Annotated in this window: 57 protein-coding genes and 1 tRNA gene (3 of these 58 running past the window's edge); 35 read left to right on the top strand and 23 right to left on the bottom strand. The window is 64.1% G+C overall.

The genetic code is table 11. The features are described 5' to 3' along the window. On the top strand, positions 1 to 29 hold the final stretch of the coding sequence (locus tag EPO50_RS06155) for a tripartite tricarboxylate transporter permease (protein WP_296342015.1). Its footprint begins 1,474 nt before the window's first position; 29 of the gene's 1,503 nt are visible here — the last part of the coding sequence; its start codon lies beyond the left edge, outside the window; the stop codon is at positions 27 to 29. Here the strand turns inward: EPO50_RS06155 and EPO50_RS06150 are convergent. After that, positions 1 to 1,083, bottom strand: partial view of a lactonase family protein gene (locus EPO50_RS06150; RefSeq protein ID WP_296342013.1) — the 5' portion only. 12 nt of this gene lie to the left of the window's left edge; 1,083 of the gene's 1,095 nt are visible here — the first part of the coding sequence; its start codon is at positions 1,081 to 1,083; its stop codon lies off the left edge, out of view. The genes EPO50_RS06155 and EPO50_RS06150 overlap by 41 nt on opposite strands. Positions 1,084 to 1,121: 38 nt before the next feature. Between EPO50_RS06150 and EPO50_RS06145 the strand changes: the two genes are divergently transcribed. Further along, the gene (locus tag EPO50_RS06145) at positions 1,122 to 1,973 is read left to right on the top strand and encodes an SDR family NAD(P)-dependent oxidoreductase (protein ID WP_296342011.1); all 852 of its coding nucleotides are present in this window, start codon (positions 1,122 to 1,124) and stop codon (positions 1,971 to 1,973) included. A gap of 1 nt (position 1,974) precedes the next feature. Here EPO50_RS06145 and EPO50_RS06140 read toward each other — a convergent pair whose 3' ends face one another. Continuing rightward, positions 1,975 to 2,889: an EamA family transporter gene (locus EPO50_RS06140; protein ID WP_296342009.1), complete on the bottom strand. Its 915-nt coding sequence runs from the start codon at positions 2,887 to 2,889 to the stop codon at positions 1,975 to 1,977. Positions 2,890 to 3,000: 111 nt separating this feature from the next. On the opposite strand from EPO50_RS06140, the gene EPO50_RS06135 reads away from it, so the two are divergent. The 5 genes from EPO50_RS06135 to EPO50_RS06115 all read left to right on the top strand — a co-directional run bounded on the left by EPO50_RS06135 (position 3,001) and on the right by EPO50_RS06115 (position 7,767). Beyond that, positions 3,001 to 4,272, top strand: a complete 1,272-nt coding sequence (locus tag EPO50_RS06135) for an ABC transporter substrate-binding protein (RefSeq protein WP_296342007.1) — start codon at positions 3,001 to 3,003, stop codon at positions 4,270 to 4,272. 88 nt (positions 4,273 to 4,360) lie between these two features. Further along, positions 4,361 to 5,266, top strand: a complete 906-nt coding sequence (locus EPO50_RS06130) for a branched-chain amino acid ABC transporter permease (protein WP_296342005.1) — start codon at positions 4,361 to 4,363, stop codon at positions 5,264 to 5,266. A gap of 7 nt (positions 5,267 to 5,273) precedes the next feature. Further along, positions 5,274 to 6,287 (top strand): branched-chain amino acid ABC transporter permease, encoded by a 1,014-nt coding sequence (locus EPO50_RS06125; protein ID WP_296342004.1) that lies wholly within the window; start codon positions 5,274 to 5,276, stop codon positions 6,285 to 6,287. Beyond that, the gene (locus tag EPO50_RS06120) at positions 6,287 to 7,054 is read left to right on the top strand and encodes an ABC transporter ATP-binding protein (RefSeq protein WP_296342001.1); all 768 of its coding nucleotides are present in this window, start codon (positions 6,287 to 6,289) and stop codon (positions 7,052 to 7,054) included. The genes EPO50_RS06125 and EPO50_RS06120 overlap by 1 nt, the downstream gene beginning before the upstream one ends. Continuing rightward, positions 7,051 to 7,767 carry an ABC transporter ATP-binding protein gene (locus tag EPO50_RS06115; protein WP_296341999.1) on the top strand — a complete coding sequence of 239 codons (717 nt, stop codon included), beginning with the start codon at positions 7,051 to 7,053 and terminating at the stop codon, positions 7,765 to 7,767. The genes EPO50_RS06120 and EPO50_RS06115 overlap by 4 nt, the downstream gene beginning before the upstream one ends. Here the strand turns inward: EPO50_RS06115 and EPO50_RS06110 are convergent. Both EPO50_RS06110 and EPO50_RS06105 read right to left on the bottom strand, forming a co-directional pair. Next, positions 7,752 to 9,122 (bottom strand): ATP-binding protein, encoded by a 1,371-nt coding sequence (locus tag EPO50_RS06110; RefSeq protein ID WP_296341998.1) that lies wholly within the window; start codon positions 9,120 to 9,122, stop codon positions 7,752 to 7,754. The genes EPO50_RS06115 and EPO50_RS06110 overlap by 16 nt on opposite strands. After that, the gene (locus EPO50_RS06105; protein ID WP_296341996.1) at positions 9,100 to 9,774 is read right to left on the bottom strand and encodes a winged helix-turn-helix domain-containing protein; all 675 of its coding nucleotides are present in this window, start codon (positions 9,772 to 9,774) and stop codon (positions 9,100 to 9,102) included. The genes EPO50_RS06110 and EPO50_RS06105 overlap by 23 nt, the downstream gene beginning before the upstream one ends. Before the next feature lie 132 nt (positions 9,775 to 9,906). Between EPO50_RS06105 and EPO50_RS06100 the strand changes: the two genes are divergently transcribed. Next, the gene (locus tag EPO50_RS06100) at positions 9,907 to 11,430 is read left to right on the top strand and encodes a DegQ family serine endoprotease (protein WP_296341994.1); all 1,524 of its coding nucleotides are present in this window, start codon (positions 9,907 to 9,909) and stop codon (positions 11,428 to 11,430) included. Between the two features lie 483 nt (positions 11,431 to 11,913). On the opposite strand, the gene EPO50_RS31500 is transcribed toward EPO50_RS06100, so the two are convergent. Then, entirely contained in the window at positions 11,914 to 12,378 is a 465-nt protein-coding gene (locus EPO50_RS31500; RefSeq protein WP_367268026.1) for an LLM class flavin-dependent oxidoreductase, read from the bottom strand. Between the two features lie 88 nt (positions 12,379 to 12,466). Beyond that, entirely contained in the window at positions 12,467 to 12,955 is a 489-nt protein-coding gene (locus EPO50_RS06095) for a CoA-binding protein (RefSeq protein WP_296341992.1), read from the bottom strand. Positions 12,956 to 12,968: 13 nt separating this feature from the next. Here EPO50_RS06095 and EPO50_RS06090 point away from each other — a divergent pair, with 13 nt between their 5' ends. After that, complete coding sequence (locus tag EPO50_RS06090; RefSeq protein WP_296341990.1) at positions 12,969 to 14,129, top strand: NADH:flavin oxidoreductase/NADH oxidase; 1,161 nt, start codon at positions 12,969 to 12,971, stop codon at positions 14,127 to 14,129. Positions 14,130 to 14,164: 35 nt separating this feature from the next. Continuing rightward, positions 14,165 to 14,923, top strand: a complete 759-nt coding sequence (locus EPO50_RS06085) for a class II aldolase/adducin family protein (protein ID WP_296341988.1) — start codon at positions 14,165 to 14,167, stop codon at positions 14,921 to 14,923. Between the two features lie 36 nt (positions 14,924 to 14,959). Here the strand turns inward: EPO50_RS06085 and EPO50_RS06080 are convergent, their stop codons facing one another. Continuing rightward, a complete protein-coding gene (locus EPO50_RS06080) occupies positions 14,960 to 15,757 on the bottom strand; it encodes an enoyl-CoA hydratase (RefSeq protein ID WP_296341986.1) in 798 nt (265 codons plus the stop codon). A 33-nt stretch (positions 15,758 to 15,790) separates the two neighbouring features. On the opposite strand from EPO50_RS06080, the gene EPO50_RS06075 reads away from it, so the two are divergent. From EPO50_RS06075 to EPO50_RS06060, 4 genes are all read left to right on the top strand, one after another. Continuing rightward, positions 15,791 to 16,216, top strand: coding sequence for a PaaI family thioesterase (locus tag EPO50_RS06075; RefSeq protein WP_296341984.1), 426 nt, complete (start codon positions 15,791 to 15,793; stop codon positions 16,214 to 16,216). Between the two features lie 115 nt (positions 16,217 to 16,331). Then, on the top strand, positions 16,332 to 16,811 hold the full coding sequence (gene rplM / locus EPO50_RS06070) for a 50S ribosomal protein L13 (protein WP_296341982.1): 480 nt from the start codon (positions 16,332 to 16,334) through the stop codon (positions 16,809 to 16,811). 1 nt (position 16,812) lies between these two features. Next, entirely contained in the window at positions 16,813 to 17,298 is a 486-nt protein-coding gene (rpsI, locus tag EPO50_RS06065) for a 30S ribosomal protein S9 (RefSeq protein ID WP_296341980.1), read from the top strand. Between the two features lie 72 nt (positions 17,299 to 17,370). Continuing rightward, entirely contained in the window at positions 17,371 to 17,907 is a 537-nt protein-coding gene (locus EPO50_RS06060) for a gamma carbonic anhydrase family protein (protein WP_296341978.1), read from the top strand. Positions 17,908 to 17,910: 3 nt separating this feature from the next. Here EPO50_RS06060 and EPO50_RS06055 read toward each other — a convergent pair whose 3' ends face one another. Then, on the bottom strand, positions 17,911 to 18,363 hold the full coding sequence (locus tag EPO50_RS06055; protein WP_296341977.1) for a hypothetical protein: 453 nt from the start codon (positions 18,361 to 18,363) through the stop codon (positions 17,911 to 17,913). Between the two features lie 125 nt (positions 18,364 to 18,488). On the opposite strand from EPO50_RS06055, the gene ybaK reads away from it, so the two are divergent. Then, complete coding sequence (ybaK, locus tag EPO50_RS06050) at positions 18,489 to 18,968, top strand: Cys-tRNA(Pro) deacylase (protein WP_296341976.1); 480 nt, start codon at positions 18,489 to 18,491, stop codon at positions 18,966 to 18,968. 16 nt (positions 18,969 to 18,984) lie between these two features. On the opposite strand, the gene EPO50_RS06045 is transcribed toward ybaK, so the two are convergent. Together EPO50_RS06045 and EPO50_RS06040 are read right to left on the bottom strand one after the other, a co-directional pair. Further along, positions 18,985 to 19,962, bottom strand: coding sequence for a tripartite tricarboxylate transporter substrate binding protein (locus tag EPO50_RS06045; RefSeq protein WP_296341975.1), 978 nt, complete (start codon positions 19,960 to 19,962; stop codon positions 18,985 to 18,987). A gap of 101 nt (positions 19,963 to 20,063) precedes the next feature. Then, a complete protein-coding gene (locus EPO50_RS06040) occupies positions 20,064 to 21,878 on the bottom strand; it encodes a class I poly(R)-hydroxyalkanoic acid synthase (protein ID WP_296341973.1) in 1,815 nt (604 codons plus the stop codon). Between the two features lie 209 nt (positions 21,879 to 22,087). On the opposite strand from EPO50_RS06040, the gene EPO50_RS06035 reads away from it, so the two are divergent. From EPO50_RS06035 to EPO50_RS06015, 5 genes are all read left to right on the top strand, one after another. Next, on the top strand, positions 22,088 to 22,750 hold the full coding sequence (locus EPO50_RS06035; protein WP_296341971.1) for a hypothetical protein: 663 nt from the start codon (positions 22,088 to 22,090) through the stop codon (positions 22,748 to 22,750). A gap of 19 nt (positions 22,751 to 22,769) precedes the next feature. Next, on the top strand, positions 22,770 to 24,026 hold the full coding sequence (locus tag EPO50_RS06030; protein ID WP_296341969.1) for an LL-diaminopimelate aminotransferase: 1,257 nt from the start codon (positions 22,770 to 22,772) through the stop codon (positions 24,024 to 24,026). A 25-nt stretch (positions 24,027 to 24,051) separates the two neighbouring features. Continuing rightward, entirely contained in the window at positions 24,052 to 25,344 is a 1,293-nt protein-coding gene (locus EPO50_RS06025; protein WP_296341967.1) for a homoserine dehydrogenase, read from the top strand. Between the two features lie 34 nt (positions 25,345 to 25,378). Continuing rightward, positions 25,379 to 26,365, top strand: a complete 987-nt coding sequence (gene glpX / locus EPO50_RS06020) for a class II fructose-bisphosphatase (protein WP_296341965.1) — start codon at positions 25,379 to 25,381, stop codon at positions 26,363 to 26,365. Positions 26,366 to 26,483: 118 nt separating this feature from the next. Continuing rightward, positions 26,484 to 26,984 (top strand): hypothetical protein, encoded by a 501-nt coding sequence (locus EPO50_RS06015; protein ID WP_296341962.1) that lies wholly within the window; start codon positions 26,484 to 26,486, stop codon positions 26,982 to 26,984. Between the two features lie 14 nt (positions 26,985 to 26,998). Here EPO50_RS06015 and EPO50_RS06010 read toward each other — a convergent pair whose 3' ends face one another. Then, entirely contained in the window at positions 26,999 to 27,949 is a 951-nt protein-coding gene (locus EPO50_RS06010; RefSeq protein WP_296341961.1) for a polysaccharide deacetylase, read from the bottom strand. A gap of 89 nt (positions 27,950 to 28,038) precedes the next feature. Between EPO50_RS06010 and recJ the strand changes: the two genes are divergently transcribed. The 4 genes from recJ to EPO50_RS05990 all read left to right on the top strand — a co-directional run bounded on the left by recJ (position 28,039) and on the right by EPO50_RS05990 (position 32,555). Then, entirely contained in the window at positions 28,039 to 29,859 is a 1,821-nt protein-coding gene (gene recJ / locus EPO50_RS06005) for a single-stranded-DNA-specific exonuclease RecJ (RefSeq protein ID WP_296341958.1), read from the top strand. A gap of 55 nt (positions 29,860 to 29,914) precedes the next feature. After that, positions 29,915 to 29,990: transfer RNA gene (locus EPO50_RS06000), tRNA-Glu, on the top strand. Positions 29,991 to 30,231: 241 nt separating this feature from the next. Next, entirely contained in the window at positions 30,232 to 31,602 is a 1,371-nt protein-coding gene (locus tag EPO50_RS05995) for a DUF3300 domain-containing protein (RefSeq protein ID WP_296341956.1), read from the top strand. Next, the gene (locus EPO50_RS05990; protein WP_296341954.1) at positions 31,599 to 32,555 is read left to right on the top strand and encodes a DUF2950 domain-containing protein; all 957 of its coding nucleotides are present in this window, start codon (positions 31,599 to 31,601) and stop codon (positions 32,553 to 32,555) included. The genes EPO50_RS05995 and EPO50_RS05990 overlap by 4 nt, the downstream gene beginning before the upstream one ends. A gap of 326 nt (positions 32,556 to 32,881) precedes the next feature. Here EPO50_RS05990 and cax read toward each other — a convergent pair whose 3' ends face one another. Together cax and EPO50_RS05980 are read right to left on the bottom strand one after the other, a co-directional pair. Beyond that, complete coding sequence (cax, locus tag EPO50_RS05985) at positions 32,882 to 33,952, bottom strand: calcium/proton exchanger (protein WP_296341952.1); 1,071 nt, start codon at positions 33,950 to 33,952, stop codon at positions 32,882 to 32,884. Then, a complete protein-coding gene (locus EPO50_RS05980; RefSeq protein WP_296341950.1) occupies positions 33,949 to 35,667 on the bottom strand; it encodes a SulP family inorganic anion transporter in 1,719 nt (572 codons plus the stop codon). Before EPO50_RS05980 ends, cax begins: the two co-directional genes overlap by 4 nt. A 556-nt stretch (positions 35,668 to 36,223) precedes the next feature. Here EPO50_RS05980 and EPO50_RS05975 point away from each other — a divergent pair. Both EPO50_RS05975 and EPO50_RS05970 read left to right on the top strand, forming a co-directional pair. Beyond that, on the top strand, positions 36,224 to 36,598 hold the full coding sequence (locus tag EPO50_RS05975) for an STAS/SEC14 domain-containing protein (protein WP_296341948.1): 375 nt from the start codon (positions 36,224 to 36,226) through the stop codon (positions 36,596 to 36,598). Between the two features lie 219 nt (positions 36,599 to 36,817). Further along, the gene (locus EPO50_RS05970) at positions 36,818 to 37,123 is read left to right on the top strand and encodes a CBS domain-containing protein (RefSeq protein WP_296341946.1); all 306 of its coding nucleotides are present in this window, start codon (positions 36,818 to 36,820) and stop codon (positions 37,121 to 37,123) included. A 913-nt stretch (positions 37,124 to 38,036) separates the two neighbouring features. Here the strand turns inward: EPO50_RS05970 and EPO50_RS05965 are convergent. Further along, entirely contained in the window at positions 38,037 to 38,525 is a 489-nt protein-coding gene (locus EPO50_RS05965; RefSeq protein ID WP_296341944.1) for a hypothetical protein, read from the bottom strand. 543 nt (positions 38,526 to 39,068) lie between these two features. On the opposite strand from EPO50_RS05965, the gene EPO50_RS05960 reads away from it, so the two are divergent. Next, a complete protein-coding gene (locus EPO50_RS05960; RefSeq protein ID WP_296341942.1) occupies positions 39,069 to 39,716 on the top strand; it encodes a DUF502 domain-containing protein in 648 nt (215 codons plus the stop codon). Positions 39,717 to 39,780: 64 nt separating this feature from the next. Here the strand turns inward: EPO50_RS05960 and EPO50_RS05955 are convergent, their stop codons facing one another. Beyond that, positions 39,781 to 40,860, bottom strand: a complete 1,080-nt coding sequence (locus EPO50_RS05955) for a flavodoxin family protein (protein WP_296341940.1) — start codon at positions 40,858 to 40,860, stop codon at positions 39,781 to 39,783. Between the two features lie 167 nt (positions 40,861 to 41,027). Between EPO50_RS05955 and EPO50_RS05950 the strand changes: the two genes are divergently transcribed. Then, positions 41,028 to 41,378 (top strand): hypothetical protein, encoded by a 351-nt coding sequence (locus tag EPO50_RS05950; protein ID WP_296341937.1) that lies wholly within the window; start codon positions 41,028 to 41,030, stop codon positions 41,376 to 41,378. Between the two features lie 61 nt (positions 41,379 to 41,439). Here EPO50_RS05950 and EPO50_RS05945 read toward each other — a convergent pair whose 3' ends face one another. Further along, a complete protein-coding gene (locus tag EPO50_RS05945; RefSeq protein WP_296341935.1) occupies positions 41,440 to 41,760 on the bottom strand; it encodes a hypothetical protein in 321 nt (106 codons plus the stop codon). A gap of 193 nt (positions 41,761 to 41,953) precedes the next feature. On the opposite strand from EPO50_RS05945, the gene EPO50_RS05940 reads away from it, so the two are divergent. The 3 genes from EPO50_RS05940 to EPO50_RS05930 are packed head-to-tail and all read left to right on the top strand — an operon-like array spanning position 41,954 to position 44,317. Further along, positions 41,954 to 42,739: an NYN domain-containing protein gene (locus EPO50_RS05940; RefSeq protein WP_296341933.1), complete on the top strand. Its 786-nt coding sequence runs from the start codon at positions 41,954 to 41,956 to the stop codon at positions 42,737 to 42,739. 7 nt (positions 42,740 to 42,746) lie between these two features. Next, complete coding sequence (locus EPO50_RS05935) at positions 42,747 to 43,073, top strand: hypothetical protein (protein ID WP_296341931.1); 327 nt, start codon at positions 42,747 to 42,749, stop codon at positions 43,071 to 43,073. Next, the gene (locus tag EPO50_RS05930) at positions 43,070 to 44,317 is read left to right on the top strand and encodes an FAD-dependent monooxygenase (protein WP_296341929.1); all 1,248 of its coding nucleotides are present in this window, start codon (positions 43,070 to 43,072) and stop codon (positions 44,315 to 44,317) included. The genes EPO50_RS05935 and EPO50_RS05930 overlap by 4 nt, the downstream gene beginning before the upstream one ends. Here the strand turns inward: EPO50_RS05930 and EPO50_RS05925 are convergent. Both EPO50_RS05925 and EPO50_RS05920 read right to left on the bottom strand, forming a co-directional pair. Beyond that, positions 44,314 to 44,751 (bottom strand): VOC family protein, encoded by a 438-nt coding sequence (locus tag EPO50_RS05925; protein ID WP_296341927.1) that lies wholly within the window; start codon positions 44,749 to 44,751, stop codon positions 44,314 to 44,316. The genes EPO50_RS05930 and EPO50_RS05925 overlap by 4 nt on opposite strands. A 22-nt stretch (positions 44,752 to 44,773) precedes the next feature. After that, complete coding sequence (locus EPO50_RS05920; protein ID WP_296341925.1) at positions 44,774 to 46,306, bottom strand: DHA2 family efflux MFS transporter permease subunit; 1,533 nt, start codon at positions 46,304 to 46,306, stop codon at positions 44,774 to 44,776. Positions 46,307 to 46,388: 82 nt separating this feature from the next. Here EPO50_RS05920 and EPO50_RS05915 point away from each other — a divergent pair, with 82 nt between their 5' ends. Continuing rightward, the gene (locus EPO50_RS05915; protein ID WP_296341923.1) at positions 46,389 to 46,805 is read left to right on the top strand and encodes a MarR family winged helix-turn-helix transcriptional regulator; all 417 of its coding nucleotides are present in this window, start codon (positions 46,389 to 46,391) and stop codon (positions 46,803 to 46,805) included. Beyond that, on the top strand, positions 46,802 to 47,902 hold the full coding sequence (locus EPO50_RS05910; protein ID WP_296341921.1) for an HlyD family secretion protein: 1,101 nt from the start codon (positions 46,802 to 46,804) through the stop codon (positions 47,900 to 47,902). The genes EPO50_RS05915 and EPO50_RS05910 overlap by 4 nt, the downstream gene beginning before the upstream one ends. An 11-nt stretch (positions 47,903 to 47,913) precedes the next feature. Here the strand turns inward: EPO50_RS05910 and EPO50_RS05905 are convergent, their stop codons facing one another. Together EPO50_RS05905 and EPO50_RS05900 are read right to left on the bottom strand one after the other, a co-directional pair. Further along, positions 47,914 to 48,966, bottom strand: coding sequence for a hypothetical protein (locus EPO50_RS05905; RefSeq protein ID WP_296341919.1), 1,053 nt, complete (start codon positions 48,964 to 48,966; stop codon positions 47,914 to 47,916). Positions 48,967 to 48,983: 17 nt separating this feature from the next. Then, positions 48,984 to 50,201, bottom strand: coding sequence for an ABC transporter substrate-binding protein (locus EPO50_RS05900; protein ID WP_296341916.1), 1,218 nt, complete (start codon positions 50,199 to 50,201; stop codon positions 48,984 to 48,986). 81 nt (positions 50,202 to 50,282) lie between these two features. Here EPO50_RS05900 and EPO50_RS05895 point away from each other — a divergent pair, with 81 nt between their 5' ends. Together EPO50_RS05895 and EPO50_RS05890 are read left to right on the top strand one after the other, a co-directional pair. Then, positions 50,283 to 51,023 carry a dienelactone hydrolase family protein gene (locus tag EPO50_RS05895; RefSeq protein WP_296341914.1) on the top strand — a complete coding sequence of 247 codons (741 nt, stop codon included), beginning with the start codon at positions 50,283 to 50,285 and terminating at the stop codon, positions 51,021 to 51,023. Between the two features lie 11 nt (positions 51,024 to 51,034). Next, positions 51,035 to 51,985: a tripartite tricarboxylate transporter substrate binding protein gene (locus EPO50_RS05890; RefSeq protein WP_296341912.1), complete on the top strand. Its 951-nt coding sequence runs from the start codon at positions 51,035 to 51,037 to the stop codon at positions 51,983 to 51,985. Here the strand turns inward: EPO50_RS05890 and EPO50_RS05885 are convergent. The 3 genes in view from EPO50_RS05885 to EPO50_RS05875 are tightly spaced (at most 10 nt apart) and all read right to left on the bottom strand, a layout consistent with a single transcriptional unit that may run on beyond the window. Next, a complete protein-coding gene (locus EPO50_RS05885; RefSeq protein ID WP_296341910.1) occupies positions 51,960 to 53,150 on the bottom strand; it encodes an MFS transporter in 1,191 nt (396 codons plus the stop codon). The two genes, EPO50_RS05890 and EPO50_RS05885, sit on opposite strands and share 26 nt — an antisense overlap. Positions 53,151 to 53,159: 9 nt before the next feature. Continuing rightward, positions 53,160 to 54,077, bottom strand: coding sequence for a CoA ester lyase (locus tag EPO50_RS05880; RefSeq protein ID WP_296341908.1), 918 nt, complete (start codon positions 54,075 to 54,077; stop codon positions 53,160 to 53,162). 10 nt (positions 54,078 to 54,087) lie between these two features. Continuing rightward, a protein-coding gene (locus tag EPO50_RS05875) for a CaiB/BaiF CoA-transferase family protein (protein ID WP_296341906.1) crosses the window boundary here: on the bottom strand, positions 54,088 to 54,623 show its 3' end. The gene runs 691 nt beyond the window's last position; the window shows 536 of its 1,227 coding nt (coding positions 692-1,227); the start codon falls outside the window, past its right edge — the gene reads right to left on this strand; it ends in the stop codon at positions 54,088 to 54,090.

Genomic DNA, 54,623 nt, shown 5'->3' with positions numbered 1-54,623 from the left:
GCGAGGAAGCTTTCCAGGAAGAGGGCTGAACACGATACAGGCCGGACTTCCGACCTTCACCTGGAGCCGCGTGGGCACGAGCATGCCCCCGCGGCCAACCCGGTATCCAACGATCGAATCGCCACCCTGGTTCGCGACATAGAGGAATCGCTGGGCGGGATCGAAGGCGAAGAAGCGCGGCGTGCCGCCTTTCGTGGGAACCCACTGGCGCGGGGTGAGCGTGCCCTTGCGAGCATCGATGCCGAACACACCGATACTGTCGTGACCGCGGTTGGAGACGTAGACGTTGCGGCCGGCGCGATCGACCCAGATCTCGGCGCCGGTGCTGTATCCGGTGAAATCGGACGGCGTCGACGGCACGGTTTGTAACGGTGTCAGTTGGCCGCTGCTTCGATCCTGGCGATAGGTCGTGATCGTCGAGTCGAGCTCGTTGATGACATAGGCCAGCGCCTTGCTCGGATGGAAATCGATATGGCGCGGTCCGGCGCTCGGACGCGCGGTGACGCGATTGGCTTCCACCAGCACGCCGCGCCGCTTGTCGAGGCGATAGCCGATCACGCAGTCCGAGCCTTTGCAGGGCAGGTAGAAGTAGCGGCCCTGCCGGTCGAGCGGATTGTGGTGCGGCCGTACGTTCTTCTGCTCCACGCGATGTGGACCGAGCGGAGCGGTAACGGCCGTCAGTGTCGTGTAGGCGCCGAGCGCGCCATCACGCCCGATCGGAAGAGCCGCAATCGAGTCCGAGCCGTAATTGCTGACGACCAGAAAGCGGCCGGTGGCATCGAAGGCGAGATGGATGGGATTGAAGCCGCCGGTCGGCTGGCGGTTCAGCACGGCGATATGGCCTGTTTCCGGATCGATGGTGTATGATGTCGCCTCGCTGCGATCGCCATGGACCGAATAGAGGCGTGTGCCCGCAGCGTTGAGCGCAAGGAACGAGGGGTTCTCCAGCCCGGCGAGATGCTGGATGTGCCGGAAGGCACCGCTGCGCGGATCGACGCGATAGACATTGATGCCATTCCCGCGGCCCTGACGCTCGGGCGTGGTGTAGCTGCCGACATAGGCGAAAAGCCGGTTTGTGTTCATGCCGCCATTCTCGGCGGCCAATTGAAGCGAGGTCAACGATGTCCAGTGCAACGACGTCCCGTATCGCCCTCGTCACCGGCGCTAACCAGGGGCTGGGCCTCGCCCTGGTACGCGGGCTTTGCCGCGAGCTGGGCACTGGCGGCACGGTCTACCTGACGGCGCGCAACGCAGAGCGTGGCCAGGAAGCTTGCACTCGGCTGAAGGGTGAGGGACTGTCGCCGCAGTTCCTCCCGCTCGACGTCACCGATGACACGAGCGTGCAGGCGGCCGCCGAGGCGGTGCGATCACGACATGCCGGCATCGATATCGTCATCCAGAACGCCGCTGCTCGCATCACCAAGGACGTGCCGCAGTCCGAGCAGGTCGCTGAATTCATCGATACCAACAATCATGGGACCTTGCGTCTGCTCGAGGCATTCACACCTCTATTGCGGGACAACGCGCGCCTGGTCGTCGTCGCGAGTTCGTTCGGCTCGCTGCGCAATCTCGATCCACGGCTGCATGCCAGGTTCGAGGGTGATGGCTTGACGCTGCAAGGCGTGGAGCGCGCCCTCGACGACTACGTGGCGGCGGTGCGTGCCGGCACGGCTCAGTCGGCAGGTTGGCCGGACTGGATCAACGTACCATCGAAAGTCGGTCAGGTTGCTTCGGTCCGTGTGCTGGCGCGTGACAGGGCGGCTGAGTTTCGCCGTCGCGGTATCCTGGTCAATGCTGCCTGTCCCGGCCTCATCGACACCGAAGCCTCACGGCCCTGGTTCGACGACATGTCCAGCGCCGCGACGCCGGACGAGGCGGCGAAAGACGTGATCTGGTTGGCGACCTTGCCGGCGGGAACGACCGAGCCTTATGGCGAGCTCGTACGGCACCGCAAACCGAGGGCGTGGAAGTAGCTCAACGCACCGTCGCAATGACCAGCACGGCGCCCAGGACGACGAGAACAATGCCGGCGAGTTCGCGTCGGCTCACCGATTCCCGGAAGACGCGGCGCGAGACGACGTAGCTGAACACGACCTCGATCAGGATCAGGGTTCGCACTTGTGAGGCGGGCGCGAGAGCCAGCGCCGTCACATTGGTGAGCGAAGCCAGGGCGCCAGCGACGCCGGCAAAGGTCGAGACCCGCCATTGCCGCAGGATCGCGAGGACGATGGTCGGGTTTCGCGCCAGCAGCCAGGCGCCGAGCAGGACCGTCTGCACGAGCTGGCTCCAGAAGAGGGTCTCCGCCGCCGCGAGGAAGGGTGAGACAGCTCCCAGCGTCAGATTGGCACCGCGATAGCTGACGGCCGAAATGGCGAAGGTCGCCCCGGAGGCGAGACCGTAGAGGGCGGCAGCGTCGGTCCAGCTTCGCGCGCTGGTGGCACTGCTGTTGAGGCGCGGTGACAGGAGCACGACACCGATTGTGGCGAGACCGACAGCCGCGGCCGCGGTCAGCGAGAGGGACTCTCCCAGAAACAGTATGGAGAAGATCGCAACTTGAATGACCTCACTCTTGGAATAGACGAGGCCGATGGCAAAGCTGCGCGCTGCCATGGCGCGCAACAGAAAGGCCGTACCTGCCATCTGACTGAAGGCGGCGGCCAATACCCAGCCGGCAAATGTCCAGGAAAAGGGTGGCAATTCGGAGCCGCCTACGAAGAGCAGGATGCCTAGCCACAATGTCAGTACGGGCATCCCGTAGAGGAACCGCACCAAGGTCGCGCCGAGTGTGCCCACTTCGTCGACCAAATGCCGCTGCGCGGTATTGCGAACGGTCTGTGCAGCAGCGGCAAAAACGGTGAGGGGGATCCAGAGCCAGGAGGGAGGAATCACGTCCGCGGCCTGAACTCGTTGTGATGTTTGACCATGTTGAACAATTGTTCTTAAGATCGAGACAACTGGTCGTCGACCGTAAAAGCAAAAGAACGTTTGGGAGTGAATGTCATGTCATCGATCGACTCGCGTCGTACTGGCCGTCGCCAGATTCTGAAAGGTGCGGGTGCACTCGCCACGGCTGGCGTCATCGGCATGCCGGCAATCGTCAAAGGCCAGAGCGGTGCCATCAAGATCGGCGTGCCGACCATCCTGTCGGGCCGCGTCGCCGTGCTGGGCCAGACCAGCGTCGGCGGCCTCAAGGTCGTGTTTGACAAGGTGAACGAGACAGGCGGCATCAACGGTCGCAAGATCGAGCTCGTTGTCCGTGACTCCAAGGGCGCACCGCAGGAAGCGGCCAAGGTCACGCGCGACCTGATCAACAACGACGGTTGCCAGATCATCATCGACGCCGAGGCGTCGAGCGGCGCCTTTGCGGTGCAAGAGGTGATCCGCGAGATCGGCGTGCTCTGTATTCACAGCAACTCGGAGACCTCGTCGCTGACGGCCGATCCGAAGCTGCATGTCCCGACGGCCTTCCGCACGGCCCGCCAGGGCATTCACGATGCCATCGGCGGCGGCGACTATGCCGCCAAGATCGCCAAGGCCAAGGGGCTCAAGAAGTGGGCGACCTGCTCACCGGACTATGCCTACGGCCGCTCGAATACTGCTGAATTCATGGAGTATGCCAAGCATTTCGACGGCAACATCCAGGTCGTCGAGGAATCCTGGCCGAAGCTCTTCCAGCCCGACTACACCGAGGTCGTGACCAAGGTACTGAACGCCAAGGCCGATGCGATGTATTCTGCCCTGTGGGGCGGCGACCTCGTGGCCTTCATCGACCAGGCCAACCTCTACGGCCTGTTCGATAAGCAGGCGTCGTTCATGGTCAATCTCGGCGACTATGGCGTCGTCGATCAGGTAAAGCAGTTCCCGCAGGGCGTCTACTCGGGCGGCCGCTATAACCGCACGGTGCCGCCGACCAAGGAAAACGAGGAGTGGTACCAGAACTACGTCAAGACCCAGAAGCACAAGCCGACCAACTGGTCGTGGGAGAATGACGTGGCGGCCCAGATGGTCGTCGAGGCCCTGAAGAAGACCAATGGCGACACCAACGGCAAGAAGCTCGCGGAAGTGATCAAGGGCATGACGATCAAGACGCAGTTCGGCGTCGGCGGCTCGGTGACCATGCGTGCGGAAGACAACACGCTGGTGAACTACATCATCGGCTACGGCGTCTCGCTCTCCAAGGAACCGTACATCGCTGACTTCCAGACCTCGCCGTGGGAGCCGATCTACGAACTCGAGAAGCAGTGGAAGAAGAAGCAGGGCTACGCCTCCTAATTCACTAAGTCACTGCACAGTTCTCGCCGGCCCTCTCCGTTGTGTGGCGGAGAGGCGATGAGGCGGATCAGAATATCCGGGAGCTCTCGTGGATCTTGACGCGTTGATGCGCTGCGTCGGAACGACGTCGTGCATCGTGACTCAACTTACCAGCGGCATGATCATCGGCATGCTGCTGTTCCTGATCGCGTCGGGCGTGACGCTGATCTTCGGCGTGCTGAACGTCATCAACTTCGCGCACGGCTCGCTCTACATGATCGGCGCCTACGCGGCCTGGACGTTCTACCAGCTCACCGGCAGCTACTTTATCTCCGCCCTTGGTGCGGCGGTGGCGGTCGGCATGCTGGGCGTCCTCTTCGAGCGGTTTTTGATGAGTAAGGTCTACGGCTCGAACGTGCTGATGCAGCTTCTCGTCTGCTACGCCGTCGTGCTGATCTCCGACGACCTGATCAAGATCATCTGGGGCCCGGTGTCGCTCTCGATGGGCATGCCGGTCGAATTCCGCCTGCCGCCGCTGCGCTTCTTCGGCGGCGTCGTGCCGCCGTTCTATATCTTCATGATCGTGGCCGCGATGGCGATCGGCCTGCTGCTCTGGCTGGTGATCGCGCGCACGCGCTTCGGCAACATCGTGCGCGCCGCCGCCGTCAACGGTCCGATGGTGTCCGCATTGGGCATCAGGGTGAACCTCTACTATGCCGCGGTGTTCGGTATCGGCAGTGCGCTCGCGGGTGCGGCCGGTGCGCTGGCCGCGCCGGTGCGGTCGCTGACACCGGGCATGGGCTTCTCGATCCTGATTGAGTCCTTCATCGTCACGGTGATCGGCGGCATGGGGTCGATCGTCGGCGCCTTCGTGGCCTCGATCATCATCGGTCTCACGCGCTCCTTCGGCAGCATCGGGTTCCCGCTGTTCGTCGACGGCGTGATGTTCCTGATCATGGCGCTGGTCCTGATCTTCAAGCCGAGCGGCCTGTTTGGTCGCCCGCACAACAAGTAGGTCGGCCATGACTGGACGCTGGCGCGATCTCGCCTTGGCTGGAGCGGGGCTCGTTATCCTTCTGCTGGTGCCGTTGTTCGGCGCCCCGCCTGCCATCCGCGACTTCATCATGTTCGGCATGGCCTACGGGCTGCTGGCCATGTCGCTCAATCTCCTGATCGGCTACTCGGGACTGGTGTCCTTTGGGCACGCCATGTTCTTCGCCTCGGGCGCCTATGCCTTCGGGCTGGCCATGCAATCGGGCAAGTTCTCGATCCCGGCGGCCTTCGCGCTGGCCATCGTCTTCACGGCGGTTCTGGCACTGATCGTCGGAGCGATCTGCGTGCGGCTGAATGAGATCTACTTCGCCTTCCTGACGCTCGCCTTCCAGATGCTGTTCTACAACGTCATCCTGGGGTGGGTGTCGTTCACCGGCGGCGACCAGGGGCTGATGGGCGGCATCCCGCGGCCGAAATTCCTGGGCATCGATCTCGCCGATCGAACGCAGCTCTATGTTTTCTGTAGTGTGGCTTTCATCATCTGTATCGCCATCCTGCGCCAGCTCGTGACGTCGCCGTTTGGCTATACCCTGCGGCTGATCCGGGACAATCAGGAGCGGGCGGCCTTCCTGGGCGTCAACGTGCCTCTGGTGAAGCTCACCTGCTTCGTGATCTCGGCCTGTGTGGCGGGCGTCGGCGGCATCCTGCTGACCCTCTTCGTGTCCGGCGCCTATCCCAACTTCGGCTTCTGGACGACCTCCGGCGAGGCGATCTTCATGATCCTGCTGGGCGGCTCCAACGTCTTCCTGGGTCCGTTGGTCGGCACGGTTATCCTGCGCCTGCTGAACGACATCACCGTGACCTATACGAGCCATACGGAGCTCGTGCTGGGCATCGTAATCCTGATCCTGGTGCTGGGCCTGCGTAAGGGGCCGCTCGACCTGATCGCCGAGCGCCTGGAGAACCGGCGTCAGGCGGCGGCACAGGCGGTACGCGATGCTGCCGATGCAGGGGCCGCCGACACCAGGAAGGGTGGCTCCTGATGCTGAAGCTCGAGGGCCTCAAGAAATCGTTCGGCGGCGTCGCGGCGACACGCGACGTGACGCTCGATTTCGCCGATGGATCGCTTACCGCCGTCATCGGCCCCAACGGCGCCGGCAAGACGACGCTGTTCAACCTGATCACCGGCCGCTTCCCGATCGACAGTGGCCGCATCCTGCTGGGCGGCGAGAATATCGCGGGGCTGTCGCGGCGTGAGATCGTGCGCCGGGGCATCGGTCGCGCCTTCCAGGTGGCGAGCCTGTTCCCGACGCTCACCGTTCGCGAGGCGCTGGCGGCGGCTGCGCAGGCGCATCAGCGCCGCGAAACGGCAATGCTGGTGGGCTTTCCGACGGCCGCCGCGATGAAACATGCCGACGAGGTCATGGAGCTGCTAGGGCTGACGCGCGTCGCGGGCATCCTGAGCCGCAACCTGAGCCACGGCGACCAGAAGCTGTTGGATATCGGCCTGGCGCTGGCACTGGAGCCCAAGGTGCTGCTGCTCGACGAGCCGACGGCGGGCATGGGGCCGGAAGAGCGCTGGCGGATGATCGAGACGGTGCAGCGCCTGTGGCGCGCCCGTGGCATGACCCTGATCTTCATCGAGCACGACATGGATATCGTCTTCAAGGTCGCCCAGACGGTGCGCGTCCTGTCCTATGGCGCGGTACTGGCTGAAGGCACACCGGAGGAAGTCCGGCGCAATCCGCAGGTCATCGAAGCCTATCTCGGCAAGTCCGCGCACGGTGCGGCCGAAGGAGCGGCGGCGTGAGCGCGGCGGAGATCCTGAAGCTCGACGGCATCGACGTCTTCTACGGCGCCAGCCAGATCCTGTTCGGTGTCTCGTTCGGCGTCGAGAAGGGCCAGTCGCTGGCACTGCTCGGCCGCAATGGCGCTGGCAAGAGCACGACCATGAAGGCGATCATCGGGCTGGCTCCACCGAAGCGTGGTGCCATATCGGTCCATGGCGTGGCGGTGCAGAAGTTCACGGCCGACCGCATCGCCCGCGAGGGCATCGGCTTCGTGCCCGAGGATCGGCAGATATTCCCCGAGCATTCAGTCGAGGACAATCTCAAGATCGGCATCAAGACGGGCGTCGGTGGACGTTCCGACTGGACGCTGGAGAAGATCTACGACGTCTTTCCGATCCTCGCCTCGATGCGCACGCGCATGGGCGGCCGCCTCTCGGGCGGCGAGCAGCAGATGCTCACCATCGCGCGCACCTTGATGGGCAATCCCGACGTGCTGCTGCTCGACGAGCCCAGCGAGGGACTGGCGCCGATCATCGTCGAGAAGATCGGCGAGCTGATCCAGCAGCTGCGCGGCATGGGCATCACCCTGATCGTGGCCGAGCAGAACATGCATTTCTGCCTCGATATCGCGAGCCATGTCGCGGTGATCGACAAGGGCCATATCGTTTATCGCGGCTCGATCGACGAGTTGCGCGCCAACGACGACGTGAAGAAGCGCTATCTGGCCGTCTGAAGCACGACCCGCAAACCGGGCCGGGCGTCTTCGAGTGTGATCGTGAGACCGTGCAGGCCCGCGATCGCCTTCACCATGGCGAGGCCGAGGCCACTGCCGGATGTCGAGCGGCTGCGGTCGAGGCGATAGAAACGGTCGAATACCTTGTCGTGCTCGATGGCGGGAATGCCGGGGCCGTTGTCGGCGATTTCCAGCTCGAACCCGGCCGCTTGCTTGCGCAAGCGAAGCGAGAGCTTCGTGCCGGCCGGCGTATGGCGCAGCGCGTTCTCCAGCAAGTTGGAGACGAGTTGGGCAATGAGTTGGCGGTCGCCGGTCAGCATCACGCCACTGTCGATCTGCACCTCGAGGGGATGATCGGCGTCCTCGGCCACGGGGGCATAGGTTTCGCCGAGGCTGGTCAGCAGGCCCGAAAGATCGAACTCGGCGAAGCCGCTCTTCTGCGCACCAGCCTCGACCTGGGCGATGCGCAGCAGGGCGGAGAAGGTCTCCAGGAGCGAATCGGCTTCCTCGATGGCCGCATCGGTCGCTGCCTCATAGTCGGCGGTCGAGGTGGCGCGTTCGCGGGCGTCTTCGAGTTGCTGGCGCAGGCGGCCGAGCGGCGTGCGCAGGTCGTGGGCGATGTCGCTCGAGACCTGGCGCAGCCCGTCCATGAGCTGCTGGATGCGGGCCAGCATGGCGTTGAGGCTGGAGACGAGCTGGTCGATCTCGTCCTGGGTGCCGCGCACGGGAATGCGGGCCGAGAGATCGCCTTCCATGATGGCGCGGCTGGTGCGCGTGATCGTGTCGATGCGGCGCAGGAAGTTGGTGCCCAGCACGGCGCCGCCGGCGATCGCCAGCAACAAGGCGAGCCCGCTCGACCAGAAAAAGGCACGCACGATCGCGTGCTGCATGTCGGTCAGCCGCGTCGAATCCTGCGCCACCAGCAGGAACGACCCGTCGGGCAGGGTGAGGCCGAAGCCCATCAGCTTCGAATGATCGACATCGGCCTCGGGCGCTTCGCGCTGTGGGATGAAGTCTATCGAGCCTTCGACCGGCGGCATGCCGGGCAGGTTGCCGACGACGACGCGGCGGTTGGGGGCCTGCAGCAGGTAGAAGATGGGGCCGCGTGTGCGGAAGTTGATGCGCCGCGTGATTTGGTCGGCGAGGCCGGAAAGACCGCTGCGCCGGTGCACTTCAGCGAGCTGGTAGGCTTCGGAGCGCAGCACCGCCGACATGTCGCTCTGCATTGCGGCGGTCGCCGTCCAGTAGACGGTGACGAACAACGCGCCGGCGGAGAGGATGAACAGGACGGCATAGAGCAGCGGCAGGCGGAAGCTCGCTGAGCGCAGGATCCTAATCAGGCGCCCGGATGACATAGCCAGCCCCCCTGATCGTATGGAGCAGGGGTTTGTCGAAACCCTTGTCGATCTTGGAACGCAGGCGGCTGATGTGCGTCTCGACGATGTTGGTCTTGGGATCGAAGTGGAAGTCCCAGACCTTCTCGAGGAGCATGGTGCGCGTCACGACCTCGCCGGCATGGCGCAGCAGGTACTCCAGGATCTTGAACTCCTGGGCCAGCAACTCGATCCGTTTGCCGGCACGTGTCACGGTGCGGGCGAGCAAGTCCATTTCGAGATCGCCAGCGCCCAGCGAGGTTGCGGCGACGATCGGTGGCCGGCGGGCGAGGGCACCAATACGTGCGCGCAGCTCGGCGAAGGCGAAGGGCTTGGTGAGATAGTCGTCGCCGCCGGCTTCGAGGCCGGCCACGCGATCGTCGACGCCGCCCATCGTGGTGAGGAAAAGCACCGGCGCCGTCATGCCAGAAGCACGAGCCGCCTTGACCAGGGAGAGCCCGTCCATCGCCGGCAACATGCGGTCGACGATCAGGACGTCATACTTCTCGCCGGTAGCGAGGTAGAGGCCGTCGCGGCCGTTGTCGGCATGGTCGACCACATGGCCATGCTCGCGCAGGCCCTTGGCGATGTAGTCGGCGGTCTGTTTGTCGTCTTCAACGAGGAGGATTTTCACGACGCCCGTCTAACTGGCGCCGTGCCCCGGCGCAACGCTCCCCAACTATACAAACATTCAATCTGGCGGCCATCAGGACGCTACGGGTCAAAGCTCATAGTCCGCGTGCCCCCAAGGAGGAGGTTTTAGATTATGAGCAAGACCAAGACCCGTATTCTGACTGCCCTGGCGCTGACGACCGCACTCACGGCGCCGGCGCTCATTGCGCCGATGTTCACCGCTCCGGCGGCCGTCGCCGGCCAGCCTGTGGCGGCAGTCCAGGATTTCTCGGATCTGGCCGCCAAAGTCAGCCCCGCCGTCGTGAACGTCGCCGTGACCATGAAGGCCGGCGCCGAAGATGGCGACGAGACCCGCATGTCGGGCAACGCCCAGCAACAGCAGATGGAAGAGTTCATGAAGCGCTTCGCCGAGCGCTTCGGTCAGCCGATGCAGCCGGGCCAGCGTCCGGACGGCAAGCGTCCGCAGTCGAAGGAGAAGGCCCAGGCCGTTGGCACGGGCTTCATCGTCGACGCCAAGGGCACGATCGTCACGAACTACCACGTGGTCGGCAAGGCCGACACGATCACCATCACCATGGCGGACGGCACCAAGCTGCCGGCCAAGATGATGGGCGGTGACGAGAAGACGGACCTGGCCGTGCTCAAGGTCGAGAGTGACAAGCCGCTCCCGTACGTCTCCTTCGGTGACGCCGCCAAGGTGCGCGTCGGCCAGGCGGTGATGGCGGTCGGCAACCCGTTCGGCCTCGGCGGCACCGTGACCACGGGCATCGTGTCGGCGCGCGGCCGCGACATCCACTCCGGTCCGTTCGACGACTACATCCAGACCGACGCGGCCATCAACCGTGGTAACTCGGGTGGCCCGCTGTTCGACATGGACGGCAAGGTGATCGGCATCAACACCGCCATCTTCTCGCCGACCGGCGGCAACATCGGCCTGGGCTTCGCCATTCCGTCCTCGCTCGCCGAGCCGGTGGTGGCCCAGCTCAAGGACAACGGCCGGGTCGAGCGTGGCCTGCTGGGTGTCCAGATCCAGCCGATGAGCAAGGAGATCGCAGAGAGCCTGTCGCTCGACGGTGACAAGGGCGCCCTGGTGGCGATGGTCCAGCCGGACAGCCCCGCCCTGGCCGCCGGTGTGAAGTCGGGCGACGTGATCGTGAGCGTCGATGGCAAGAAGATCGAGGGCGTCAAGGAGCTGACGCGCATGATCTCGGCCATCAAGCCGGGCACCTCGGTGAAGCTGGGTGTGTGGCGCGACGGCAAGGACATGAGCCTGACGGCAAAGGTCGGCGACCAGAAGGAAGAGTCGGCGATCATCAAGGCCAAGGCCGACGGCAAGTCGGGTGAGGCTGCCAAGGCTCAGCCGCTGTCCTACGGCGTGTCGCTGGCGCCGCTCTCCCCGGAGGCGCGCAAGCAGCTCGGCCTCGATGGCGAGATGAAGGGTGTCGTGGTGGCCACGGTCGAGCCGGGCAGCCCGGCCGACGACCAGGGCCTGAAGGCCGGCGACGTCCTGCAGCAGGTTGGCAAGGACTCCGTCGACAGCCCGAAGAGCGCCGTCGAGAAGCTCACCGAAGCGAAGAAGACCGGCAAGCCGGTCCTCATGAAGGTCTATCGCGAAGGCATGACCCGCTTCGTCGCAATCTCTCCCCGCAGCGCCTGAGGCTGCTGGGACCCACTCAAGGGAGGCTCCAGTAACGTCTGGAGACTTGGGGGCGGGGTTGGTTTTCCGGGCTATCTCTCCCCGGGCTACGGAGACCAACCCCGTTCACAGTTGTTAATCCAGTTGGGTGGAGGCCCCCGCCGCCACCCATTCCTGCCGCTCTGCACCGCTTAACTCTCCCCGGGTTGGTGCAGGGCGGTTTTTTTAGGTGATTTTGGCAAGGGAGAGCGGCCAGCAACGGCCGTTTGGGAGGGGGTGGGGTGCTAGGCGGTGTATGTCACCTAGCCTCCACTCTTCTTCGCCGGGAGCCGCGCCAGCGTCGCGGTGATCATTTCCTCGGCACGAGTATTCAGTAAGAACTCCCGTTGACTGGCCCAGCCAGGATATCGGCCAATTGGAGAAGCTTGCAGCGCCGCAGCAACGCGAAAGGCGTCCCCCTTGTTTGCGAATGCTAGATGCACGTTAGCAAGGCCGTCCGATTCCTTAACACAACCAACTGACCAGTCGGCAGTCACGCCTAGGACTTCTACCAGCGCCCCTAACAGCTCCACCCTGTACGCCGCCCTCCGATCCCCCGCCCAGCCTCGTGGCGCACGTACCGGTAGCCGGCCGACAATCAGGTGTGTCGCTGGGTGCAGGTCCATCATTCGATGCCAAGATAACTTGGGCATAGGCGATATAACGTGCACTTCCCGCCAATGATCCGCAATCTAGAGCTTTAGCTTGGCCATGGCACCGGCCGCGTCTCCATCGGCACGTCCTTGTAGGTGAAGCATTTGCCCTGATGGTCGAGGCGCTCTTGCGTAGTCCCTTGAGGAGAACTTGCAGGGCTTCGTTAAAGCGTTCCGACCCCGTGGCGTGATCGACGCCGCAGTAGCCGACTTCATCGGGAGAGATGCCGCGTCCGACGCCAAGTTCCAGGCGGCCGCCGCTCGTCTGGTCGAGCATGCAGATCTCGTCGATCAGCCGCAGGCGATCTTCGATTACTGGCCGAGATCGGGGCCGGCGCGATCCATATGGTGGAAGACGCCGAGTTTCAAAGCGCGCGTTTCTTCGAAGAGATCACGCCGCTGGCGATCCCATGCCATTCGATGGTGCCGGCCAGACGCGAATGCTCGATCTTGGGGCAGCGGTTCATGACGACCTTGAGGCCGGCCTTCTCGGCGCGCTCGGCTGCAGCTTCGTTCACGACGCCGAGCTGCATCCACACGACCTTGGCGCCGTGGCGGATGGCGTCGTCGGTGATCGGTCCGGCGGCCTCGGAATTGCGGAAGATATCGACCATGTCGGCCTTGGCCGGCAGCTCGTCGAGCGAGGCATAGACCTTCTGGCCCAGGATTTCCTGGCCGGCCGCAGCCGGGTTGACGGGGATGACCTTGTATCCCCGGTCCAGCAAGTATTTCATCGCGAAATAGGACGGTCGATTCCAGTTGGCCGAAGCGCCCACCATGGCGATGGTCTTGGTGTCGCGCAGGATCTTGCGCAGGTAGTTGTCTTCGTAGCGGTCGCTGAAGGCGGCTGGCATGAGGGGATTATACATGGCTCAGCCGAAGCTGTTCGAACCGATTTCGATCCGTGATGTCACCCTGAAGAACCGCGTCGTCGTGGCGCCCATGCACCAGTATTCGGCGGTCAAGGGTTTTGCCACCGATTGGCACCTGATGAATGCCGGCCGCTATGCAGCGGGTGGCGCCGGCCTCGTCATCATGGAGTCCACCAAGGTCGAGCGGCGTGGCTGTGGCACGATCGGCGATCTCGGCCTGTGGGATGATGCCTTCGTGCCCGGGCTGAAACGCTGCGTCGACTTCATCCGGTTGCACAATTCGGTTCCCGGCATCCAGCTCGGCCATTCCGGCCGCAAGGCGCGGCGCTTCCGCCCCTGGGAAGGTGGCGCGCCGTTGAAGCCGTCGCCGGAGATCGACGATTGGGACCAGTGGGAGCTGGTGTCCTCGAGCGGCATCAATTCGCCGGACACCGATCCCACGCCGCGGGCGCTGACACGCGCCGAAATCCCCGAGGTCGTGGAGCGCTGGGGTCAGGCCGCACGGCGTGCCCACGAGGCAGGTTTCGACGTACTCGATGTCCATGCCGCGCACGGCTACCTGATCCACCAGTTCCTCTCGCCGTTCTCCAACGTACGCAACGACGAGTATGGCGGCAGCGAACTCAACCGCATGCGCTTCTGCATCGAGGTGGTGGAGAGCGTGCGTGCCCATTGGCCGGCCTCCAAGCCGCTGTTCGTGCGCTTCTCGGTCGAGGACGATGCCGGCTGGAGACCGGACCAGAGCGTCGCCCTGGCCAAGATCCTGAAACCCAAAGGTGTCGACGTGATCGACTGCAGCTCGGGCGGCATGCGCGGTGCGCCGGTGGTGGGCTCGGGCCCTGTAACCTACGGCTACCAGGTGCCCTATGCCGAGCGGCTGCGGAAGGACGCGGACATCATGAGCATGGCCGTTGGGCTGATCGTCCATGCAGATCAGGCGGAGCAGATCCTCCAGGAGGGCAGGGCCGACCTGATCGCGCTGGCACGGGAGCTGCTCTACAATCCCAACTGGCCGATGGACGCCGCGCAGAAGCTCGGCGTCGACCAACAATTCGGCTCGGTGCCGCCGCCGCAGGCCTACTGGCTCGCCAAGCGTGCGCAATCGGTGAAGAGCGTGGTCCCGTCGACGTACATGAAAGGCATGAATGCCGGCTGAAGGCCGATACGCCGACACAAAGAACGGAGCGAGGGATGGATACGGTAGTTCATAGTCGCGTCGACATGAGTGAAGCCGAGTGGGCCGCACGGTGCGATCTCGCGGCGCTTTATCGGATCACCGACCACTTCGGCTGGACCGACACGATCGACACCCACATGACGGTACGCATTCCCGGCGAGCCCAAGTGTTTTCTGATCAACAACTATGGCGACCTGTTCGAGGAGATTACCGCGTCCAGCCTCGTGAAGATGGATATCGACGGCAACGTCTACGGCAAGGATGGCCGTTTCAATGCGGCGGGCTTCACCATCCATAGCGGCGTCTACAAGGCGCGGCCCGACGCCAACTGCGTGATGCACACGCATACGCGCGCCGGCACGGGCGTCTCGGTGCTGAAGAAGGGAATCCGGCCGATCAGTCAGGACGCCCTCTCGGTGTATGACGATCTCGTCTATCACGAGTACGGCATGCCGACCTCGACCGAGGAATGCGAGGCGCTCGGCGTGACCTGCCAGAGCGGCAACTCGGTCGTGCTGCGCAATCACGGTCTGCTGACGGTCGGTACCACTATCCCCGGTGCGTTGCGACGCATGTACATGCTCGAGCGTGCCTGCGAGGTCGAAGTGATCGCCCGCAGCCTCGACGAGGAGCCGGCGCCGATCGAAGAAGACGTCGTGCGCCAGTATGGCGAGCGCGCCCGCCAGATGCGGGCCAATCCGGAATACGGCATGACCTACTGGAACGCGGCGCTGCGTCAGATCGAAGGCAAGGGGATCGACTGGCGCCAGTAGCGGCGTGAAGCCGGTGGCTGGCGGTGGAGAGGGCGCCTAGCGCCCGTTCCACTCCGGCTTGGGCTTCTTGTTCACGAAGGCGTCGATACCGGCCTGGGCATCCTCGCGCTGGATCGCGCCCGCCATGAACTCGGTGGCATAGGCATAGGCTTGGCCGAGTTCCATCGTCATGTGCCGGTGGAACATCGCCTTGCCTTCGGCAATCTGCTGCGGTGGCTGCGCGGCGATGCGGTTGGCCAGCGCCATCGTCGCCGCATCGAGCTCCGCCGGCGGTACGACGCGGCTCACTAAGCCATCGCGCAAGGCCGTGGCGGCATCGACGAACTCACCCGTAAAGAGCATGTCGAGCGCGCGCTTGGGCCCGACATTGCGGCCCACGGAAACCGAAGGCGTCCCGCAGAACAGACCGTTGTTGATACCCGACGTGGCGAAGGTCGCGGCACTCGACGCCACGGCGAGATCGCAGGCGGCCACGAGCTGGCAGCCGGCCGCGGTGGCCACGGCTTTCACCTTGGCGATGACAGGCTGCGGCAGGCGCTGGATCGACACCATCATCGCCGAGCAACGCGTCAGCAGGCTGTGATGGAAGGCGTAGTCGCGCGTCGAGGCGACCTCGCGCAGGTCGTGGCCGGTCGAGAAGGCACGGTCGCCCTGCGCCTCGATGACGATGCAGCGGATCTCGCGGTCCTTCGCGAGCCTGTCGAATTCCGCCTGCAGGGCGTCTATAAGCTCGCCCGAGAGCGCGTTCATGGCGTGCGGACGGTTGAGCGTGAGGATCGCGATCCGGCCTTCGTCGCGGCGCAACAGGACGGGTTCGTTGGGGGTGGCAGTCATGGCGACAGTCTATGGGAAGAGGGGAGTTGCGTCATGCCGGTGATGTCGCCCGACGAATTGTTGAAGTTCCTCGATGAGCATTTTCCGCAGTCTGCGCACCTCAATCTGTCGATCGAGCATCTCGACGACAAGACCATCCGGCTGCGTCTGCCGACCAATGAAAGCAACCTGCGGCCGGGCGGCACAATCTCGGGCCCGACCCTGATGTGGCTGGCCGATTGCGGCTTCTATCTCCTGATCCTGGCCCAGCTTGGTCCGGTGGCGTTGGCGGTTACGACCAACCTCAACATCAACTTCATGAGGAAGCCCGAGCCGGGCGACCTGATCGGTGAGGGGCGCTTGTTGAAGCTCGGAAAGTCGCTGGCAGTGGGCGATTTTACGATGTGGAGCGATGGCAAACCCGACCCTGTGGCCCACGCCACGCTGACCTATGCAATCCCGCCTGCTTCAAGGAGTTAAGGAGCGGTAAAATAATACCGCTATCTTAAGCTGTTGATTCTAAGACGATATTTTTGGCGATTTGACATCTCCCGGTTCTCTCCCCATAAGCGCGCGCTCATTGGAAGAAAGAACCATGCATACCCTTAGCAACCGTACTGTCAGTCTCAAGACTGCCGACGTGCAGAAGAAGTGGGTGCTGATCGACGCCGACGGCCTCGTGCTCGGTCGGCTCGCCTCGATCATCGCCATGCGCCTGCGCGGCAAGCATAAGCCGATGTTCACGCCGCACATCGATTGCGGCGACAACATCGTCGTCATCAACGCCGAGAAGGTGCGCCTGACCGGCCGCAAGGCCGAGCGGGAAGTCTTCTACTGGCACACCGGCCATCCCGGCGGCATCAAGGGCGAGACCCTGGGCAAGCGCCTCGAAGGCCGCTTCCCCGAGCGCGTCCTCATCAAGGCGGTCGAGCGCATGATCACCCGCGGTCCGCTTGGCCGCGCGCAGATGAAGAACCTGCGCGTCTTCGCGGGTCCCAACCACGAGCACGAGGCGCAGCAGCCGGAGAAGCTCGATGTTGCCGCAATGAACCGCAAGAATTCGAGGATCGGCTAACATGGCTACCGAACTTTCGTCCTTTGCCGAACTGAAGAAGGCGCCGGTCGTTGCCGGCATTCAGGCTCCGGCCCCGATCCGCGAGAAGGAAGTCGACAGCCAGGGCCGCGCTTACGCCACTGGTCGTCGCAAGAACGCGGTCGCCCGCGTGTGGGTCAAGCCCGGCACGGGCAAGATCACCGTCAACGGCCGCGACCAGACGATCTACTTCGCGCGTCCGACGCAGCGCATGATGATCCAACAGCCGTTCGACGTGTCGCAGCGCAATGGCCAGTTCGACGTCGTCGCCACCGTTTCGGGTGGCGGTCTGTCGGGCCAGGCCGGTGCGGTTCGTCACGGCATCGCCCAGGCGCTCTCGAAGTTTGAGCCCGGCCTGCGCGGCGCCATGAAGACCAGCGGCTTCCTCACCCGCGACAGCCGCGTGGTCGAGCGCAAGAAGTACGGCCGCGCCGGTGCGCGGCGCCGCTTCCAGTTCTCCAAGCGCTAATCAGCGACTTGGTCTATTCTCGAAGGGCGCCGCAAGGCGCCCTTCGTTTTTGTGGAGTGGAGTAGCGATCCGATGTCCGGCCTCATCGTGCCCTTCAATGGCCTCGTCCCGAAGATCGATAAGTCGGCCTTCATCGCGCCTAACGCGACCCTCATCGGCAATGTCGAGATCGGCGCCAATTGCGGTATCTGGTATGGCGCCGTCCTGCGCGGCGACGGGCCGCCGATCAAGATCGGCGACAACTCCAACATCCAGGACGGCTGCGTGATCCACATCGCCGCGCGTGGTGTCGGCACGACGGTCGGCCGCAACGTCACCGTCGGCCATCTCGCGCTGCTGCATGCCTGCGAAGTGCAGGACGATTCCTTCATCGGCATGCACTCGACCGTGCTCGACGAGGCCGTCGTCGAGACCGGTGCGATGGTGGCGGCAGGTGCCGTCGTCACGCCACGCAAGATCGTCCGCAAGGGTGAGCTGTGGGCCGGCAACCCGGCCGTGAAGATGCGCGACATCACGGAGAAGGACCTGGAGTCCTTCCGCCGCTCCGCCGCAGGTTATGTGCAACTCGCCCAGGCCTATCGTGGCGACGTGCCGAAGGCTGCGGAGTAGAGCTTACCGCTGCAGCTTCGTGCTCGCTGGTGACGCTGGCTGCGCGATCCCGGTGGGTGGCGGAGGGACGTCCATGTTCTTCCGGGTCAGGAGTTGCTCCATGGTCGCGACAGCTTCCGCCGGATGACCGTTGTCGCAATCGATGCGCGCACCGATGCGGGTATGATTGCGCTCACCGTCCGAGTTCTCGCTGCGGCTGACGCCATAGCGGTCGAAATACGAGATGAGCTGATTGCAACGTGCCTTGAGATCGGATGATGTCTGGCTGGAGACGGATTGAGCAGAGACCGTGTTCGTCACGCCGGCAGCAAGAACGGCAGCGAGCACGACGGGTGAACGAAGAAGATTTGAAAACATTTCAGGCTCACGACTAAGCATGATCGCAACGGCCGGATCATGATCGGCACGAGCGTTTCCATCCGCGCCTGAAGTGAGAAGCGGACCGCCGGCTGCCAAGTCGGCGAGTGTGCATGTCGGCGTTGCGGTGGCAGGTGAGAGTGATGGTCGCTGGACGACTTGCGAATCGGCGATCGATGCCCAGAGTCACAATCACGAAACAAAAGTGAGATGAGTCTCGATCAATGTCCAAAACGACACGCGCTACTGACCTGCTCAAGAAGGCCGGTGTCGCGTTTTCAGTTCATACCTATGATTACGATCCGAATGCAGATCGGATCGGCCTTCAGGCAGCAGAAGCGCTCGGGGAATCGGCAGAGCGGGTGCTGAAGACCTTGATGGCGCTGGTCGATGACAAGCCCGTCTGCGTCATCGTTCCGTCGAACAGCGAAGTGTCGATGAAGAAACTTGCGGCGGCATTCGACGGCAAGTCTGCGCAGATGATGAAGCCGCCGGATGCCGAACGAATCACCGGCTACAAAGTCGGCGGTATCAGCCCGTTTGGACAAAAAAGACAGGTACCGACAGTCATCGAAGTGCAGGCACTTGCTCACGACTATGTCTTCATCAATGGCGGTCAACGAGGACTACAGGTGAAGCTCGATCCGAGGCTGGCCCTTGACGTGCTCACTGCCAAGGCGGCATCTCTAGCCACCGATCGATGACGCAACGACCCTGGCTCTATTCAGCCTTGATGCCCGCGAACTTGATGACCTTCGCCCACTTCTCGGTGGCCTCTGAGAGGATCGTTCCGAATTGCGCCGGCGTGCCGCCAAGCACCGTGCCTCCCAGTTCGACGATCCGGGTTTTGATTTTGCTGTCGGCGAGGCCGGCATTGAGCTCCTTGTTCAGCGCATTGATGATCTCGACCGGGGTGCTCTTGGGCACGCCAATGCCCGCGAAGCCGCTGGCCTCATAGCCCGGCACGAAATCTGACACCGATGGGACGTCCGGCAGCACGTCCAAACGAGCCGTGGTCGTTACGGCGAGTGGGCGCAGCTTGCCGGCCTTGATCTGTTGGATCGATTCCGACACTGGAGCGAAAATTACCTGCACGTGGCCGCTGATCAGATCGGCGACTGCAGGCGCGCCGCCTTTGTACGGGACGTGGACCAAATTCACCCCGGTCATCATCTTGAAGAGTTCGCAGGCAATGTTCTGCGGGGTGCCCTGGCCGGCCGATCCGTAGTTGATCTTGCCCGGGTTGGCTTTGGCGTAGGCGATGAACTCAGGGAGCGTCTTGGCGGGGACAGACGGATTCACCACGACGACGTAAGCCAGCCGCGCGGAGCAGATGACCGGCGCGATGTCTCGCATGAAGTCGAAACTGAGATTGCTGTAGAGCGCAGCGTTGATCGCATGCGGCGTCACGACCTGCAGCAGCGTGTAGCCATCGGCGGGTGACTTGGCGACCATCTCGGTGCCGATGTTGCCGCTGGCGCCGGGCTTGTTCTCGACGATGAATTGTTGGGCGAAGCGCTCCGTCAGCCACTCGCCCATCAGGCGCGCCTGGATGTCGGTGGCCCCGCCGGCAGGAAAGCCGACGACGATGCGGACCGGCCGAGATGGATAGGCTTGCGCCCAAGAAGTGCCGGGCATGGCCGGCAATGCTGCGGCACCCACTGCCAGTTGCATGAATGTGCGGCGGGGATATTTCACGGCGCGCCCTCCATAGCCTGCGTTACGTCGCGGACATGCAGCCCAACTGGACGCGCTGCCGGAACAGGCTACACCCACCTCGTGAGGAGGTGGAAGGGCATTCACGCGCCCGAGCGCACCTTCACGTAGCTGCCGGGCGCATCCTCGATCGCAGGCAGGCCGCCTTCGCCGGGGACGCGAGCGGGAACCTTGGGGCCGGAGAGGGCGGAGAGCCACTTGTCCCAGTCGTGCCACCACGAGCCTGGGAACTCCTTGGCGCCGGCCTGCCACTCGGCAAGCGTCGGCGGGTTCTTCGCCGTCTCGTTCAGCCAGTGCTGGTATTTCTTGTTGCGTGGCGGATTGACGACGCCGGCGATATGGCCTGAGCCCGCCAGCATGAACCGCACCGGGCCGCTGAAGATCTGCGTCGCCTTGTAGACCGAGCGTGACGGCGCGATGTGGTCTTCCTTGCCGGCCTGCAGGTAGACCGGGATGGTGATCTTCCTGAGGTCGATCGGCACATTGTCGACCACTAGGCCGCCCGGCTGGCTGAGCAGGTTCTTCTGGTACATGTTGCGCAGATAGTAGCTGTGCATTGCCGCCGGCATGCGCGTGGCATCGGCGTTCCAGTAGAGCAGGTCGAAGGGGAAGGGATCCTTGCCCATCAGATAGTTGTTCACGACGAACGACCAGATGAGGTCGTTGGCGCGCAGCATGTTGAAGGTCGTCGCCATCTCGGAACCTTCGAGATAGCCCTTCTTGCTCATCATCTCCTCGATGCCGGCGAGTTGATCCTCGTCGATGAAGACACCGAGTTCGCCCGGTTCGGTGAAGTCGACCTGGGCGGTGAAGAAGGTGCAGGCCGCGATGCGGTCGTCATTGCGTGCCGCCATGTAGGCGAGCGTCGTCGCCATCAGCGTGCCGCCGATGCAGTAGCCGATCGCCGAGACCTTGCGCTGGCCGGTCGCCTTCTCGATGGCGTCGAGAGCCGCGAGCGGGCCCTTCTTCATGTAGTCCTCGAACACGAAGCTCGAGAGGCGTTCGTCGGGATTGACCCAGGAAACGACGAACACCGTGTAGCCCTGTTCGGTCGCCCATTTGATGAACGAGTTCTCGGGCTTGAGATCGAGGATGTAGAACTTGTTGATCCACGGCGGCACGATCAGCAGCGGGATCTCATACACCTCGGCCGTCGTCGGCGCGTACTGGATGAGCTGTATCAACTCGTTCTGGTAGACCACCTTGCCGGGCGAGGTGGCGACGTTGCCGCCGACCTTGAAGGCGTCCATGTCGGTTTGCCGGATCGCCAGCTTGCCTTTGCCGCGCTCCAAGTCGGTCAACATGTTCTGCAGGCCCTTGAGCAAGTTCTCGCCCTTGGACTCGACGGTTGCCTTCACGACCTGCGGATTGGTCATCGCGAAGTTGGAGGGCGACATCGCGTCGATGAACTGGCGCGTGTAGAAGTCGACCTTCTTGGCGGTCTTGTCGTCGACGCCCTCGACCTCCTTCACCGTGCCCTGGAGCCAGCGCGCCGTGAGCAGATAGGACTGCTTCAGGTAGTCGAAGACGACTTCGTCCTTCCAGGCCGGATCGTTGAAGCGCTTGTCGCCCTTGGACGGCTCGGCGATCGGCTCGACCGTCTGGCCCATCATCCGCTGTGCGGTGACCTGCCAGAGCTTCATGTACTGCTGCCAGAGCTCCATCTGGGCCTGCACCAGCCGATTGGGGTCGGCCAGCATCTTGGCGGTGAAGTCCATGAAGGTCTGGGTGAGGTGCAGCGGGTCGGCCGGCTGCGGCCCGTCGGCCTGGTAGCGCTGGGAGAAGTCCTGCAGCAGCTTCTGGCTGCGCGTGGCGATATCTTTGAAGGCCGTCTGGAGCTTCTCCGTCTCCTCGGGAGACAGTGCCGAGAGGGCGGTGGGGGCGGGCGTATCCGACATGCGTTTCCCCTTTTGATTCATTGCCTTTATGGCGTTTCTTGCGGTAACTTCAACGGCCCGGTACCATACCTTGTGTCATATACCGGGTCGCTACCCGCCCTCAATTGGTAGGCTGCGACAACAGACGGGTCAATTTTCCTCTCCGGCTCCGCTAAACAAGGCCGACAGGCGGACCCAGCAACGGACAGTAGGCGATAGCGGTGACGATAATGCAGCGACGACAGGACACGAACGGCAGCGGCTGCTGGCGCGCCCTGCTCAGTGTGTCCGTGCTCAGCCTCGTGGCCGGTTGCGGTTGGTTCGATTCGTCCACGCCGGTCGGCACACCGCCGCGGCCCGGCGCTGATCGCCAGGTGGCGCCGAGCGCGGCGCTGCCCGCGCCGAGCGGCGGTCGGGCCTACGAGCAGGGTACGGTGGCGGTCGACGAGACGCGCGGCGGCGCCGCGATCGGGTCCATCATCGCCGGCAAGGGCGGTCAGAAGGCCCAGAAGGAAGCCATCGAGAAAGAACAGATGGAGCGCGACAGGAAGGATCGCGAGGCCCGGCTTGAGCGGGACGCGGAGGACAAGGAACGCAAGGCGCGGGAGAAGGAAGCCGAGAAGGGAACGGGCGGCTCCGCACCTCCCAGCGCTGCACCTGCCGGCGTAGCCCCGCCCAGCGCAGCACCGTCGATCGAAGCGGCACCGGGTACTGTGCCGCCGCCGGCCCCTGTCTCGACGACGCCAATCCCGGCACCTGCACAGCCCGCCACGGACACGGCGCCTCAGGCCCCTGCGACGCCTGCCGCTCCGGTCCCTGAGAAGCAGTCGGCCTTGCCGACAGACACGCTCGTTGTCGCTGACCGGCGCATCGAAATCTTCGCCAGCATCTAGGGCGTCGAAGGAAGAACCTATGGACGACTCCGAGTTCCACCGGCTGAAGCGCCTGCCGCCCTACGTGTTCGCGGAAGTGAACGCTATGAAGGCCCGCGCTCGTGGCGCCGGACAGGACGTCATCGACCTCGGCATGGGTAATCCCGACCTGCCGACAGCGCCGCACATCGTCGCCAAGCTCGCCGAAGCTGCGGCTAACCCGCGGGCCCACGGCTACTCCGCCTCGCGCGGCATTCCCGGTCTGCGCAAAGCACAAGCTGCCTATTATTCGCGCCGCTTCGGCGTCGAACTGGATCCCGATTCCGAAGTCATCGTGACGCTGGGATCCAAGGAAGGTCTCGCCAACCTCGCGCAGGCGATCACCTCGCCCGGCGACACCGTGCTGGTGCCCAATCCCAGCTATCCGATCCATCCCTACGGCTTCATCATCGCCGGCGGTTCGGTGCGCCACATTCCGGTGCCGGGCTCGACCTCGATCGAGGAATTCCTGCCGGCGCTCGAGCGCGCCGTGCGGCATGCCGTGCCGAAGCCTCTTGCCTTGGTGTTGAACTATCCGTCGAACCCGACGGCGCAGGTGGTCGATCTCGATTTCTATGCGGCCATCGTCGACTTCTGCAAACGCGAAGGCATCTGGATCCTGTCCGACCTGGCCTATGCCGAGATCTACTTCGACGGCGTGCCGCCGCCGTCAGTGCTGCAGGTGCCGGGCGCCCGCGAGATCGCCATCGAATTCACCTCGATGAGCAAGACCTATTCGATGGCCGGCTGGCGCATGGGCTTCGCGGCCGGCAACAAGACGCTGATCCAGGCACTGACCCGCATCAAGTCGTATCTCGACTACGGCGCCTTCACGCCGATCCAGGTTGCGGCGACGGCGGCGCTGAACGGTCCGCAGGATTGCATCGTCGAGGCGCGCAACACCTACAAGGAACGGCGCGACGTTCTGATGGAAGGGTTGAGGGGGGCAGGCTGGGACCTGCCGGCGCCATCGGCCAGCATGTTCGCTTGGGCGCCACTGCCCAAGGAATTCACCGAGCTGGGCTCGCTGGCCTTCTCGAAGCTGCTGCTCACCCAGGCCAATGTGGCTGTCTCGCCCGGTATCGGCTTTGGCGAGCATGGCGATGGGCATGTCCGCATTGCCCTCGTCGAGAACAAACACCGCATCCGTCAGGCTGTCCGCAACATCCGCCAGGTGCTGGCCGACCCCGGTCGGTCCATCGACCTTTACCTGCGCGGTGTTGGGGACAATATCACGCCGATCAAGGCTCGCGCCTGACCCCATCCTGTCGTATCAGGCGCCCATGAATTCCCCTCTTAGAATCGGTATTGCCGGGCTCGGCACCGTTGGTGCTGGCGTGGTCAAGCTGCTGGCCGAACATGGCCGGCTCCTCGCGCTGCGTGGCGGCCGGCCGCTGAAGCTGGTTGCCGTGAGCGCACGCCGCAAGGCGAAGAAGCGCGACATCGATCTCTCGCACGTGCGCTGGGAGAACGATCCGATGGCGCTGGCGACTGCGCCGGACATCGACGTCGTCGTTGAGCTGATCGGCGGTTCGAGTGGCGTGGCGCGCCGGCTGGTGCAGAAGGCGCTGGCCTCGGGCAAGCATGTGGTGACGGCCAACAAGGCGCTGCTCGCCATGCATGGCACGGAGATCGCCGCAGCGGCCGAGAAGAAGGGCCGCATCCTCGCCTTCGAGGCGGCAGTGGCGGGTGGCATCCCGATCATCAAGGCGCTGCGCGAGGGCCTGGTCGGCAACCGCGTGGGCCGGCTCTACGGCATCCTCAACGGCACTTGTAACTACATCCTGACGACCATGCGCGAGACAGGCCGCGACTTCGACGTCGTGCTGGCCGAAGCGCAGGCGGCGGGCTACGCCGAGGCCGATCCGAGTTTCGATGTCGACGGTGTCGACGCCGCGCACAAGCTCGCCGTGCTGACCGGCGCGGCGTTCGGCGCCCGCGTGAACTTCGCCGGCATACATGTCGAAGGCATCCGCCATGTCTCCTCGATGGACATCGAGTTCGCCGAGGAACTGGGCTACCGCATCAAACTGCTGGGACTAGCGCGCGAAACGCGCCATGGCATCGAGCAGCGAGTACATCCCTGCATGGTGCCGCTCGGGGCGCCGATCGCGCATATCGAGGGCGTGTTCAACGCTGTCGTGGTCGAAGGCGACTTCGTCGGCACGACCATGTTCCAGGGCCGCGGTGCGGGGCAGGGACCGACCGCATCGGCCGTCGTCGCCGACCTCGTCGATGTGGCGCGCGGGCGGCACATGCCGGCGTTCGTCGTGCCGGCCGACCGGCTGGCCGACAAGAAGGTCTCGCCGATGGATCGCCATGTCGGCGCTTACTACATGCGCCTCATGGTGCAGGACCGGCCGGGTGTGATCTCGGCGGTGTCCGGTGCCCTGGCCAAGGAGCGCATCTCGCTCGAATCGATGCTGCAGCGCGGACGTTCGCAGTCCGGCGAGGTGCCGGTGGTGTTGACGACGCACGAGACGGAGGAGGCTGCGATGCGGCGCGCTCTGGCGCGCATCGCCAAGCTCGGCGCTGTTGCCGAGGAGCCCTGCCTGATCAGAATCGAAGCGTTCTAGACGACGCCCTAGAAACGAGGCGACGGAGGAGACGATGACGGAAGACGTGAAACTGGACCGCAATCTCGCGCTCGAAGTGGTGCGCGTAACCGAAGCGGCGGCGCTGGCGGCCTCCAAGTTGATGGGCCGTGGCGACGAGAAGATGGCCGATCAGGCCGCGGTCGACGCCATGCGCACGACGCTGAATTCTCTCGCCATCGAAGGCACGGTGGTGATCGGCGAGGGCGAGCGCGACGAAGCGCCGATGCTCTACATCGGCGAGAAGGTCGGCCTCGGCCGTGGTCCCAAGATCGACATCGCGCTCGATCCGCTGGAAGGCACCACCATCACGGCGAAGGGCCTGCCCAACGCCCTTGCCGTCATCGCGATGGCCGAGCATGGCGGCTTCTTGAATGCGCCTGACGTCTACATGGACAAGATCGCCGTCGGTGGCGGTCTGCCGGACGGCATCGTCGATCTCGACAAGACGGCGGCACAGAACCTGGCGGACCTCGCCAAGGCCAAGAAGGTCGATGTTGCCGATCTCGTGGTCTGCATCCTCGACCGGCCGCGCCATTCCGAACTGATCGCCAAGGTTCGCGAGGCCGGCGCCCGTATCATGCTGATCGGTGATGGCGACGTGTCGGGTGTGATCGCGACCTCGACCGGCGATTCCGGCATCGACATCTACATGGGCTCGGGCGGTGCACCGGAAGGTGTGCTGGCGGCGGCGGCACTGCGCGCCATCGGCGGCCAGATCCAGGGCCGCCTGCTGTTCCGCAACGACGATGAGAAGGCCCGTGCCAAGAAGTGGGGCATCACCGATCTCAATCGCAAGTATTCGATGACCGACATGGCCAAGGGCGACGTGATGTTCGCGGCGACCGGTGTCACCTCGGGTTCGATGCTGAAGGGCGTGCGCCGCTTCCACAACGGCGCAGAGACGCACTCGATCGTCATGCGCTCCAAGACCGGCACCGTCCGCTGGGTCTCGGCGCACCACAACTTCGCGATCAAGACCGGCCTGCCAAGCTGGGCGTAGCCGCCCGGCAGCTGGGCGTAATCGCCCAGTAGCTGAGCCTAGCCACAAGCTGCCTGGGAGGCTGGCTGACTGACACGGCGGGTTGGCAGGGCCACCCGCTCGTGCGAGCCTTCCCGGCATGCGCGACGTCCTCGTCGCTCTCGTCGCCTTTCTGCTGATGCCGTTCGGCCTCGCGGGGCCTGCAGCGGGACACGATGGCTGCGGCCGCTTCGGATGGCAGCTCACGCGCGAGATCGAACTCTTTTCAGACGGCTACATGCCGGCGGTCGAGGCCTCGTCGTGGTTGCCACGGGAAGGAGCCTTCGTGCTCCTCCTGACGCCGATGCACTCCACGCTCTACGTCGTGGTGCCGGAGCGCGGCCGTGATGACGGCTTCGGCGGTTTCGTCACCCTGCAATGGATCGCGGCCGGCCGCTACCAGGTCACGCTGGCGGACGAGGCCTGGATCGACATCGTGCAGGACGATCGCCGTCTGCCGATCCTCGCGTCAGCTCGCCGGACGGATTGTCCAGGCATTCGGATCAGCCTGCAGGTCGACGTCGAGAGCAAGCCACTCACCCTGCAGTTCGGAGGCGCCAAGGGGCGCCGCCTCGGCATCGCCGTCCTGCGCTTGCCCTAGGATAGGCTTGCCGCTCAGAGCTTCTCGCCCGCCGCCTTCACCACGGCTTCGACATCGGTGATCCAGACGAGCTTGTGCTTCTTGATGGTCTCGAGCACGCGGCGCAGCGAGGCCGCGCCTGCTGGTGTGCCGACGACGAAGGGATGAAGGCCGATGGCCACGACGGTGGCCGGACGCTGCGGATCCGTCTCGGCCTCGCGCGCCAGCTCGCCGATATAGTCGATCCAGAAGCGCTCGAGGTCGACGGGATCCTTGAGGCGCGAGAGATAACTTCCCATGTCGACCGTGACAGCCGGGTAGGGAACCATCACCAGCTTGCCCAGCGGCGTGTCGAGGCGGGACAGCACGTCGGAGTCCATGCCGTCGAGCGTGTACTTGATGCCTTCGGCGGCGGTGGCCGGGAAGGTCTCAACGTTGGGGAAGACGCTGGGGCTCGACCAGCCAACGGAGCGCACACCGGTGCTCTTCTCGATCCTGTCGAGCGTTTGCCGGATATAGGCCTTCTGCGCGTCGAGGCCTTTATCGAGCGGCAGCATCTCGGTCGAGTTGTTGAGGCCATGCGCCACGATTGCCGCCTTGGGCACCAATGCCCGGAACTGTTTCCAGATCTCGGGATGCTGCTCGGGGAATTGTGCGTTGAGGGCGATGCTGAGCGGGGCGTCCTGTTCCTTGAACAGCCGGCCGACCCTCGGCACGCCCCATTCGATGGCGTACTGGCGGAAGGATTCATCCACGACGTCGGGCTTGCGGTCCGTCATGTCGGGCCGGAAATTCGGGCCGTGGTCCTTGCCCCAGACCTCCACATAGAAAATGAAGCAGATCGCGACCTTGCGGCCGTCGGGCCAGGCCTTCACCGGCATCTGTTCGCGCGGGAACCCGGTGATCCAGTCCTTGCTCGTCTCCGCCATCGTCGGCGACACGAGCGCCACGACTGCCAGCAATGCGACGATGAACAGCTTCGCCATCAAGTTCCCCAAGGCCCCATGAATTTCACGCGAACCTAGCAGGGCCAGTGCGCTAAGTCGTCCACAGGGCTTTCAGCTAAAGTGTCTTCATGTCTGATGGTTCAAGGGCCGAGCGCGCGGCGTTTCTCGGCGTCGAGCGTTCGTTGACGGGCCGGCGCTGGGCGGCCCGACTTGCAGACGAGCGGACGGCGCTTGCGATTGGCCAGCGCCACGGCTTGCCGGACGCGATCTGCCGGCTGCTGGCGGCGCGCGACGTTGATCTCGAAGCCGTGCCGGATTTCCTCGATCCGACCCTGCGCAAATTCCTGCCCGATCCTTCGCACCTCAAGGACATGGATGCCGCGGTCGCGCGGCTGGTTCATGCCGTCCGGCAGGGTGAGCGCATTGTCGTGTTCGGCGACTACGATGTCGACGGCGCGACCTCGTCCGCACTGCTGCTGCGTTTCTTCCGCGCCGTCGGCGGCGATATCGGCGTCTACATTCCCGACCGCCGCAAGGAAGGCTACGGACCCAACGCGACGGCGCTGGTGAAGATCAAGGAAGAGGGCGCATCGGTCGTCGTCACGGTCGATTGCGGCGTTACGGCTTTCGAGCCCTTGGCTGAGGCGAAACGCGTCGGGCTGGACCTGATCGTGATCGACCACCACATGGCGGAGATCGCGCTGCCCGAGGCCATCGCCGTGGTCGACCCCAATCGCCTCGACGACGAGAGCCCGCACAAGCAGCTCGCTGCCGTCGGCGTCGCCTTCCTGCTGGCGGTCGGCATCAACCGAGCCCTGCGCGACGCCGGTTGGTACGGCACCTCGCGGCCCGAACCGGACCTGCGCCAGTGGCTCGATCTCGTGGCGCTGGGCACGGTGTGCGATGTGGTGCCGCTGGTCGGCGTCAATCGCGCGCTGGTGCGGCAGGGCCTGCAGGTGATGGCTCAGCGCCGCAACGCCGGCCTGGCCGCTCTTGCCGATGTGGCGCGGCTGAAGGAACCGCCCGGCGCGTATCATTTGGGGTTTCTCCTCGGACCGAGGGTCAACGCTGGCGGCCGGGTAGGGCAGGCCGATCTCGGGGCACGGCTGCTGTCCAGCGACGATCCGCATGAAGTGGGCGCGCTCGCCGTCCGGCTCGACGAGTTCAACGCCGAGCGCCGTGCCATCGAGCGCGAGCTGCTCGACCAGGCGATCGCCCGCATCGAGGGGCTCTACGGCCCCGACCGCAAGGGCCTGCCTTCGGCGCTGCTGGTCGAGAGCGAAGGCTGGCATGTCGGTGTGATCGGCATCGTGGCGAGCCGGCTGGTCGAACGTTATGGCCGGCCGGCTTTCGTGATCGGCATGGATGGCGAGCTGGGCAAGGGCTCGGGCCGTTCCGTGCGGGGCGTCGACCTGGGCGCAGCGGTGATCGCTGCCCGGCAGGCCGGCCTGCTGGTCAACGGCGGCGGCCATGCCATGGCGGCGGGCCTCACCGTGACGCGCGGGGCACTGCCGGAGCTGGCGCACTTCCTCGATGCACGGATCGCGCCCCAGCTCGGGGTGGCACCCGCCGTGCGCGAACTTGGCATCGACGCGGCCCTCGCGCCGGCCGCCGCGACGCAGGAGCTGGTCGACATGATCGAGCGCGCCGGGCCGTTCGGCGCCGGCAATGCCCTGCCGCGCTTCGCCCTGACCGGCGTGCGGGTGAGCTACGCCCAGCCGGTAGGCGAGGGGCATGTGCGCTGCACCCTGGTCGGCGCCGAGCGCGGCCGCATCGAGGCGATCGCCTTCCGGGCCAACCAGACGGCCCTGGGCCCAGCTTTGCTCGATTCCGCGCGGCCCGTGCTGCATGTTGCGGGCGCGCTCAGGATCGACCGTTTCGGTGGGCGGGAGAGCGTGCGCCTGCAGATTGACGACGCCGCGCCGGCTGCAGGCTCGGTCTTATCCTGAGGCCGGCTTGCTTGATTTGGCGGCCTCTTGCGGCTAAACCCTGCCGCCGGCTTCAGTCCCCTTCGTCTAGAGGCCTAGGACACCGCCCTTTCACGGCGGCGACACGGGTTCGAATCCCGTAGGGGACGCCATTCCCGAACAAAAAAAGAAAACTTCGGGAGCCTTTCAGGAGGTCGGCCAGCCGCGCGGGTGCAACGGGCACCTTGAGATTTGCCAACGTATCTCCACTGGCAGTGGTGGTGATGAGACGTTGATATTGGTCAATGCTCCGACAGCAATTCCGCAGCAGGCTCGGCAGAGTCCCGGCTGTTCTGTGCGGTCGATCTCGTCCGTGGATGACGCGGCATAGCGAGAAGAAATGTGGGGCGGTCCATGGTCGATAGGATCAAAGCGTTTGCTCGCGGTCGGCCAGTACTCTCGTGCAGCCGGCGCGGACTGCTCCTGTTGTCGATGGCGGCCGTGACGGCAACGTCGCTACCAGCCGTGGCGCAGACGCCGACGCCCACGCCGTCACCCACGCCGGCACCGGCATCGCTGGAGAGGAAGTTCTTCTCGCCGCAGGAGCTCGACCAGATGCTGGCGGTGATCGCGCTCTATGACGACGCGCTGCTGTCGCAGGTGCTGATGGCCTCGACCTATCCGTTGGAAGTTGTCGAGGCCTCGCGCTGGCAGCAGGCGAATCCCGCCCTGACCGGCAATGCCGCGGTCGCAGCCGTGGCGGATAAGACTTGGGACGTCAGCGTGAAGTCGCTGGTCGCGTTCCCGTCGATCCTGAAGCAGATGAACGATCACCTCGACTGGACGCAGAGGCTGGGCGACGCGCTGCTCGGCCAGCAGGGCGATGTCGCGGCCTCGATCCAGCGGCTGCGCGCCAAGGCCTCCGCGGCGGGGAACCTCAAGGCCGGTACTGGAACGCAATACACGGTGACGACGGAAACGCAGGGCAACGAGACGATCTACGCAATCGCGCAGACGAGCCCCGAGGTCGTCTACGTGCCGAGCTACGATCCCAACACGGTCTACGGTGCGTGGCCCAGTCCGACCTATCCGCCGACCTGGTGGCCGTTAGGGGGCGCGCTGCTGAGCGGCCTCGTGTGGGGCGCCGGGATCGCGGCGGCGGGCGCGCTCTTCGGTGGCTGGCGGTGGGGCTATGGCGGCTCGGGCAGCTACGTGAACGTCAACGCCAGCCGCGCCGTGAATATCGACCGCAACTTCAATCGCGCCAACATCGGCGCCGGCGACCGCTGGCAGCATCAGGTGGATCACCGGCGCGGCGTCGCCTATCGCGATCCAGCGACTCGGCAACAGTTCGGCCAGAACCGGCCTGGCGCGGCGCAACGCGAGCAGTTTCGCGGGCAGGTGCAGCGCCCGGCGCAGGGTCCCGCTGGCGGCGCTGGCGTCAACCGTCCGGGAGCCGGCGGGGGAGGCGTCCGACGTCCTGGCGCAGGCGGAGGTAACGTGCAGCGTCCTGCACAGCGTCCCGGCGGCGGTGCCGTACAGCGTCCCGGCGCAGGACAGCGCCCGGGGGGAGGCGGCGCTCTCGGCGGCGTCAATCGTGGTGGAGCGGTCAATCGCGAGTCCCAGCGTGGCCGCGCGCAGCAGCAACGCAGCGGCGGCGCCCGTGCCGGCGGCGGCGGTCAGCGTGGCGGCGGCGGCGCACGTCCCGGCGGTGGCGGGGGCGGACAACGTGGCGGCGGCGGTGGTGGTGGCGCGAGGGGCGGTGGCGGTGGAGGTCGGCGATGACAGGATTGGTTTCCCGGTCCCTTGCGGCGCTCGCCCTGTACACAGGCCTGCTCGGCGCGTCCGTTGCACAGACACCGGCGCCGATGCCCGCCCAGGCTCAAACGCAGAAGCAGGCGCCGCAGCTGAAGGGCTTTCCGACGCCCGAGGCGGCCGCCGACGCGCTCACTGAGGCCATTCGCAAGCAGGACGACAAGGCCATCACCGCCATCCTCGGTGTCGACTGGCACACGCTGATACCCGGCAGCGACTGGCAGGACGACGAACTGCGCGACCAGTTTCTGAAGGCCTGGGACGAGAAACACACGATTATTCAGGAAACCCCTGACAAGGCGTTGGTGGGCGCAGGGAAGACGGGCTGGGTGTCACCCATCCCCATCGTCAGGCAGGCAAATGAGTGGCGCTACGACGTCGAGGCCGGCCGTGTGGAACTGGAGGCCCGCCTCATCGGCCGCGACGAGTTCGCCGTCATCCAGACCCTGCTGGCGATCGTCGACGCGCAGCGGGATTACGCCTCGCTCGATCCGATGAAGCTCGGCGTACCGGTCTATGCGCGCCGCCTCGTGAGCTCGCCGGGTCTCAAGAACGGACTCTATTGGGAGACCAAGCCGGGCGAGCCGCCCAGCCCGCTGGGTCCCTTGCTCGCCAAGGCACAATTGGGTGACGTCGAGCGTAACGGCTACTACGGCTACCGCTTCCGGCTGCTCTACAGCCAGGGACCTGATGCGCCAGGCGGCGCGCGTGACTACCTTGTCCGCGATCGCATGATGGGTGGCTTCGCCGTTGTCGCTTGGCCCGTGCACTACGGCGAGACGGGCATCATGACGTTCATGATCAGCAACAATAGCGACGTCTACGAAAAGGACCTGGGCGAGCAGACCGCGCAACGGGCCACGGCGATCAACGTCTTCAATCCCGACAGCAGCTGGGACAAGGCCGACATGACGCCTCCTTGAGCTGGGCAAAGCTCGGCTACTGGGAGGTGGACCCATGCAGATCTCGCGCGTGAACGCGGGTCGCACCATTTATCAATGGTGCAGGGCCCGTCGCCGGGCAAAGGTATTGGCTTCTTTCTCTTCGATGCCTCGCTAACTTCGCGACCTAGCGTGAACCACGCATGGGCTAGTCAATGACCTCGTACTCTTAGTCGCCAAGCGCCCGGTCGGATTGGTTCGCGAACGAGGCATTGGCTACTATAGCCGCGAGGCGCCTCTGGAATGTGCAGCCGGCTTGGTCACAACTTGACGTGTGGTGAAAGGCACATCCTCGGCGGGAAGACGTGTCACCGTCCCAGCGCGCCCGGCATGAAGAAAAAAGTCAGCCCGAGCACGAGATAGACCGCGAGGAGTTGAAGCCCTTTAAGCCAGTTCGCGCGACCGTCGGCCGCGACTTGGCCGGTGATCAGCACTGCAAGCAGCATGATCAAGACCAGTCCTACCGGAAACGCCAGGTCCATCGGGTGCGGGCCGAGGATAAGGCTTGCCAGGACGAGGACCGGCGCAACGAACAACGCCACCTGAACGCTTGACCCGATAGCGATGCCGAGGGCCAGGTCCATGCGGTTCTTCATGGCCACGGTGACGGCCGTGGCGTGCTCTGCGGCGTTGCCTAGGATGGCGACGACGAACACACCGACGAACGCGCTATTCAGCCCCAGCGACCTAGCGGCCGGCTGGATCGAGCCGACCAGGATCTCGCTCATCCAGGCGATCGCCGCAGTACTGGCCGCGAGCACCAGGGCGGCACGGCGCGGCGACGACGATGAAGGTTGGCTATTGTCCTCCCCGGCCGCTCGGGCGCGCGTGAACAGCGCGGCATGGGTCACCAGGCTGAAGGTGAGGAACAGTCCATAAACCAGCAGCAGCACGATAGAGATCGAGATGCTGAGGGGCACTAGCCCCTGTACCGCCTGCGGGCCGAGCGCCGCACTATAAGCTGCAGGCAGGATCAGGGTGATGGCCGCAAGCATCAGCATGGTTGCCTGTGCGCTCGCTCCTTGCGGGTTGAAGCTCTGCTCTCGGTGACGCAGGCCGCCCGCCATCATCGCAGCTCCCAGCACCAACAGGATGTTGCCGACGATGGAGCCCACGATCGACGCCTTGACCACGTCGTATAGGCCCTGGCGCAAGGCGGCCAGAGCGATGATCAGCTCGGCGGCATTGCCGAAAGTGGCGTTGAGAAGCCCACCCATGCCTTCGCCGAGGCGTTCGGACAGTCGTTCGGTCGCCCATCCCATCCACGCTGCCAACGGCAGGATTGCAAGGCCTGAGGTCACAAAGATCAGCAGGTGCTGCTGCGGCGCCAAGTGTTCCAGCGCAATCGCCACAGGCATGAACGGTAGAAGCCAGTTCATGGCGGATCGATCCCGTAGGTCTTGCAGTAGGCATTAACCGCGGCGTCGATTGTAGGAAAGAAGCCGCCGTCACCAAAGCGCTCATAAAGACCGAAGCGCTTGAGCTTGTCCTTCACCGGATCCTTCAGCTCTGCAAAGCACAGTTCGATGCCGACCGCGCGCAGCCGCTCGTCGAGTTCGGCGAGCGCATCCGCTGCCGTGACGTCAACGCTCGTAACCGGCTCCGCCGCCACCACCACGCGACGCGCTTCGGTCGACGAGGCCGCAACGGCGGCCAGGATCCGGTCTTCGAAGAACTCGGCGTTGGCGAAGAACAAGGGCGCATCCCAGCGGAACAGCACCAGGCCGGGGACCAACCGGGCACGAGGATATCGGCTGGTATCGTGATAGCCGGCCACGCCCTCGACGCGTCCGAGAATGGCGGAATGTGGCCGCCAACCATCCCAGAGGAACTCGACGATGGCTACCACGACGGCAAGCCCGATCCCCGGCACGGCACCTAAAACCGCCACGCCGACCAAGCACAATATGCTGAGCCAGAACTCCCAGCGCTGGATACGCCAGATACGAACGAGATCTTTCACCTCAATGAGGCCGATTGCCGAGGCGATGACCACAGCCGCAAGGGCAGGCGTCGGCAGATGCTTCAGAAGGTCGGGAGCGCCAACCAACAACGCGGCGACACATAGCGCGCCCACGACACCGGTGAGCTGCGTTTTCGCGCCGGACGCCTCGGCCACCGGGGTACGCGACGAACTGCTGCTGATCGGGAAGCCCTGAAAGAATCCCGCTGCGAGATTGGCTGCACCCAGTCCGACCATCTCCTGGTTGGGATCAACCGGGCGGCCGCGCCGCGCCGCATAGGCTCGCGATAGCACGCTAGTGTCGGCGAACGACACCAGGGCCACCGCCACGCCGCCGACCAGAACCGGCACGAGATCGTCCAGGGAGATCCAGGGCAAGGCGACTGACGGCAGGCCCTCGGGCAGGGTGCCAAGGACCGTGACGCCCTTGCTCCCAAGGTCGAGCAGGCCGGTCACGACGGTGGCGCCGAGAACGGCAATGAGCACGCCCGGCAGGAGCCTGCTGCCTTTCAGCAACAGGATCGTGGCGAGCACACCTAGGCCCACCGCGAAGGCCGTCCAATTGATGTTCCCCGAAGTGATGGACGTCGCGATCGCCCACAGACTTCGCAAAGGGCCATCGGCGTCTATGGAGAATCCCAGTAGCTTGGGCAGCTGGCTGATCATCACTGTCAGCGCAATGCCATTCATGTAGCCGTAGCGAATGGGCTTGGACAAAAGCTCAGTGATGAACCCCAGCTTCAGAGCCCCGGCAAGGATGCAGACCAGGCCGGAGACCACGGCCATGGCGCCGGCCAGCGCCACGGCGCGCATGGGATCGCCACCGGCATTGGCAAGTACGACAGCCAGGATAATGGGCGCCAGCGAGGAGTCCGGTCCAAGCACCAGGAGGCGGCTCGGCCCGAACAGTGCATAGGCGAGCAGGGGAACGATAGTTGCGTAGAGGCCGTAGACGCCCGGCAGGCCTGAGGCGACTGCATAAGCGATGCCTACCGGGACCAACATGGTCGTCAGTACGAGCCCGGCCACCAGGTCGTGGCGCAGCCAGGGCAACTCGTACTCGCGCAAGGTCGCGAGGCCTGGCAGCCAGCGCATATAACCCAAAGTCGTGGTGGGAGCTGGATACCTCATTGGGACCAGACTGACTGAGCCTCCATCTAATCAACCTGCTTGTTTGATTCTCCGCCTTCTTGGTGATGGATGAAGGTTCACAGAGGCTCGGGAAGCCGAACTTTGCGGGTCTGCTTTTGCGCCAAGCATAAGCGTCGAGATTTCTATGATGGCGATGCCGGTAATTACCCCGGCGCCATCTCGCGATGTATTATCGTCGCGCGGGTGCGGCTTTGCTCGAGTTCCCTAAATGCTCTTTGGACGAGTTCGCCAACTAGATCCTGACCGTGGCGTTGAGCGTCTGCTGCCAGGTCCACATGAACCGTTCCAATCCGGTATTTTCTGGCGGTTCTACGGCACAGCCATACTTCGATTTGCTGGTGGGCGTGCAAAACGGCGACGTTGGGGCGATGGGCGACCTGCTTCGGTGGAGGTCTTGAATGGTGTCTGATCATTCGACTCACCCTTTGAACCGTGATGGGATCTTTTCGCTCTTACTCGCTTTGGTTGTCGTCAACCCCAGATCTGTAAATGTAGCCTGTCCCCTTTGAATGCCATCTGATCCGAGGAGGCGGGAATGGTTAAATTCGAGCTGGATCGGGACAAGGGCATTCTGATCGTCAGTCTCGAAGGCCCCCTCGAAGCGGGTGACTTCCAGGCCATTGCACGCGAGATCGACCCCTATCTAGCTGCTCACGGTAAACTAACCGGCCTCATGATCCAAGCTCTGCCCTTCCATGGCTGGAGGAGTTTGGGCGCTCTGGTCCAGCATTTGAAATTCGTTCTGAACCATCACCGGCAGATCAAGCGTGTCGCGGCTGTAACTGACAGCCTGGTTCTTCGCGTTGTCCCGCGCATTGTTGGGAGCTGTGCGAGTCCCGAAATCAGGGCGTTTGGCGGTGATCAGGCTCTTCTCGCGTTTGCTTGGTTGGAGTCTGGTAACCAACCGTAAGAAGTCACGATGTCGAATGCATCAATCGAATATGCACCCATCGCCCTAGCGATCTCGCACGAGGCCGCCGCTTGCGCTTCAAGTCGCCGACGCCTCGTGTGAGTTAGACGCGGACGCACTGTCGGGTTTCGTGCGGCTGCCAGGCCCCGGATAGGTTGTCTCAACTTCGGTGGCGGGCAGCGCCAGTTTGGCTGAGGTTATTGCCGGCTGGAGAGCGAGATGCGTGCCAGGAATGTAATGACATCAGAGATCGTAGCCGCAGCGAGTAGCGCCACCTTGCTTGAAGCAGTCAGAGAACTCGTCAATACCAATGCCTCGGCCTTGCCGGTTGTCGATGGCGGTAACCAACTGATCGGCTTGATCAGCGAGATCGATATCATTCGACATCTGTTGTCTATCGACAACGAAGCAGCATTGTTCCGTTTGCAGTTTGAAGCCGGCATGCCGATGCCTGATCCCATAGCCAAGGCATTTTTGGAGTACGCCACGGCGTCGGCTTCGATGTTGTCGCCAAGGCGGGGGTGATCCACCTTTTGGGGGAGGTGTTCACTGAAGCCGAAGAGCTGGCGTGTCAGGCCGCGGCTGGAAAGGTGCCGGGTGTGTTGTAGACGTCCAGTCCATATGTAACTGCTGCCTCGGCGCAGGCGCATTACTATGCATCGGTAGGTGGAGCGTGGTTCCGATGGCGCAGAGTAGGGCCCCCGAGTCACTGGCGCTAAGTGGTGGATATGGCTATGCGGGCCATAAGCAACGAATTGCCGCTCTAGACTTTTCGTGCCGTTCACATAGTCGCTTGAGAAGCTTTGCCGACAGGTGCATCCTTTCTCAATGAACCGTAGAGGGATGTTCGCCATTGCTGCCCTATGCGTATTGACGGCCTGCCAGTCACCGGTCGGGCTTGAGCAAAGCGTGCCCACATGGACCGCAGTTTACCGAGTACCCTACGATGCGATGGCGAACTGCCTTGTCGACCGAGAACGGAAGTCATGGGTCAAGGTGACTCCGTCGACCTATCCACTAGAGAGCCGCGCGAAAGTGATCGTCACGTCTCCAACAGGCTCGGCGTTGGGGACGTATGACATACGCAAGATCTCCGGAGAAAACATCGAAGTGGCCTATCGAAGCATATACGGTGGGCCCGGCAGTGGCGCAGGAGGCGACGCCCTTGAGAAAGCCAATCAATGCGGCAATCCAGCCTAGCGCTAGCCCCCAGGGCGATCGAGCAACGCCCTACGTGGACTAGGTCTGCATATCGACGGTGAAGAGCGTCGGCGTTCTCACTCGTCATCGGCGGACAGCGAAGATCGCGGCTAGTTGCGTCGCTCGTGACCCACGGGGCCACCGCTGAACCCGCTGGGCAAGTGCTCAAAATGCAGAAGCGGCCGGGCGATCTAGATGACCTCGTGATATTGGGGCGCCCGCTACAAAGTCCTTCCGCTCACTCGCGAGGCCTGACTGCGAGCCCCATGGCGATTGCTAGTGCAATGCCGCTTTCCTCGCACAAGCCCATCACAATGGCCCGATGCGGTGGTGTGCTGCCGATTTCGACGAGTACGAAGTCCGGCTTCGCTGACGTGCCTACAATGACCCCGATGAAAGGTGCCAAGCCGAGAAGGCGGCCCTCGCCGTTGTGGCCGTCCACCAAGCCGCAAACCGTCACCTGCCCACGGCTGTTGCGGGCTGCCTTCATTTCTCCGAACTGCGCCGACGAACCGTCCTTGAGCCACTTCATCACACCCGCAACCACGGCCTCCTTTTGGAGTAGGGTCAGGCGAACGGGGGTACCAGCTTCGATTGATGCCCCAGGTGCTACCGGTGGTAGATCGCTATAAGGAGGCTGCAACGTGATTGGGTAATGCGAAACGTCGGTTTTGCACGCGCACGTCAGTAGAGCTGCGATGAGCACAAGATTACGCAGCACCTGCACCAGTGAATCTCCCCCCAAGATCACTGCCCCCAACAAGACCCATGCTGCCAAGCTACGACTGACACGTCCAGATAAACCGCCGCCGCACTTCCCACGAAGGCATCGCCTGCTTGGGTACATCAGCCCATCCCGCCACGTCATCAAACTCAACGGCCGATGCTGAAGGCGCGGGGATACCTCTTTAACGCTGCCTCTTCACGACCTGAGCGCCTAGCTTCCGGACCAACGCCTCAAACGCCCTCCGTGGCCCTAAAGCTTTCTTAACCTTTCCCTTAGGCCTCCATGCGGCGCCCATTCGTTCTCTCCTCAGACAGCACGAACCGCCATTCCCTCGGGCGTCCATAGGCCGATGGGGGAGGCGGAAGGACCGTTATGGTGACGTTTAGGTCTGTGTGGTCGGAAGGATCGAGCACCTGAAGTTCGGCAAACTCGGTGCGTCCGGGTCGAGGATTGCTCGCTCCGATCGCGTGAGCAACGATACTCTTCGCATCGTTCAAAGCAGGCTGAAGAGCCCCGTTGCCGGTCTGATGCTGGAGGCCTCGTATGCAAAGTTCACCGCACGTGACGGAAACGTCATTGGTAAAGCTGCTGAAGGCCACCGCGATTGGAGGCCTGCTGTTCTTGTTGCCACTGATTCTTGTGGCCATGCTCCTGGGTCACGCAGTGCATCTCGCGGCGACCATAACCCAGCCTATCTCTAGCCTTTTGACGCTGGATCGCGTCGTTGGCCCTGAGGGTGAGAGGCTGCTTGCAATTGTTGCGTTGGTGGCAATTACCGTTGCCGCTGGCTTCCTGGCTCGAACGAAGCTGGGGAAGTATGTTGGGCGAGGTTTCGAGCGTTCGTTTCTAGTGGGTCTCCCCGTGTACCAGATGGCCAAGAGCATGGCGGAGGGCTTCTCTCGGGTCGAAGGCGCGGAAAGCGTCAATCCAGTGCTCGTCAGCCTCGAAGATGGATGGCAAATCGGATACCTGCTCGAGACCCTCCACAACGGGTGGGTTGCGGTATTCGTTCCTCAAGCACCCACCCCCATGTCGGGCAATCTCATGTATCTGCCTGCGGCGCGCGTCCGCTCGGTGCAAATGACCATGCCGGAGGCCATGATGCTTATCAAACATATGGGCATTGGTTCAGCCACAGTACTGGCGAACACCGATCTGGACCACCCCGAAGATCGACAGCTCCCTAGTTGAACAGACGTGTCACCTTCGGCCGCCGACGGGCCGACGACTGCGAGGCGGCAGCGTCCCTTTGTGGCTATTTCGGCCGCGGCTCGGCGGTGCCTTTGCTTGGCTCGACGAGATCGCCGCGGCGCAGCCGTTTGACCGCATCGACGAGCAGGCGTGCGGCGTTACGTGTCTCTTCCTGGAAGGCGCGATCGGCATCGAGCGCCTGGTGGCTCGTCGCATAGCTCTCGTAATAGCCAACATATCGGTCGATCTCGGCGTGGTGACCGGCGCCAATCAGGCCCATGTCGCTCAGCCAATCCGACAGCGAGCGGCGAAGATTTTCGGCGCCCGCGGCATCGCCATGGACCACGACGGAGAAGGTGCGCCCCGCGAGGTGGCGCGGAAAGTTCCAGCCTTTCAGTTCGATCGCCTTGGCTTTGTCTGGATCCTTCCCACTGGTCGACGTCGGATCGGGATTGCCGCCGTCGGCGCAGACCAGCCGATCCATCATGGCCTTCAGCACGGTCGGCGCCTGATACCAGTGGACCGGCGTGACGATCATGATGCCGTGGGCCGCCGCCCACATCGGATAGATATCATTCATCCAGTCGTTGATCTGCGCGTAGGCATGGTTGGGATAGCAGGAGCAGGGCCAGTGGCAGAGCGGCATGGCCGTCGAGACGCAGGCCTTGCAGGGATGGATGTGCAGGCTGCGCTCGGCCACGATGCGGCTGAGATCGAGCAGTTCGACTTCGAAACCGCGTTGCCGTTTGAAGACCTGTTCGGCGAGCTTCACCAGCCGCCAGGTTTTCGAGATCTCACCGGGGCAGGTCTGGTCGCTGCGCGGTGAACCGTTGACGAGCAGGATACGCGACGCCGAGCGCGGCGATCTTTGCTGGCGCTCCGCCTTGGCGATGGCGGCCCGCGCCGCGAGCCATTCGACCGAGAGTTCGTAGTTGGGATCGGTGAAGCCGCGTCCGGCACGGCGCGTCCGTGGCGCCTTTCGATCGTCCTTGTAGGCTTCCCATGCGATGGGGAGGATGGTTTCGATCGACGGTTCGATCGGGTCAAAGGCGGGGTCGTAGAAGCGCTGACGCAGGCGCTGTTCGAACGCATCCTTGCCGAGTTCGGTCTTCGGCATGCCTTTGCGGGCTTTTACCTTCGCCATGTTGTCCTCCCCGAGATCGGCGTTAACGCCAGGAACGCGGTGAAGCTGCAATATCAGCCTGTCGAACAGGTGTTTCCACGGCGGACACCGTGTGCAACACGTGACCAGTATAGGCTCTGTCAGGTGAGGCGCAGTATGCGCCGCATCTCCGGGGACCTGTTCAGTTCGTGGAACTTCAGGGAGACATTCTGGTGTTTTGGTCCATCGCTATGATTCTCGGATACTTCTTCATCGGCATTGCCAAGGTCGTGGAAGAGGTGAACGCGAGTCCTGCCGATCGGCCGGGACACGGCAAGAACCGGGACCTGTTTCAGGCGGCACACATGCTGGTTCTCTGGCCACGCTACGTTCCAATGCCTTGGGCTGCCCTGACGGCCCATGTCCTGGTCGTGGCCGCGGTTTTGTGGGGTTTGGGCTACTTCGTCGACGATCTGTTTGTTCGCGCGGGCATCGTGGTGGGAATGCTCATCGTCGTATTGAGCTGGTACCTGATCCGCATTGGAAATCGTACGCGATGAATGGCGGCACGGCGGTGATGGCGGGGCGCCCAGCAACGGAACGCCCCGCCCGCACGTAACTCTACTGTTCCTTGACGTTGCCTGCAGTATCCAGCGTCACGGCCAGCTCGACGTTGTTCCTCATCGCCTTTCCGGTCCAGTTGCCGGCGGTATCGCGGGTGAGCTGCTTGACGCCGGTGTAGCCTCTGGCTTCAAGCTGGGCCTTGGCCGCCGCCTCGCCGGCAGTGGCGTTGGGCGTCGTCGTCGGCAGGCCCGTGCGCGGGTTGCTCGTGCCGCCCGGCAGTGCCGTACCAGGTTGTGCGGGTTGCGTAATCTGGGCGTAGGCGATTCCGGCGACACCCGTGGCTGCGATCATGGCAATTGTGGCGAGGGTATTCTTCATGGAGTCCTCCAATTCGTGGCGGGCTGACGGGAGAAAACGCCCGGAAAAGCGGGTCGTTGCGCCCACGCGGAGACCGTCCCTGCGTCTCATCGTTCCACAGCGGACGGAAAATCAGTGGGCGTAGGACGTGCCACGTGCTCAATATCGTTCGTTCCATTGCAGAAGGCAGGTCATGGCTTCGAAGGACCGACAGATGGCTGACGAAACCCGTCCGCGGCGCTTTGCCGTGCTGATCGACGCCGACAATACGTCGCCTCGGATCGTCGCCGGCCTTTTCGAGGAGATCGCCAAGTTCGGTGAGGCCAGCGTGCGCCGCATCTACGGCGACTTCTCCAGTTCGCGGCTGAGATCGTGGACCGACGTTCTGCAGAAATACGCGATCGATCCCTACCAGCAGTTTGCCTACACCTCCGGGAAGAACGCGTCCGACATCGCTTTGGTGATTGACGCCATGGACCTCCTGCACAGCGGTCGGTTCGATGGATTCTGTCTCGTGTCCTCCGACAGCGATTTCACCAGGCTTGCCTCGCGGCTTCGCGAGGAGGGGGCCGACGTCTACGGCTTCGGGGCGCAGAAGACGCCAGAGAGCTTCCGGCAAGCGTGCCGGCGCTTCGTCTATACCGAGAATCTCTTGCCCGAGGCGGCAGTGTCCGCGCCGGAACAGGACGGTGGGCCGCGTCAGGCCCTGCAGCCGCCGAGCGCTGCGGTCCCCATTCTCAGCCGGGCCATCGAGCAGATGGAAAGCGAAGATGGTTGGGTCGGGCTGGGGGCGGTCGGGCAACGCCTCGCCAACATCGCCTCGGACTTCGATCCCCGCACTTACGGCTATCGCAAGTTGAGCGACCTCGTTCGCAAGACGGGCGCGTTCGACATCGATCAGCCCGAGGGCAGAGCCGTGCGGATCCGCGCGAGGCAAGGACAGGGGCCGAATCCCAGGACAAGCGGGCGGCGGACAGCCCCACGCCGGCCACCGTCCTAATCTCTCGATGTCCGGCAACGATATCGAGACGCTGAAGCAGCGAGCCTTCGCCAGTCAGGTTGAGGCCCGTGAGGCCGTGCGGGCTTATGGCCGTGCGTCGTGGATCAGGTTCGCGGCGACATTCATTCCCGTGCCACTGGTCGTCGTCGTGTTCCGGCTCTATCTCGTCGCCTGGCATTATTATGTTTTGGGGGGCGCTTTCATCGTGATCGCGATGCTGATGTATGCGTTGGACAGCCGGGCTGCGACGCGGCGGGACAGGGCACTCGCGGCTGCCAGGGAGGCGCGGTCGGCCTATCGACAAGCGCGCCTGAGGGCAAAGAGCAGGGCATGACGAAGGCCGTTATCGTGGGGGCAGGCATCGCTGGCCTTGCCGCAGCGGCGGCCGTGGCGCCGTTCTTCGAGGCGGTTACGATCCTCGACAAGGATGCACTGCCGGACGCTCCGCAGTCGCGCAAGGGCGTGGCACAGGACCTTCAGGTCCATATTCTCCTGAAGGGCGGCGAACTGGCCCTCGAGGCGCTGATGCCCGGTATACGTGATGCCTTGCTGGCTGCCGGCGCGGTCGAGGTGCGGCAGACCGAGGACGTGTCGATCTGGGAGCACGATGCGTGGCATGCGCGGCGCGATCTCGGTCATAGCCAGTTGATGATGAGCCGGCCGGCCTATGAGCATGTGCTGCGCCGTCGCATTCTGGCGCTGGGCAACGTGACGATTCGGGACCGCACGCCGGTCGACGCTCTGCCTTTGGAGGGCAGCAATCTAACCGTAATCGCGACGGGACGCGGCGACCAATTGCTGGCGGGGCTCGACGTGCCGGCGACCACGCTCGGCATCGAGGTGACCTACACCTCGGCGCGCTTCGCCAAGCCGGCGCGCTATCGCGGCGAGGGCCGCTTCATCGCCTGCATTCCCGAGCCGCCGGACGATCGCTATGGGCTGGTTTGTCCGGTTGAGAGCGACGAATGGCTGATCACGCTCTGCAGCCGGTTCGACAACAAGGTACCGACCGATCTTGAAGGGTTCCGTGCCTATGCTGCGGCGCTGCCGGTGCCCGACATCACCGACCGGCTGCGCGATGCCGTGCCTCTCGGGCCTCTGCGCAGCTATCGCATCGCCAATGCGACCTGGCGACACTTCGAGCGTTCGAGTGGTCTGCCACCGCGCGTGATCCCGATCGGCGATTGTATCTCGAGCTTCAATCCGACCTTCGGTCAGGGCATGTCCGTCGCCGCAGGCCACGCACTGGCGCTACGTGAGGCGCTGGCCGCCGCTGCCGATCCTGACGGCCTCAACGGCGTGGTGGCGGCCTACCTGCCACGGGCAGCGGCCGTGAGTGAACAGGCATGGGCAACGGCCGCGATGGCCGACCTCGAATATCCGCTCACCGTGGGCGAAAGGCCGGCCGGCTTCGACAAGATGGTGCTGGGCTCGGAGGCGATGCGTCGTGCTGCCGGGAAGCATCCCGAAGTGCATCTGCTGCGCTTCGAGATCGGCAACCTGGTGAAGCCGAACAGTGCGGCCCGCAGCGGTCCGGCCGCGCGACTGGTCGCAAAGGAGATGATGCGCCGTCGCTAGGCGCGGTTCCTCATGGTGCAGCGGCATTTGTCGATCTGGTGCAGCTCGACCATGTTGCCGCAAGGATCGTTCATGAAGAGCTGCAGCGAGTCCGGGCTCGTCAGCCCTTCAATCGCCCAGTACTTCACCCCCAAGCGCTCAAGCTCGCGCCGGCTCTCCTGGATATCGGCGACGGCCAGGGCGATATGCGGCAGGGTCGGGTCCATGCCCGGCCCCTTGGCGACGGGTGAGGGTTGCTGGCCGCCGAAGAGATGGATTTGCCCGACCTCGCCGACATTGATCCAGAGACCCGGGATGCCGGGGATCGTCGGCCGGCCCTTGTCGCGTTCAAGGCCGAGAACGTCGGCATAGAAGTTCGCGACCGTGTCGACCATCTCACCCTTGTTGTCGAGGCGGTAGCCGGTGTGGTGGATCTCCAGAACCTTGATGGGCATGCGGCTCCTCCGTGACTGTTCATTATCGCCGGGCGCGGCGGCCAATCAGCAGGATGAGCGGAATGGCCATCGCCGAACAGGCAGTATAGAGGCCGAAGGCGTTGATGTAGCCGATCATCGCCGATTGGCGGCTGATCTCTTTCGAGAGGCGAGCCAGCCCCAGCATCGTTTCGAAATCCCAACCACCCGTCACCCAAGGCAGCGCCAGCGCCCTGTTGAACGGGTTCACCAGCTCCACCATGCGGCTGTAGTTGGCGCTGGTCGCGCGCACGATTTCGGCAACGCAGATCGAAATGAAGAAGCTCGATCCGATGTTGCGCAGCAGATGGTAGACCGCCGTGCCCTCGGCCAGGTTGGCGGCACTGACATTGGAGAAAGTGACGAGGGTGAGCGGCACCCAGATGACTCCGACGGCGATCCCCTGAAGCAGGCTGTTCAGCATCAAGGTGCCCATGTCGACATTGAGGTCGATCGCCATCAGCCAGACGCCCGAGAGTGTCTGCACCGCGAAGCCACCGATCAGGCCGATGCGCGGGTCCATGCGGCCGACGAAGATCGCCAGGAAGAATCCGATCGTGGCGCCGACGCCGCGAGCCGCGATGACTTCACCGATTAGTGCGTCGGGAAAGCCTGCATGCTGCTGCAGGAGCGGAGGCAGCAACACCATGGGCGTGAAATTCAGCATGCCGTAGATCAGCACCAGCACGAGGCCGATTGCATAGTTGCGGTCGAGCAGGAGACGCAGGTTGAGGAACGGCCGGTCGGTCGTAAGGCTGTGGGCGAGGAAGACCCAGAACGCCAGAACAGCGATGAAGGTCTCGATCATGATTTCGGTCGACTCGAACCAGTCGAGCCGCTGACCACGCGACAGCACGAGCTGGACGCAGGCGATGGCGACCGAGAGCGACAGGAAGCCCGTCCAGTCGAGGCTGATGCGTCCGGTCGGGCGGTCGTAGGGCAGGGTGAGGCGCAGCCCGACGAAGGAGATCAGGCCCACCGGCACGATCATGTAAAAGGCCCAGCGCCAACTGTAGATCTCCGACAGCATGCCGCCGACGGTGGGGCCGATCACCGGCCCGATGACCACGGCCATGCCGAAGATCGACGTCACCAGTCCCTGCTGCCGCTTGGGGAAGGTGTCGAGAAGGATGGTCTGCGACAGCGGGATCACCGGGGCGCCCAGCGCGCCCTGCAGGACACGCCACAGGATCAGCGTCTCCAGCGAATCTGCGAGGCCGCACATCAGAGTCGTGACGGTGAAAGCGAAGACCGACCAGACCATGGTTTCGCGCCGGCCGAACCGGGCGGCCAGCCAGCCGGTCATCGGGGTGGCCACGGCGGTCGCCAGGATGTTGAAGGTCATTGCCCAGGCGATCTCATCCTGGGTGGCCGACATGGTGCCCTGCATCTGGGGCAGGAGCGTCGAGGCGATCAGGAGGGTCGTGGCGTAAAGGGTCGAGCCCAACACCACCATCACGAGAATCAGCACTCGCTTGCCCAGCGAGGTCTCCTCGGGGCTTTCCGGAAAGGCGTCGGCGGCGGTTGTTGAACTCATTGCCTAGACTATTGTAGCCTAGGCAACAATTCTCGACGAGACCAGCGCCTTGGGGCCAGACGACGACGAATATATTGGCTACGTGCTATCGGACGTTGCGCGTCTGATGCGGACGGTCTTCGACCGTCGCGTCCGTGACATCGGCCTTACCCGTGCCCAATGGCTCGTCCTGACCCGGCTCTACCGACGACCGGGGGCCAGCCAGACGGAGCTTGCCGTCATGCTCGAGATCGATCGCGCCAGCGCAGGCCGTATGCTCGACCGGATGCAGAAGAACGGCTGGGTCGAGCGCCACGCGGATAGCGAAGACCGGCGCATCAATCGTCTCTATCTCACCGACGACGCTCGCCGCGCCCACAAGGCCATGTGGGCGATCGCCGAGGCGACGGTCGACGACGCACTGGCGCCACTGACGACGCGCGAACGCGATCAGTTCACGCGGCTGGCGGCTCGGGTGAAGGGGCAGTTGCAGAGCCTTGCAGGGACCAACGGGTCATGAGCCGGCGGCCGGTTCCCGTCTTGCGCCTGCTGCTGCTGTTCGCGGTGCCATTGGTGGCGATAGCGGGAGCGGGCTGGTGGTGGCTGTCGGGCGGTCGCTATGTCACGACCGACAACGCCTACGTGAAAGCGCATATCGTACAGATCTCGCCCGAGGTCTCCGGTCAGGTGCGCCGCGTGCTGACGCGGGATCATGCGACCGTTGCCTCCGGTCAGACGTTGGTCACGATCGAATCCCGGCCGTTCCGCTTGGCGCTCGACAGCGCCGATGCCGAACTCGATGCCGCACGAGCCCATGTCGAAAGCCTGCGCGGCATCTGGCGTGAAGCCGTTGCGGAGCTTTCCGAGGCCGAGTCCCGGGCGGCCTATCAAGAAAGGCAGTGGCAGCGGCAGGAAGAGCTGGCATCCAAAGGCGTGGCCTCGGCGAGCAAGCGAGACGAGGCCTTCAACGAGGCGCGTGGTGCTGCGGACCGCGCCCGTACCGCCCGAGAGAAGCTGCAGCGGGTGTTGACGGCCCTGAACGGTGATCCGCAATTGCCGGCGGACCAGCACCCGATGGTCCGCGAGAAGATTGCCGCGCGGGAGCGCGCCGCCCTCGACTTGGCGCGCACGGCAGTACGAGCGCCGGTCGATGGCGTGGTGGTGAACATGCGCCTGCAGCAGGGTGAGCAGATCAAGGCGGCAACGCCGCTGTTCGCGCTGGTGGTGCTGAGCCGGCCCTGGGTCGAGGCGAACTTCAAGGAGACGGAGCTGACCCATGTGCGGGTCGGCCAGAAGGCGACCGTGGTGCTCGATACCTATCCCGACGTGACCTGGGAGGCGCTGGTCGAGAGCGTCAGTCCGGCGACCGGCGCGGAGTTCGCGATCCTGCCACCGCAGAATGCCAGCGGGAACTGGGTCAAGGTCGTGCAGCGCCTGCCGGTGAAGTTGCGGCTCCTGCCGCATGTTGGCGAGCCGCCGCTACGCGCCGGCATGACGGCTACGGTGTCGATCGACACCGGCCGTCAACGCAGCCTGACCGGCGTCACGCAGATCCCGAGCGGTGGTAAGGAAATTCCGGCATCGCCGCCACACGATGTGACGGCGCAGTCGCAGTAGCGGCTAAGACCTCAGCCGCAGGCCAGCGAGTATATGTGCTGGACGTCGCCGGGCAGGGGCATGGCCTGCCAGCTCTTGCCGGCATCACGTGTGCCGAATATCTCGCCATCGTATCGGGCGCCGAGATAGACCTGTGCGGCGTCGGTCGGGTGCAGGCCGATCGACATGATGGTGCCGTGGACCTGGACCTTGTCGAAACGCTTCCAGCTCTCGCCACCGTCTTCACTGCGATAGAGTCCACCATCGTGGCTGGCCGCAGCGACCGAAAGCGCCGAGTAGAGCGTGTTGGGCTCGATCGGCGAGACGCGGATGTCGCGGCCGTAGGTCGTGGGCGAGAAACGGCCGACTTCCATGTCCTTCCAGGTGTGTCCCTGGTCGGAACTGCGGAACAGTCCCATGCGAACGGCGAGCCATACACTGTCGGGATCGGCCGGATTGATGGTGACGGCATGGCTGTCGAGCATGCCCTCGGCTGTCGTGTCACTGACGATCTTGCTCTTGAGGTGCTCGTGCTCGGCGAGCTTCAGCAGGCCGGCGCTGCAATCGCTCCAGGTCTGGCCGAGATCGATGCTGCGCATGACGCCGTTGATCTCAAGGGCGGCATAAATCTCGTCGTGCCGCTTGGGATGCTGCACCAACCGCATCACACGGGAGGCGAAAGGCCCCTTGCAATGGATATCGACGGCTGGCGTCGGCAGTCGCCACCACGAGGCGCCGCCATCGTCGCTACGGTAGACGTCGATCGGCGAGGCCCCGGCGAAGATGCGATTGGGATCGCGTGAATCCACCAGGAAGGACCAGACTTCCCGCTTGTCGTCGGGGAAGGCTGTCCGACGGAAGGTGGCGCCGCGGTCGGTGCTGCGCCATATGCCATCGTTGGTTCCCGCGAACACCATTTCGGGATTCCTCGGATGCACGAAGACAGTGAAGGCTTGAACGCTGCCCAGCACATGCTGCCAATCGCCGCCGGCCGTGGCGCGCCGGAAGACTCCGACGCGGCCTTTCTGTTCGGTCTTTCCGAAATAGCCGGCGACGCCGGCGTAGATGTTCGATTGCTCGACCATGAGCAGGTACTCCTTGGCTAGTTCTTCTTGGCAACCATGGGGCATTCACCCTGTTCCATGGGCCGGAAGGCTTCCTCGCCCGCAATGGTGGCGAGCAGCTTGTAGTAGTCCCACGGGCCCTTGGACTCCGAGGGCTTCTTCACCTCGAAGAGGTACATGTTGTGCATCTTGCGGCCATCCGCGCGGATGTAGCTCGGTCCGAAGATCGGATCGTCCCACTTGGCGGCCTTCATGGCGGCCATGACCTTGTCGGGATCATCCGTCCCGGTCGCCTTCACGGCGTTCAGGTAAGCCAGCGTAGCTGAATAGAAGCCCGCCTGTACGCTGGTCGGTACCTTGCCGTTGAACCGTGCTGCGAAGCGCTTGGAGAAGTCGCGCGTCTTGTCGTTCAGGTCCCAGTAGAAGGCTTCGGTCAGGTTAAGGCCCTGCGCCCGTTCCAGGCCCAGCGAGTGGATGTCGGAGATGAAGACCAACAGGCCCGCGAGCTTCTGGCCACCTTTGACGATGCCAAACTCGGCCGCCTGCTTGATCGAATTGATCGTGTCGCCGCCGGCGTTCGCCAGCCCGATGATCTGGGCCTTTGAGCTCTGCGCCTGCAGCAGGAACGACGAGAAGTCGTTGGTGTTGATCGGATGCTTGACGCCACCGACCACGGTGCCGCCGGCCTTCTTCACGACCTCGGAGACGTCGCGCTCAAGTGCATAGCCGAAGGCATAGTCGGCCGTCAGGAAGAACCAGGTCTTGCCGCCAGCCTTCACGACCGCCGAGCCGGTGCCGTTGGCCAACGCGGCCGTGTCGTAGACCCAGTGGATCGAGTAGGGGTTGCAGAGCTTGCCGGTCAGGTCGGAAGAAGCCGGATCGGTGGCAATGAAGATGCGCTTCTTGTCACCCGCGACGCGCGCCGAGGCGATCGACGAAGAGGACGCACCGGCGCCTAGGATCATGTCGACCTTCTCGTTGTCGTACCACCGCCCGGCCATGGTGGCGGCAACGTCGGCCTTGTTCTGGATATCGCCCGATACGAATTCGATCTTCTGGCCGAGCACGGAGCCGCCGAAGTCTTCGATCGCCATCTGCGTGGCGAGCACGGCACCTGGGCCGTTGATGTCGGCATAGAGGCTCGACATGTCGGTCGCGACGCCGACCTTAAGCGTGTTGTCTGAAAGCTGGGCAGCAGCCGGCAGCGACCAGGCCGCAAGGCAGAATGCGGCCGTACCAATCAAAGCTCGTCTCATCGTTTCACCCCAAGAAGCGTTATTGTTGGAGCGAGCCTAGCAAGGCGGCCGCATGGCGGAAAGCAGGAGGAACGCCAACACATGATCGAGAAAGTTCTGGACATCCCGACGCGGGACGGTGGCATTGAAACGTTCATCTGCCACCCGGAGCGCGGGGGACCCTATCCGCCGGCCCTTCTCCTGATGGATGCGCCCGGCATCCGCGAGGAGCTGTACGACATGGCCCGGCGGCTGGCGACGGTCGGCTACTACGTGCTGCTGCCCAACCTCTATTACCGCGCCGGCAAGGACACGAAGTACGGCGCCGATGTCCTGACCCATGGCAGCGCCGAGCATCAGCGCATGCGGGCCGTGCGCACCAAGATGACGATCCCGCCGGTGATGGACGATATTGCTGCCCTGATCGCCTATGCCGACCAACAGAGGGAATCGAAGAAGGGGCCGGTCGGTGTCCATGGCTATTGCATGAGCGGGCCCTATGCTCTGGCTGCGGCCGCGCGCTACCCGGACCGTATCGCCGCGGCAGCCTCTTTCTACGGTACGTGGCTGGTAAGCGATGCCGTCGAAAGCCCGCACCTTACCTTGGGCAAAGCCAAGGGCGAGCTCTACATCTCCTGCGCCGAACACGATGACCTTGCGCCGCCCGACATGGTGAAGGAGCTGAAGAAACTGTTCGATGCTTCGGGCGCCAGGGGCGAACTCGAGGTCCATCCGACTGTCCATCACGGCTTCGCCTTTCCGCAACGCTGGTGTTACGACAAGCCCGCGGCGGAGCGGCACTGGGAGCGCCTGATCGCGCTCTATCGTCGAAACCTTGGCTAGGAGGGCGAGCGATGAGACTTCTGAGTTTCCTTGTTGCGTTGGTTCTCGCTTTGCCAGCCACAGCGCAGGACTATCCGAGCAAACCCATCCGCATCATCACGGCCTTTGGCCCAGGGACGGCGACCGACGTCGCGGCTCGTGTGATCGGGGCGGAGATTGCCTCGCAGACCGGTCAGTCGGTCGTGATCGAGAACAAGCCGGGCGCCGAGGGCCAGATCGCAGCACAGGCAGCGGCCGCCGCAGCACCCGACGGCTATACGCTGTTCTTCACCACTCAGACCACGCAGGCGATCAACCCGCACGTCTACAAGGCGCTCGCTTACGATCCGGTGAAGAGCTTCGTGCCGGTCGCTGGCATCACCCAAGGCCCTCAGATCGTCATGGTGCGCAACGACCTGCCGGCCAAGACCATCGGTGAACTGATTGCCTTGGCCAAGGCGCAGCCCGGCAAACTGAGCTTCGGCAGTGGCAACGGTTCGAGTCGCGGCGGCGCCGAGCTTTTCAAGATCATGGCCAAGGTCGATCTGCTGGGCGTTCCCTACAAGACCCAGCCGCAAGCAGTTGCCGATCTGCTGGGCGGCCGGATCGACGTGATCTTTTCGGACTTCACGGCCGGCCTGCCGCCGGTGCTGGACGGACGCGCTCGCGGTCTCGCGGTAACGAGCAAGGAGAAGATCCCCGGCTTGGAACAGTTTCCGACCGTGGCAGAGAGCGGCGTGCCGGGCTTCGAGATTTTTGCCTGGACGGCGCTCTACGCACCGGCGGGAACGCCGAAGCCGATCGTCGACAAGCTGAATGCGCTTGTCCGCAAGGCGACCGAGTCGACAGCCTACAGGAACCTGGTGAAGACGACCTACGGCACATCGTTCACGGGCTCGCCCGAGAATCTCGCGGCCTTCCAGGCAGCGGAGACCAAGAAGTGGGGGGAGATCGTGACTACTGCGGGGATGAAGGAGCCGTAATCCTTCGCGCAGCGGCGATCTGCCAGACAGCCGCGGCGAAGACGCAGGCGGCCACCGCAAAGAAGGCCATGCGGTAGCTCGCGACTGAAGCGATCAGGGCGAAGGTCGGCGGGCCGAAGACGGCACCGGAAAAGGCGAGCGCGGTCTGCACCGAGGCAACTGCGGCCGCTTCGCCCGGCGGCGCGAGGTGGGCGAATTCGGCCTGCGAGGTGCCGTTCCAGCTGATGACCACGCCGCCATAAGCCACGACCACGACGGTGATCACCCAGAAGGGTGAATCCGGAGCGAGCAGGCCCGTGGCGATGCAGCCGGCCGTCATGAGGATGCCGGTCCAGCCGAGAAGCTGCATGCGCGGCAGGCGATCTCCAACGCCGCCACTCACCAGTCGCACGCCGGTGCCGATGATCTGCGACAGCGACAGCAGAAAGCCCGCCTGGGCGATGCTGAGCCGGCAATGCTCGTAGAGATAGGTGACGAGATAGAAGGTGAAGGTGTGCTGGGCGATCACATAGACGAGGGCCGACCAGCCGAGGACGCGAAGCTGGTCGTGGCCCAGCACGAAGCGAATCGACCTCCAGATACTGCCCGCGGGCTTGCTGACGGTGGCGATGACGTCGAGATCACGGCGTAACGGCTCTATCGCAACGGCCGCCAGCACGGCTCCTCCAGCCGCGATCAAGCTGGCACCGCGCCATCCGACCCATTCCAGGAGTTGAGGGAAGAGCAAGCCAGCGAGCGCGAAGCCGACCGGCACGCCGGTCTGCTTGATCGAGAAGACCATCCCGAAATATTCACGGGGCACACGCTGGGCCAACACGTGCGCAGAGGCTGGATTGAGTGGCCCTTGCGCCGCGCCAATGCAGGCCACGGCCAGAACGGTCGCTGCGACCAGCGCCAGGGCATTAAGGGCGAGGCCGATCGCGGCCATCAGCAGGGCGGCCTGGCACATGCGTACCGAGCCGAAGCGGAGGATTGGTCCGGCGGCCACGAGCGCCATCGTCGCGGCCACCGCATAGATGATCGCGGTGAATATGCCGACCAGCTTGGGATCGATCGCCAGATCCTTGGCGACCGCCGGCATCATCACGCTGAGCGACAGCACGGAGAGCGAGACCATCACCTGAATGGCCAACATCGTGGCCACCGGGATGATCGCGCGCTTCATGGAGCGGGCTTACATCCCGAAGAGGTCGGCCTTGTTCAGGATGGTGTTGCGCAGGATGCGGATCGAGGCCACGTCGACCATGATGCCGTCGACGTTGATGGCGCCCAGGCCCTGAGCTTCGGCTTCGGCATAGGCCTTCTCGAGCTTGCGGGCGCGGGCGATGTCTTCGGCCTTGGGCGAGAAGACGTCGAGCGCGATGTCGATCTGCGAGGGGTGGATCGCCCACTTGCCGACGGCGCCCAGGGTCATGGAGCGGCGGCATTCCTCACGATAGGCGTCGGGGTTCTTGAAGTCGGCGAACGGTCCGTCGACCGGGTCGATGCCGGCGGCGCGGCAGGCCATGATCAGGCGGAAGCGGGCATAGTGCCAGATATCGCCCGGATAGCCGTCGGTCTCGCCGACGTTCTTGTTGGTGACGCCCATGGAGGCGGAGAAGTCACCCATCCCGAACACCAGGCATTCGAGGCGCGGCGTCGACTTGGCGATGGCGTCGACATTCTGCATGCCCTCGACCTCTTCGATCAGGGCTTCGAGGCCGATGCGGCGCTTGAGCTTCAGCTTCTTCTCGAGCTGATGCAGCAACTTGTCGGCGAACAGCACGTCGGCCGGCGTCAGCACCTTGGTCATCATGATCGTATCGAGATGCTCGCCGGCACCCTCGACCACCTCGATGATGTCCTCGAAGGCATACTCGGTCGTCAGGTCGTTGATGCGCACGCAGCGCGTCTTGCCCTTCCAATTGAGCGACTTCAGGCCCGCGATGATCTTCTTGCGAGCATCGCGCTTCTGGCTCGGGGCCACGGCATCCTCGAGGTCGAGGAAGACATGATCGGCCTTCGACTCCGACGCCTTCTGGATCATCTTCTCGCTGGAGCCGGGCGTCGAAAGCTGGACGCGGCGGGCGCGGCGGGGTTGGCGGTCGGTCATTCTGCTCTCCTCAGACAACGATCTTGTCGGCGCGCAGGCGGGCGATATCGCCGGCAGCGCAACCGATCGACCCCAGATACTCGTCCGTATGCTCGCCCAGCAAGGGGGCGCGATGGCGCACACGGCCCGGCGTCTCGGTCATCTTGATGGCGACACCGGCGATCGCGGTTTCGATGTCGAGCCCGGGATGCGGAACCCGGACCACCATATCACGGGCAGCGAAGTGCGGGTCGGCGAAGACATCGCGCACGTCGTTCACCGGCGAGAACGGCACCTGGCCCCCGAAATGCACCAGTAGCTCCTGCTTGGTGCGCTGGCTGGTGAAGGCCGAGACGGCAGCGATGATCTCGTCCTGGTTGGCGCGGCGGTCCTGCACCGTAGCTAGACGCGGATCGGTGCCGAGTTCAGGCCGACCGATCAGGCGGCACAGGATCGGCCAGTGGGCGTCGGCGTGAGCTGCGATGGTGATGAAGCCATCCTTGGCGGGAAACATGCCGAAGGGGCAGAGCAGGGGATGGTGATTGCCCTCGGGCACCGGCACGCCAC

The sequence above is a fragment of the Reyranella sp. genome (genome assembly GCF_004297405.1).
In the GTDB taxonomy this organism is placed as follows: Bacteria; Pseudomonadota; Alphaproteobacteria; order Reyranellales; family Reyranellaceae; genus Reyranella.
This window is presented reverse-complemented; position numbering and strand designations above follow the sequence as displayed.

What these genes read in the sequence shown, in the direction of transcription:
- glpX (WP_296341965.1), top strand. Translation starts at nt 25,379, where the DNA reads ATGACGGAAGACGTGAAACTGGACCGCAATCTCGCGCTCGAAGTGGTG.
- EPO50_RS05930 (WP_296341929.1), top strand. Translation starts at nt 43,070, where the DNA reads ATGACGAAGGCCGTTATCGTGGGGGCAGGCATCGCTGGCCTTGCCGCA.
- EPO50_RS05945 (WP_296341935.1), bottom strand. Translation starts at nt 41,760, where the DNA reads ATGAAGAATACCCTCGCCACAATTGCCATGATCGCAGCCACGGGTGTC.
- EPO50_RS06095 (WP_296341992.1), bottom strand. Translation starts at nt 12,955, where the DNA reads ATGCCAGCCGCCTTCAGCGACCGCTACGAAGACAACTACCTGCGCAAG.
- EPO50_RS06085 (WP_296341988.1), top strand. Translation starts at nt 14,165, where the DNA reads ATGGATACGGTAGTTCATAGTCGCGTCGACATGAGTGAAGCCGAGTGG.
- EPO50_RS05960 (WP_296341942.1), top strand. Translation starts at nt 39,069, where the DNA reads ATGCAAAGTTCACCGCACGTGACGGAAACGTCATTGGTAAAGCTGCTG.
- EPO50_RS06040 (WP_296341973.1), bottom strand. Translation starts at nt 21,878, where the DNA reads ATGTCGGATACGCCCGCCCCCACCGCCCTCTCGGCACTGTCTCCCGAG.
- EPO50_RS05975 (WP_296341948.1), top strand. Translation starts at nt 36,224, where the DNA reads ATGGTTAAATTCGAGCTGGATCGGGACAAGGGCATTCTGATCGTCAGT.
- EPO50_RS06135 (WP_296342007.1), top strand. Translation starts at nt 3,001, where the DNA reads ATGTCATCGATCGACTCGCGTCGTACTGGCCGTCGCCAGATTCTGAAA.
- EPO50_RS05980 (WP_296341950.1), bottom strand. Translation starts at nt 35,667, where the DNA reads ATGAGGTATCCAGCTCCCACCACGACTTTGGGTTATATGCGCTGGCTG.
- EPO50_RS05900 (WP_296341916.1), bottom strand. Translation starts at nt 50,201, where the DNA reads ATGAGACGAGCTTTGATTGGTACGGCCGCATTCTGCCTTGCGGCCTGG.
- EPO50_RS06035 (WP_296341971.1), top strand. Translation starts at nt 22,088, where the DNA reads ATGCAGCGACGACAGGACACGAACGGCAGCGGCTGCTGGCGCGCCCTG.
- EPO50_RS06015 (WP_296341962.1), top strand. Translation starts at nt 26,484, where the DNA reads ATGCGCGACGTCCTCGTCGCTCTCGTCGCCTTTCTGCTGATGCCGTTC.
- rplM (WP_296341982.1), top strand. Translation starts at nt 16,332, where the DNA reads ATGCATACCCTTAGCAACCGTACTGTCAGTCTCAAGACTGCCGACGTG.
- EPO50_RS06090 (WP_296341990.1), top strand. Translation starts at nt 12,969, where the DNA reads ATGGCTCAGCCGAAGCTGTTCGAACCGATTTCGATCCGTGATGTCACC.
- EPO50_RS06120 (WP_296342001.1), top strand. Translation starts at nt 6,287, where the DNA reads ATGCTGAAGCTCGAGGGCCTCAAGAAATCGTTCGGCGGCGTCGCGGCG.
- EPO50_RS05935 (WP_296341931.1), top strand. Translation starts at nt 42,747, where the DNA reads ATGTCCGGCAACGATATCGAGACGCTGAAGCAGCGAGCCTTCGCCAGT.
- recJ (WP_296341958.1), top strand. Translation starts at nt 28,039, where the DNA reads ATGTCTGATGGTTCAAGGGCCGAGCGCGCGGCGTTTCTCGGCGTCGAG.
- EPO50_RS05895 (WP_296341914.1), top strand. Translation starts at nt 50,283, where the DNA reads ATGATCGAGAAAGTTCTGGACATCCCGACGCGGGACGGTGGCATTGAA.
- EPO50_RS05885 (WP_296341910.1), bottom strand. Translation starts at nt 53,150, where the DNA reads ATGAAGCGCGCGATCATCCCGGTGGCCACGATGTTGGCCATTCAGGTG.
- cax (WP_296341952.1), bottom strand. Translation starts at nt 33,952, where the DNA reads ATGAACTGGCTTCTACCGTTCATGCCTGTGGCGATTGCGCTGGAACAC.
- EPO50_RS31500 (WP_367268026.1), bottom strand. Translation starts at nt 12,378, where the DNA reads ATGCTCGACCAGACGAGCGGCGGCCGCCTGGAACTTGGCGTCGGACGC.
- EPO50_RS06080 (WP_296341986.1), bottom strand. Translation starts at nt 15,757, where the DNA reads ATGACTGCCACCCCCAACGAACCCGTCCTGTTGCGCCGCGACGAAGGC.
- EPO50_RS05990 (WP_296341954.1), top strand. Translation starts at nt 31,599, where the DNA reads ATGACAGGATTGGTTTCCCGGTCCCTTGCGGCGCTCGCCCTGTACACA.
- EPO50_RS06030 (WP_296341969.1), top strand. Translation starts at nt 22,770, where the DNA reads ATGGACGACTCCGAGTTCCACCGGCTGAAGCGCCTGCCGCCCTACGTG.
- EPO50_RS06110 (WP_296341998.1), bottom strand. Translation starts at nt 9,122, where the DNA reads ATGTCATCCGGGCGCCTGATTAGGATCCTGCGCTCAGCGAGCTTCCGC.
- EPO50_RS05920 (WP_296341925.1), bottom strand. Translation starts at nt 46,306, where the DNA reads ATGAGTTCAACAACCGCCGCCGACGCCTTTCCGGAAAGCCCCGAGGAG.
- EPO50_RS05925 (WP_296341927.1), bottom strand. Translation starts at nt 44,751, where the DNA reads ATGCCCATCAAGGTTCTGGAGATCCACCACACCGGCTACCGCCTCGAC.
- EPO50_RS05955 (WP_296341940.1), bottom strand. Translation starts at nt 40,860, where the DNA reads ATGGCGAAGGTAAAAGCCCGCAAAGGCATGCCGAAGACCGAACTCGGC.
- EPO50_RS05880 (WP_296341908.1), bottom strand. Translation starts at nt 54,077, where the DNA reads ATGACCGACCGCCAACCCCGCCGCGCCCGCCGCGTCCAGCTTTCGACG.
- EPO50_RS05970 (WP_296341946.1), top strand. Translation starts at nt 36,818, where the DNA reads ATGCGTGCCAGGAATGTAATGACATCAGAGATCGTAGCCGCAGCGAGT.
- rpsI (WP_296341980.1), top strand. Translation starts at nt 16,813, where the DNA reads ATGGCTACCGAACTTTCGTCCTTTGCCGAACTGAAGAAGGCGCCGGTC.
- EPO50_RS06125 (WP_296342004.1), top strand. Translation starts at nt 5,274, where the DNA reads ATGACTGGACGCTGGCGCGATCTCGCCTTGGCTGGAGCGGGGCTCGTT.
- EPO50_RS06145 (WP_296342011.1), top strand. Translation starts at nt 1,122, where the DNA reads ATGTCCAGTGCAACGACGTCCCGTATCGCCCTCGTCACCGGCGCTAAC.
- EPO50_RS05890 (WP_296341912.1), top strand. Translation starts at nt 51,035, where the DNA reads ATGAGACTTCTGAGTTTCCTTGTTGCGTTGGTTCTCGCTTTGCCAGCC.
- EPO50_RS05910 (WP_296341921.1), top strand. Translation starts at nt 46,802, where the DNA reads ATGAGCCGGCGGCCGGTTCCCGTCTTGCGCCTGCTGCTGCTGTTCGCG.
- ybaK (WP_296341976.1), top strand. Translation starts at nt 18,489, where the DNA reads ATGTCCAAAACGACACGCGCTACTGACCTGCTCAAGAAGGCCGGTGTC.
- EPO50_RS05995 (WP_296341956.1), top strand. Translation starts at nt 30,232, where the DNA reads ATGGTCGATAGGATCAAAGCGTTTGCTCGCGGTCGGCCAGTACTCTCG.
- EPO50_RS05940 (WP_296341933.1), top strand. Translation starts at nt 41,954, where the DNA reads ATGGCTGACGAAACCCGTCCGCGGCGCTTTGCCGTGCTGATCGACGCC.
- EPO50_RS06100 (WP_296341994.1), top strand. Translation starts at nt 9,907, where the DNA reads ATGAGCAAGACCAAGACCCGTATTCTGACTGCCCTGGCGCTGACGACC.
- EPO50_RS06010 (WP_296341961.1), bottom strand. Translation starts at nt 27,949, where the DNA reads ATGGCGAAGCTGTTCATCGTCGCATTGCTGGCAGTCGTGGCGCTCGTG.
- EPO50_RS06025 (WP_296341967.1), top strand. Translation starts at nt 24,052, where the DNA reads ATGAATTCCCCTCTTAGAATCGGTATTGCCGGGCTCGGCACCGTTGGT.
- EPO50_RS06060 (WP_296341978.1), top strand. Translation starts at nt 17,371, where the DNA reads ATGTCCGGCCTCATCGTGCCCTTCAATGGCCTCGTCCCGAAGATCGAT.
- EPO50_RS05905 (WP_296341919.1), bottom strand. Translation starts at nt 48,966, where the DNA reads ATGGTCGAGCAATCGAACATCTACGCCGGCGTCGCCGGCTATTTCGGA.
- EPO50_RS06075 (WP_296341984.1), top strand. Translation starts at nt 15,791, where the DNA reads ATGCCGGTGATGTCGCCCGACGAATTGTTGAAGTTCCTCGATGAGCAT.